Here is a 53,802-nt window from a genome sequence, read left to right as displayed (position 1 = left end):
TGGAAGTCGGCGTCCAGCTCGTAGGAGAGCGGGATGCCCGTCGGGATGTTGAGGCCCGCGATGTCGGTGTCGGAGATGCCGTCCAGGTGCTTGACCAGGGCGCGCAGCGAGTTGCCGTGGGCGGCGACCAGGACGGTGCGGCCGGTCAGGAGGTCGGGGACGATCGCGTCGTACCAGTAGGGGAGCATCCGGGAGACGACGTCCTTCAGGCACTCCGTGCGCGGGCGCAGCTCCGGGGGGATCGTCGCGTAGCGCGCGTCGTGGGCCTGGGAGAACTCGGAGTCGTCCGACAGCGGGGGCGGCGGGGTGTCGTACGAGCGGCGCCAGAGCATGAACTGCTCCTCACCGAACTCGGCCAGCGTGGCCGCCTTGTCCTTGCCCTGGAGGGCGCCGTAGTGGCGTTCGTTCAGGCGCCACGAGCGGTGGACGGGGATCCAGTGGCGGTCCGCGGCCTCCAGCGCGAGCTGGGCCGTGCGGATGGCGCGCTTCTGGAGGGACGTGTGGACCACGTCGGGCAGCAGGCCGGCGTCCTTGAGCAGCTCACCGCCGCGGACCGCCTCCTTCTCGCCCTTCTCGTTGAGGTTGACGTCCACCCAGCCGGTGAACAGGTTCTTCGCGTTCCACTCGCTCTCGCCGTGGCGGAGGAGGATCAGCTTGTACGGTGCGTCGGCCATGGCCTTCAGCCTACCTAAGGGGCCTGGGGGCCGCGCCGCCCACCGAGGGAGTGGCACGGGCCGCCCGGCCGGGGGATCGGGGTCGCCGCGAGGTTTTCTGCACGTTCCGGTTAATTCTTCTACAACCTTTCGTCACATTCGGCTGTCTTGTTGTCGCCAGGAAGGTCAGGGCTCAGGAAGAGGAGCACCGAACGTGACCGTGCGTTCCTTTGCGCGGCGGATGCGTCCGCGGGTCGAGCGGAAGGCCGCCGAGCGGGTGTGGCAGCTCCGTACGATGCGGCGGCGCCGCAAGGCGGCGGTCACTGATCCGGTGCTGCGTCCGGTGGCCGTGCGCGGCCAGCAGCTCTACGGCAGGGTCGTGGACCGGTTCAGCGCGGCCGAGGCGGCCGCGTCCAACCTCGGTCTGGTGGTCGCCGCGCTGGAGCGGGAAGGCATCTCCTACTTCCTGGTGCCCTCGTCGTCCCGGATCCGGCACACGGTCGCCGTGAACGTCGTGGACCGGGAGCGGTTCCTCGCCGCCCTGGAGACCCTGAACGCCGACACGGCCGTGTTCATCGGCCGCCCCCTGCCGGGCGGGCAGCTCAAGCATCCCGCGCTGTTCCTCGACGGCGCGCTGCCGGCCCCGCTGCGTACGGCCCCCGTGCTGCGGGTCGGGGAGAACCACCTCGGGCCCGCCGGACAGCTACTGGCCGGGCCGGAGCTGGCCTGTGACGTGGAGTTCTGGGAGGACGGCGCGGAGCTGCTCGCGTCCGCCGACGGACCCCGGCGGCTGGCCAAGGTGCAGCCGCAGGCGTCGGCCGACATCTTCGCCGAGTCGCTGGTCACGCCCCGCAACAACGGGATCACGGACGTGCTGCCGGCCGCCGAGCAGACGCCGGTCACCGTCCGGGTCGGGGACCGGGAGCTGCCGAGTTTCGCCCCGCTCGCCCTGCCGACGGTGAACCAGGTGACCTTCCCCGTCGACGTCGTCTACACGTGGGTGGACGGCGAGGAGCCGGCGATGCGGGCCAAGCGGGCCCGCTACCAGGACCACGGCATCGCCGAGATCCTGGACAAGGAGACCAACGCCTCCCGCTACACCAGCCACGACGAGCTGAAGTACTCGCTGCGCTCGCTCGCGATGTACGCCGACTTCGTGCGGCACATCTACATCGTCACCGACGGCCAGAAGCCGGACTGGCTCGACGACAGCGCCCCCGGGATCACGGTCGTCGACCACCGCGACATCTTCCCCGCGGACGTCCTGCCCGTCTTCAACTCGCACGCGATCGAGACCCGGCTGCACCACATACCGGGCCTGTCCGAGCACTACCTCTACTTCAACGACGACGTCTTCGTCGGCCGCCGGATCACCCCCGAGCACTTCTTCTTCGGCAGCGGCCTGATGAAGATCCCCGTCTCGCCGCTCAAGATCGGCGTCGGCGAGCCGCACGCCGAGGAGACGGCCACCAACTCCGCCGGCAAGAACGTACGGCGGCTGCTGCTGGAGGCGTTCGGGCGGATGACGACGAACAACTTCATGCATACCCCGCTGCCGCAGCAGCGCGCGACGCTCCAGGCGCTGGAGGAGCTGTTCCCGGAGGACATCCGCCGCACCACCGCGTCCCGGTTCCGCTCGCCGCAGGACATCGCGGTGACGGCGCCGCTGCTCTACCAGTACGCGCTGATGACGGGACGCGGTGTGCCCGGCAAGTTCAGCTTCCGGTACGTGAACATCAGCCGCCCGGACGCCGAGCGGCGCCTGGCCGACCTGCGGCGCAACCGCCGGTTCGACTTCTTCTGCCTCAACGACGTCGACGTGCCGCCGGAGGAGCGGGAGCAGGTCAGCGTGCGGATGCACGAGTTCCTGGAGAACTACTTCCCCTTCCCCAGCCCCTTCGAGAAGCCGCAGACGCCTCCCGCGGTCTCCGTGGCGCGGCAGACGGTTTCCCCGGTGTCCGCTCCTGCCTCCTTCGAGACGCAGAGCTGACGGGCCTCGGCCATGGACATCCGTCACCGTTTCTCGGCGCGGCCGACGGGGCTGCGGGCCGTCCGTGGCCTCCTGCTGCGCCTGCGGCTGTGGCTGTCGGCCCGGCTCTGGGCGCTGTGCGCGGCCCCGGCCCGCCGGCGGCTGCGGGCCGGTGTCCCGGGGCTGCGCCGGATCACGTGCGGACCGGCGCGGCTGTACGGACGTACGGTCGCCGCCTACACCGCCGCGGACGCCGCCGCCGACGACCTGGAGCAGGTGTGCGCCCTGATGGAGGCGGCCGGCGTCCCGTACTTCCTGGTCCCCGCCGAGCAGGGGGCCGGTACGCCGCGACCGGTGGTCGGGGTTGAGGAGTCCCACCGTGGCGCGGTCCTCGCCCAGGCCGCACGGCACCTGGCCCGCACGGCCGGGTACGTCGGCGCGGTCGGGCCGGACGGCGCCGTGACGGCCGCGGTGCTGTGGGCCGACGGCAGGCTGCCGCGGGCGCTGCGCCGGGCGCCGGTGCTGCGTACCGGCGTGGTGCGCCTCGGCCCGGGCGGGCAGGTGCTCACCGGGCTGGAGACGGGCTGCGACCTGGAGTTCTGGCGGTACGGCCGCGAGCTGGGCAGGGATCCGGGGCATCTCACCGTGCCCGGCAGCCGACTGGCGGACGACTTCGGTCCGGCGCTGGTCGCGCCGCGCCGCAACGCCGTGTCGGAGGTGCTGCCGGACACGGCACGGCAGCCCGCGACGGTGACCGCCGACGTGACGACGGCCCCGGCCACGGCCACGGCCGCGACGCCGATGGCGCCGCGCCGCCGTGTGCCGACGTTCGCGGCGTTCGCCGAGCCGGGCATCGACGAGGTGTGCTTCCCCGTCGACGTCGTGTACACGTGGGTCGACGGGGACGACCCGGCGATGGCCGTGAAGCGCCGCGCGCACCAGGTGCTCTCCGACAACGTCATCGCCGGGCGCGAGACCGGCGCGTCCCGTTACACCAGCCATGACGAACTGCGGTACGCGCTGCGCTCGCTGGAGATGTACGCCGGTTTCGTCCGGCACGTCTACCTGGTGACCGATTCCCAGGTCCCGGCCTGGCTGGACCCGGAGGCGGCGGGCCTGACCGTGGTCGACCACCGGGACATCCTCCCGGCCGACGCGCTGCCCGTCTTCAACTCGCACGCGATCGAGAGCCGGCTGCACCGCATACCCGGCCTGTCCGAGCACTACCTGTACTTCAACGACGACGTCTTCATCAACCGCCCGGTGGGCGCGGGGCACTTCTTCCACGGCAGCGGCATCGCCCGCATCCCGCTGTCTCCGCTGAAGCTGGGCGCGGGTGCCCCGCATCCGCTGGAACCGGCGCCGAACTCCGCCGGGAAGAACGCCCGCGAGGTGATCCGGCGCTTCCACGGCCGGTACGCCACGCACAAGTCGCTGCATACCCCGCATCCCCAACTGCTGTCGGTCATGCGGGAGATGGAGGGCCTCGGCATCGAGGAGCTGGAGCGGACGTCGTACTCCCGGTTCCGTTCCACCGCCGACGTCGCTCCGGCCTCGACGCTGCACCACCACTGGGCGATCGCGACCGGCCGGGCGGTCCCGGCCGACTACCGCTTCCGGTACGTGGAGCTGGGCACGCCGGACATGCGGCGCCGCCTGGCCCGCCTGGCGGCCGGCGACGACGTCGACTTCTTCTGCCTCAACGACGTGGACACCGACCCGGCGGACCGGGCGGCGGCCCAGGCGGCCATCGGGGCGTTCCTGGAGCGGAAGTACCCCTTCCCGAGCCGCTTCGAGCGGAGGGCGCGCGGCGGGCCGTATCCGGTCGCGTCACCCCGGGAGGCTGCCCGGGGCGCGCTCGGGCGGCGCGCGGCACGTGCGGGGCGTACGGCGCTCGGACGCGGGGCGCGTGGGACGCGCGGTGCCCACGGTGCGCGCGGCGAGGCCCCGGCGGCGGGGCCCGCGGGGGCGGCGGCGACGGTGTCAGCGGCGACGACGCCGGCGACACCGGCACGGCTGACGCGCCCCGCGAACTGACACCGGACGCGCGCCGCGAACCGAGCCGACGCGTCCCGAAGCTTGACGCCGGACGCGGTCCAAGGCCTGACGAGGCACTCCCCGGCAGCCGCCCGAGCCGCTCCCCGCGCTCCGCTAAACGGCTGGCGCCGCCGTGAGCCGTTTCGGTAAGGTGCGCATGCCAGTCGGGCCACTTACCTGTGCGGGGGATCGCGAATGTCACCAACCGGTCTGAAACGTGCTGCCCGGGAGTCCGTCTCCGGGCTCCCCCGCGCCTTCTGGTGGCTGTGGACCAGCACGCTCGTGAACCGGCTCGGCGGGTTCGTCGCCACCTTCATGGCCCTCTACCTCACCCTCGACCGGGGCTGCTCCGCCTCGTACGCCGGTCTCGTCGCCTCCCTGCACGGGCTCGGCGGGGTCGTCTCCTCGCTCGGCGGCGGGGTCATGGCCGACCGGCTCGGCAGGCGGCCCACCCTGCTCATCGCCCAGACCGCCACCGCCGCCTCCGTCGCCCTGCTCGGTTTCGTGACCGACCCGGTCGCCATCGCCGGCGTCGCCTTCCTCGTCGGCATGGCCTCCAACGCCTCCCGGCCGGCCGTGCAGGCGATGATGGCCGACATCGTCCGCCCCGAGGACCGGGTGCGGGCGTTCTCCCTCAACTACTGGGCCATCAACCTGGGCTTCGCCGTCTCCTCGATGGCCGCCGGGTTCATCGCCGAGGTCAGCTACCTCGCCGGGTTCCTGATCGAGGCCGGGATGACCCTGGCCTGCGCGCTCGTCGTCTTCGCCCGGGTGCCGGAGTCCCGGCCCGCGGCCCCGGCCCGGCAGGCGGGGCCGGACGTCGGCCTCGGCACGGTGCTGCGGGACGGGCGGTACATGGCTGTGGTCGGGCTGTCCTTCCTCGTGGCCCTCGTCTTCCAGCAGGGCTCGGTCGGACTGCCGGTGGCGATGGGCCGGGCCGGGTTCTCGCCCGCCGACTACGGCAGCGCCCTGGCCGTCAACGGCATCCTGATCGTGGTGCTCCAGATCCCCGTCACCCGGTTCATCGAACACCGCGACCCGCGCACCCTCCTGGTCGCCTCCTCGCTGCTCGCCGGGTACGGCTTCGGACTCACCGTCTTCGCCGGCTCGGTCGGCGCCTTCATGCTGACCGTGTGCGTGTGGACGCTGGCCGAGATCGTCAACGCCCCCACCCAGACCGGCCTCGTCGTCCGCCTCTCCCCCGTCCACGGCCGCGGCCGGTACCAGGGCGTGCACACCCTCTCCTGGTCCGTCGCCGCCCTGGTCGCCCCCCTGATGTCCGGCACGGTCATCGACCACCTCGGCGCGGAGTGGCTGTGGGGCCTGTGCGCGGTGGTCGGCACGGCGGCCGGGGTCGGGTACGGGACAGTGATGCGACGCCTGCCGCAGGAGCACCCGGCACCGGGCGGGATGCGCACCGGCACGGAGCCGGAGGTCCGTACGGCCTGAGGGAGGGGCGTCCCGCCGGCTTCGCCGAGTTGCCGGACCGTGCCCGGGGGCCGGCGGTGCACCCACGAGCCGGGGCATGTCCCGCGTGACGCGCGCCACGTCCATCCATGTCACATCCCGCCCCGCGTGGCCGTCAATGACGTGTAAGTCGCCTCGACCACGTAGGAGCAGATCATGGAAGCTCGGCTCGACCTCTTCAACAACCCGCTGGCCGGGAAGCTGTTCAAGCACTTCAACTCGGCGGGCCGGGTGATCACGGAGTCGGCGCTGCCGGCCGTCACCCAGGAGCTGGTGAAGATCCGGGCCAGCCAGATCAACGGGTGCGCGTTCTGCACGGACATGCACACCAAGGACGCCGACGCGGCCGGAGAGAGCGCGACCCGGCTGCACATGGTCGCGGTCTGGCGTGAGGCGAAGGTGTTCACCGATGCGGAGCGGGCCGCGCTGGAGCTGACCGAGCAGGCGACCCGGATCGCCGACGCGGCCGGCGGGGTCACGGACGAGGCCTGGGCGAACGCGGCCAAGTACTACGACGAGGACCAGCTCGCCGCCCTGATCGCGCTCATCGCCGTGATCAACGCCTACAACCGCGTCAACGTCATCGTGCAGCAGCCGGCCGGCGACTACGTGCCCGGCATGTTCGGCTGAGGACGACCGCGGCGTCACGGCCGTGCCCGGCATGCCCGACGGGGGGGCGGGCACGGCGTCACGGCCGAGGGCGGGCGCGGTCTCACGGGTGCATGCGCGCGCCCTTCAGCACCTTGTCGACGCCGTTGCGCGGGCCGTACACCGCCAGCCCGACCAGATCCAGGCCGGCGGTGGGTACGGCCCGCACCGCAGCCCGGTTGTCGTGGTCGTTGCCGGTGGCGAACAGGTCGGCCGTGAACACCGCCCGGGGCAGGGCACGGCTCAGCGCCCTGCCGTGGGCCGCCCGCAGGGTCTCCCGGGTGCCCTCGAAGACCAGTACCGGCTGCCCGAACATGGGGAGGTACGCGACCCCGTCCCCGTCCTCGTAGGGCTCGCCGATCACCTCGGGGGCCGCCGCGCCCAGGCCGCTGACCAGGAACGCGGTGACGTTCAGCCGCTGCCAGGGCGCCAGGTCCGTGCGGAGCAGTACGGCGATCTTCGTGTCGTGTCGGCGGGGTTCGGTGCTCATGGGTCGAGACTGCCGACCGCCGTACGCCCCCGTCTTGTACGTTCTTTGCATGGCCGTCCGGCAGGAAGTCACCGCGTGGCGTCCCCGTGTGCCGGGGGTCACCGAGGTCTTCCACGCCCATTTCACCGAGTACGCCTATCCGATGCACGTCCACGACGCCTGGACGCTGCTCATCGTGGACGTCGGAGCGGTGCGGTACGACCTCGACCGGCACGAGCACGGCACTCCGCACGACACCGTGTCGCTGCTGCCGCCGCATGTGCCGCACAACGGTTCGCCGGCCTCACCGGGCGGGTTCCGCAAGCGGGTCGTCTACCTCGACGGCAGCCGGCTCGGGGACGAGTTCATCGGTCCGGCCGTCGACGCGCCGGACCTGCGGGATCCCGTACTGCGGCTGCGCGTCGGGCAGTTGCACGCCGCTCTCGCCCGGCCCGGTGACGAGCTGGAGGCGGAGAGCCGGCTGACCCTCGTCGGACAGCGGCTGCGGGACCATCTGCGGCGCCGGGCGGACGTGCCGCGCCCGCACCGGGACCCGGTACTCGCCCGCCGGCTCCGGGAGTTGCTGGACGCCCGGGTCGTCGACGGGATCCCGCTGGCGGATGCAGCGCGGCTGCTGCACGCCCATCCGGCGCATCTGGTGCGGGCGTTCAGCGGTGCGTACGGCATCCCCCCGCACCAGTACCTGATGTCCCGCCGGATCGGCCGGGCCCGCCGGCTGCTGCTGGACGGGCTGGCGCCGGCCGAGGTGGCGCCGGTGACCGGATTTCACGACCAGGCCCATCTCACCCGGCACTTCAAGCGGTTGGTCGGGGTGACGCCCGGCCGTTACCGCAGTGCGCGCTGAGCCTCGTACAGGTCGCGCGGGTGCACGGCGTCCCTCGTGCCGTACAGCTCCAGGCGGGAGTACAGGTCGCCGGTGAAGTCGGGGACGTCGATCTGGTCGGACTCGTGGACGTCGTTCAGTGCGACCGTCGCCGACCAGGGGGCCAGGCCGTCGATCCTGACCAGGCCGGCGCGGCCGTTGGTGACCCGGATGTTCCAGTGGGTGAAGCGGGCGCCGAACAGCGGCCCGGCGCCGGCGTCCCCGCCGTGCCGGCCGTTGTTGTTCACGGTGAGGACTCCGGGAAATGGGCGGAACCCACCCGTCCACCGATCACCGCTGGTTAATCTCCGGCCATGGATGACATACAGAAAGCACAGGAACCACAGTCTCCGCGCGATTCATCCAGCCACATCCGCTCACTGCCGCTCAGACGGTTCTCGGTCGCCGTCGCGGGCGCCGCGGCCCTGGCCGCCCTCGGCGTCGGCGTGGCGCTCGCCGCGCCTTCGGACCACGGCTCCCGCCCGGGGCACGGCGCAACGGACACCACCCCGCCGGACACGGACACCGGGGGCACGTCCGGCGGGGACACGGCCGGTGGGGGTGCGTCCGACGGGGGTGCGTCCGACGGGAGCACGGCCGGTGGGGACACGTCGGGCGGCGGCACGGATGCCGGCGGCGTCGCGGGCTCCGGCAGCACCGGCGGCCTCACCGAAGGAGGCAGCAGCGTGGGTGCCGACGCCGGGACGGACGGCGGCGCCGACCCGAGTCCGAGCGGCCCCCAGCCCTCGGACGAGCCCACCGGGTCGACGAGCCTCGACGAGCTGAACCGGCGCATCACGGAGCTGGACAAGAAGGTCGACCAGCTACCGACCAAGAAGGAACTGGCCGACGCCTTGCGGGCCTTCGCCGACGAACTCGACCACAGCGGTGGGAACGGCCGGCCCGAGCCGCACCCGTCCTGAGCCCGCGTCCGGACCCGTCCTGAGTCCCCGGCCGTCCTCCTCCCGACTCTCCGGCCGAGCCCGGTCCGCCCGCCGGACGGTCGAGCCGGACCCGGTCAGTCCGCCGGGCGGTCGATCAGGTGCTTGAACGCGTCCAGGTTCCGCGTGGACTCCCCGCGGGACACCCGCCAGGCGTACTCCTTGCGGATGGAGGAGGCGAAGCCCAGTTCCAGCAGGGTGTTGAAGGCGCCGTCGGCGGCCTCCAGGGTCTGGCCCAGGAGGCGGTCGATCTCGTCGGGGGTGACGGAGGAGAGGGGGAGGCGCGCGGTGACGTAGATGTCACCGAGGCGGTCCACCGCGTAACTCACGCCGTACAGGCGGAGGTTGCGCTCTAGGAGCCAGCGGTGGACGGCCGGCTCGTTCTCGTCGGGGTGGCGGATGACGAAGGCGTTGACGGAGAGGGAGTGGCGGCCGACGAGGAAGGCGACCGTCGTGGACAGCTTGCGGCTGCCGGGGAGTGTGACGACGTAGTTCCCCGGCTCGGGGTTCTCCCACTCCAGTCCGGCGTCCTTGAAGACGGCCTCCAGAACCTGCCCGGCCTTCTCGACATCACCCATGGTGCGAGCGTACGTGACGGCGGTGGAACTGGGTCGCGGCCGTGTAGACGTCTGCGGTGGCGGCGGCTGCCGTGTCCCAGCCGAACGACTGGGCGTGCCGGGCGGCGGCCTGGCCCAGGCGCGAGGAGAGGGACGGTTCGTCGGCGAACCGGCGCAGCACGCGCGCGTAGTCGGCGGGGTCGTGGCCGCGGACGAGGAAGCCGGTCTCGCCGTCGCGCACGGCCACCGGCAGGCCGCCGACCGAGGCCGCGATCACCGGGGTACCGGCCGCCTGCGCCTCGATGGCGACCAGGCCGAAGGACTCGCTGTAGGACGGCATGACGAGGACGGACGCGGCCCGGAACCAGTCCGCCAGCCGCTCCTGGCCGACCGGCGGGCAGAACCGTACGACGTCCGCGATGCCGAGCCGGGCGGCGAGCTTGTGCAGGCCCTCCGGCCTGGCGAGCCCGCTGCCGCTGGGGCCGCCGACGACCGGGACGAGGATGCGCGAGCGCAGCTCCGGGCGCTCCTCCAGCAGGACGGCCACCGCGCGCAGCAGGATGTCCGGCGCCTTGAGGGGCTGTATGCGGCCGGCGAAGAGCGGGATCAGCGCATCCTGGGGAAGGCCGAGGCGGGCGCGGGCGGCGGCCCGGCCGTCGGCGGCGCGGAAGCGCTCCAGGTTCACACCGGGGTGGACCACGGCGACCTTCGCGGGGTCGGCCGCGTAGTGCCGCAGCAGCTCGCCGGCCTCCTCCTCGGTGTTGGCGATGAGCCGGTCGGCGGCGGCCACGATCTGGGTCTCGCCGATGACCCGGGCGGCGGGCTCGGGGGTGTCGCCGTCGGCCAGGCTGGCGTTCTTGACCTTGGCCATGGTGTGCATGGCGTGCACCAGGGGGACGCCCCAGCGCTGGGCGGCGAGCCAGCCGACGTGGCCGGAGAGCCAGTAGTGGGAGTGGACGAGGTCGTAGTGGCCCGGACGGTGGCCGGCCCACGCCTGCATCACGCCGTGCGTGAAGGCGCATAGCTGGGCCGGCAGCTCCTCCTTGGCGAGGCCCTCGTAGGGGCCCGCGTCGACGTGCCGGACCAGGACACCGGGGGCCAGCTCGACGGCGGGGGGCAGGCCGCCGGCCGTGGCCCGGGTGAAGATCTCGACCTCGATGTTGATCGCGGCGAGCCGCTGGGCCAGCTCCACGATGTAGACGTTCATGCCGCCGGCGTCGCCGGTGCCGGGCTGGTGGAGCGGGGAGGTGTGCACGGAGAGCATGGCGACCCGGCGGGGACGCCGGTGCAGCCGGAGCCGGGTGGCGGCCGACGGGGAGCGTCGCCCGAGCCTGCTGACGTACTGGCTCACGTGGCGTTCCTCCTCGCTGCGGGCATGCCTGCCGGAGGGCCGCCGTCTCCCTCCAGGGAGTGCAACAGCGGGCGGGTGCCGACCATTTCCCGATCAAGCGGCTTTGCCGAATCATTACCCTGAAGGTGTCAACTGTTCGAGGTCGGGTGGAGTGGGCAGGAGCCCGCCCCCCGCTGCCGTGCGGGAGTCCCGGCCCCCGTCCTCTTACCCTCGTAGGTATGACAGCCCGCGCGACGCCCCTCCCCCACTCCCGGCTTCGCGCGGGCGGGGGGACCCCCGTCGTGGGAACGGTGACGCGCGGGACGACCAACCCCAACCGGCTGCGCCGCATGGATCGCTGGATCGCGGCCGTGCACGGTGCCGAGCTGCGGCGCGCCGCGGATCCCGTGGCGGTCGACCTCGGCTACGGCGCGGCGCCCTGGACCGCCGTCGAGCTGCTCGGCCGGCTGCGCACCGTCGCACCCCGCGCGCGCGTGGTCGGCGTCGAGATCGAACCCGACCGGGTGGCGGCGGCCAGGCCGTACGAGCGGGAGGGGCTGGCCTTCCGGCACGGCGGCTTCGAGGTCCCCGTGCCCGGGCGTCCGCTGCTGATCCGGGCCGCGAACGTGCTGCGGCAGTACGACGAGGGCCAGGTCGCCGCGGTGTGGGAGCGGCTGTGCGCACGGCTCGCCCCGCCGGGCGGCGGCTCGCGCGGCGGGCTGCTGGTCGAGGGGACCTGCGACGAGATCGGGCGGCGGCACGTATGGGTGGCGCTCGGCCCCGAGGGCCCGCGCACCGTCACCTTCGCCACCCGGCTGGGCTCCCTGGACCGCCCCTCCGACCTCGCCGAACGGCTGCCGAAGGCGCTGATCCACCGCAACGTCCCCGGCGAGCCGGTGCACGCCTTCCTGCGCGACTTCGACCGCGCCTGGGCCGCCGCCGCGCCCTACGCCTCCTACGGCGCCCGTCAGCGCTGGCTGCGCGCGGTACGGGACCTCGCGGCGGACTGGCCCGTCACGGACCCGCCGGCCCGCTGGCGGCAGGGCGAGGTCACGGTGGCGTGGGAGGCGCTGGCGCCGGTCCGCTGAGCGGCGCGGGCAGAGGGAACGATCTCCGCGGGGGAACGATCTCCCCGCGCCGTACGTCACATCGCGGAGAGATGGCGGATCGTCGTACGGACGTGGAGGCGGGGGACGCCGGGGGGGGCCGGCCGGGGCCGGGGGAATCCGGCTCCGGACGACCTCTGTCGTTTTGCGCGCGGCCGTGGCACGATCCCTCCGACGACCGTAAGTTACTGACGGTAAATCAGCCGGGGGGAATCAGCTATGGGTACGGGCAAGCGCGGCCTGCTCACCGCCGCCCTGACCGTGGTCTGCGCGGTGACCGTTCTCGGGGCGCCCGGCACGGCGTTCGCGGCCCCCGTCCCCACCACCCCCGTACCGACGGCGACTCCCCCGCCGAGCAAGGACCTCGAAGAGGTCCGCGAGAAGCTCGACCGGCTGTACCACGACGCGGCCGTCGCCACCGACGCCTACAACGGGGCCGAGGAGAAGGCGCGCGAGCAGTCCGCCGAGATCACCGCCCTGACCAAGAAGATCGTCCAGGGGCGGCAACGGCTGGCGGAGCTGACGGACCGGGCGGGCGCGGCGGCCCGGGACCAGTACCGCACCGGCGGCCTGTCGCCCACGGCACAGTTCCTGCTCAGCGACGACCCGGGCCAGTTCCTGGACGGCGCCGGCCGGGTGCTCATGGGTCAGCAGGCGACGAAGAAGCTGATCGCCGAAGTGGCCCGCACCCAGCAGGACTTGCAGGGGTACGCCGACGACGCCGCCGTCCGCTGGAAGAAGCTGGACGCCGACCGCAAGGCCCGGGACGCCGCCCGGCGGAAGATCCGCAGGCAGATCGACACGGCCGAGAAACTGGAGTCCCGGCTGGAGAAGAAGGAGAAGGAGCGGCTCGCACAGCTCGAGCGGGAGGCCGCCGCCAAGGCGCAGACGGCCTGGCTGGACACCGGCGTCCTGAAGGACACGGACGCCGAGACCTCCGTCCGGGCCGGCAAGGCCGTGCGGTACGCCACCGCCCAGCTCGGCAAGCCGTACGTGTGGGGCGCCGAGGGGCCGGACTCCTTCGACTGCTCGGGGCTGACCTCCCAGGCCTGGGCGGCGGCCGGGCACCCGGTCCCGCGGACCTCGCAGGAGCAGTGGAAGCAGCTCCCGCACGTCGACGTCGAGGACATGCGCCCCGGCGACCTCGTCATCTACTTCGACGACGCCAGCCATGTCGCGATGTACATCGGCGACGGCAGGATCATCCACGCCCCGCGCCCCGGACGTACGGTGACGGTCGCGGGCGCCGGTTCGATGCCGATCCTCGGGGTCGTACGGCCGGACGCGACGGCTCCTTCGCACGGCGGGCCGGACGATTGAGGGGCCCCGCGCGCGGTCCATCTGCCCGGTGACGTACGTCATGTGACCCACCGCACGCCCGGCGCCCGCCCAAACCGGTACAGGACGTGAGCTTCGTCATCACCCGCCCGCCGAGGTCGTGTCCAACTGCGGTACAGAACGCGGCATATGACGGCGGCGGGCCCCGGAGCGACGCGGCTCACACCATTCCGCCGGGGCGGTGGCAGCCGCTAGGGTCACCCGTCGGTGGGTCGAGACCCTCGACGCCGCCGTGCCCTCGGGGGGAGGGAAGGAACCCAGGACGATGCCCGTACCCGTACCGCGGCAGAGAGCGATCCCGGCCGTGGAGAGTGGTCAGGCGCAGGCCGCCCGCACAGTCGGCGGCCCCCTCAAGGAAGAGGCCCACGTCGACGCCACGCCCGTGCACAGCACCGGCGCCACTCTCACCCTGCTGCTGATCGAGGACGATCCGGCCGGTATGCCGGTCGTGCCCGACCTGCTGGACCCGGCCGGCAAGCCGATCCGCGTCCGCACCGCCCGCAACCTCACCGAGGCCGGACGGCTGCTCACCGACGACGTCCACTGCATCCTGCTGGACCTGGCGCTCCCGGCGCCGGGCGGCAGCGACGCCGACGACGAGCTGGCCGTGCTCCGGCACGTGCTCCAGCTCGCGCCCCGGCACGCCGTCCTCGCGCTGACCGCCTCCGGTGACGCCGAGCGCGGCGCGGAGGCCGTGCGCGTGGGCGCCCAGGACTACCTGTTCCGGGACGAGCTGGACGGCCGGCTGCTCAGCCGCGCCATCCGCTACGCGGTGGAGCGGAAACGGTCCGACACCGCCGAGCGGCGGCTCGCCGAGGGCAAGCTGCGCGCCCAGGAGAACCGCCGCCTGGAACGCGGCCTGCTGCCGACCCCGCTGCTGGACGGCTCCGCGCTGCGTTTCGCCGCCCGCTACCGCCCCGGCCGCTCCCGGGCCCTGCTCGGCGGCGACTTCTACGACGCCGTCCGCACCCCCGACGGCACCGTCCACGCCATGATCGGCGACGTCTGCGGGCACGGCCCGGACGAGGCGGCGCTCGGCGTGGAGCTGCGCATCGCCTGGCGGGCGCTGACCCTGGCCGGGCTGTGCGGGGACGAGCTGCTGAACACGCTCCAGCAGGTGCTGGAGCACGAGCGCGCCGACGAGGAGATCTTCGCGACGCTGTGCACGGTGGACATCGCCCCCGACGGCCGCCGCGCGGGCCTGTGCCTGGCCGGCCATCCGGCCCCGCTGATCGCCCGCCCCGGCCGGCCCGCCCGGCTGCTGCCGTACGAGAACAACGGCCCCGCCCTCGGCCTGCTCCCCGGCGCCCGCTGGCCGCGGATGCAGGTGGAGCTGGGCGCCGAGTGGAGCCTGATGCTCTACACCGACGGGCTGATCGAGGGCCGGGTCGGCGTGGACGGGGATCGCCTCGGGCAGGACGGCATGGTCGAGATGATCCGCCGCCAGCTCGCCGAGGGACTGCGCGGGGAGGAACTGCTGCGGGCCGCGGTCAGTGAGGTCCGCGACCTCAACGGGGGCGAGCTGACCGACGACGTCGCGGTGGTCCTGCTGGACCGCACCCCCTGACCGACGCCTCGCCGTGAGGGCCGCGGGGGCGCCCACCGGTGCCGCGCGGGCGAGGCGGACGGCGAGAGCCCGGCACGGCGGAACCCGACCGCCGGCGGCCCCGCCACCCGCCTGACAGCCACCCGGCTGACAGCCGCCCGGCTGGCACCCGTCCTGCTGACGGCCGGCCGCTACCGGCCGCCGTTGTACGGCCCGTACGGACCGTCGCTGCTGCTGCCGCCGCCCCGGCGGCCCCAGCCGCGTCCGCCGCCTACCTGCTGGAGGGCGGGGCGCACGTCCACCAGGTACACGATGGCGGCGACGGCGCCGGCGATCGGCAGGATGGACAGGATCGAGAACAGATAGCTGACCACCAGCGCGATGCCGAGGATGATCAGCCAGAAGACCTTGTTCTGCTTGTCCGCCGCACGGAAGGCGTCCTCGCGCCGGAACGCCGCGTCGAACAGCCCGAACGCGGCCAGGGCCATCAGAACGATCTTCAAGATGCCCATGAATCCCGCGAAGCCCAACATCAGCATGCTGCCCACCGCCCGTTGATTCCCGATCCTGCTACGCCGCCACCGTACCCAGACAACGGGCCGGACACCCCGAAGGTGCCCGGCCCGGGACGCGCCACACCGGTCATGGTCACATGGCCGGCGGGGTGGCCTTCTTCGTGGAGGTGCCGGTCTTGCGGGCGGCCGGCGTCTTCCGGGCCGGCTTCTCCTCGGCGGACACGGTGGTCGTCTCGGCCGGTGCCGGCGTGGTCACCGTCTCGGCCGGTGCCGGCGTGACCACCGGGGCGGGGGCGACGGTCGGGGCGGGGGCGACGGTCGGTCCGGCCGCCGGCTTGGGCGCGTCGATGGTGACGTCGCCCGGCTCGGCCTTGCCCTCGACGGCGATCGCCAGTTCCTCGATCTCCTCGGCGGCCTCGCCGCGCCAGGTCTTCACGGCCTGCTCGCCGTGCTCGGCGACCTTCTCGTAGGTCTCGCGGGCCTTGACGGCGTACTCGGCGGCGACGCCGACACCGCGCAGCGCGAGGTCCTGGGCGGTCTCGCCGAACTTCTTCACGTCGAGGGACCCGATGAAGCCGCTGACCCGGGTCTGCAGGGTCTCCTGCGCCTCCTTGGCGCGGGCGGCGGCCCTCTCCTGCACGGCCTTCGGGTCGGTGTTGCGCACGGCGTCGATGCGGGCCGGGGCCTCGGTGCGGAGCTGCTCGACCAGGGCCGGCACCTTCTTGGCCTGCTGGAGCGCCAGATCGGCGGTGCCGGCGGCGAAGTAGAGCGGAGTGGGGTCGCTGAGGGTCTTGCGCAGGTCGTCGGTGATGGCCATGGTGAAGGGTCCTCCCGGATCGGATTCGCGTTCGACTGGGTTGGTGTGGTCCGCGGCGGGCGTCCGGAGCCCTGGTCCGGCGTTACCCGGCCGTCCGCCGTGGACCGGCGTCTGTGTCACTTCCGGTGGCATCGCCTGCGCCGGCCGCGTAGGTGTCCGAGCCGGTCCCCTCGCCCTCGGCGGGCCGGCCGCCCCCGAATCCGTTCTCCTTGCGGAAGGATTCGTAGATCTGGAGCAGCACCTGCTTCTGCCGCTCGTCGAGCGAGGGATCGGCGAGGATGACGGCGCGGGTCGCCCCTTCCCGCAGGCGTTCCTCCCCGTCCCGCTCGGCGTCGAGGATGCCGGCGCGGACGTAGAGCGTCTCGGCGGAGATGCGCAGGGCCTTGGCGACCTGCTGGAGCACCTCCGCGCTGGGCTTGCGCAACCCGCGCTCGATCTGGCTCAGGTACGGATTGGACACGCCGGCGGCGTCGGCGAGCTGCCGCAGCGACAGTTGGGCGTTCCGCCGCTGTTCGCGCAGGTACTCACCGAGGTTGCCGACGTTCAGCGATGCCATGCCTCCACCTTGCCCCACCCCCGCTAACTATTGCAAGCACCCGCTTGCAAAAGTGTGCCTGGCGAGTCGCCCGACGCCGAGGCGCTCGGCTGGACCTGGGGGCGCGCCGGCCGCGCCGTGTCTCGACCTCGCGAGCGAGCGTGGCGTCCCGCCGTCAGGTATCGACACGATCATCTTCTAGGGCCGGCCGGCTGCGCCCCTCCGGCTACTTGAGCGCTGTACCACCCGAGTTGCGGTAGGCGACCGTCTTGTCGATCAGGTTTCCGCCGTCGGTCTCGACCGATGTCTGTTCCTGCTGCCCCGCACCGAACAGCAGGCCGGCGACATGCGCGTTCGCCACCTGGTCCATGTGCGCGAAGAACCAGTCGACCTTGTCGTCCTTGTAATGGTTGAGGGTGTTGTTCTGCGCCTTGTTGCCTACGGGGATCTGCCACAGGACCACCGGCTTGCCCACGGACTCGGCCATCGTCCTGTAGAACCCCAGCGAGGCAGTGGCCTTCTGGTCGGTCCAGAAGTTGTCATGGCCGCCGTGGGCCGGCTGCGCGTACCAGCCCGCATCGCGGTCCGACACATCGGCGACCAGGAAGTCGGCGTTCTGCGCCCCGAGGTTGGCGTAGTCCTTGGCGCATCCCTGCGTGTCGGTCTGCCAGTCCCAGCAGGAGAGGTGGAACCCCACGGTGGTGTTCGGCGCATATTTGTGCGCCATCGCGATCAGGCAGCGGGAGAGTCCGGCGGCGCTGTTCTCCTGCGATCCGCAATCCGTCGGATTCGCGCCCGAGACCTGCGCGGCAACCTGGTGCGGATTGCCGAGCGACCGGACGTAGCCCCAGAAATCAGGCTCAAGGTCGATCATGTCGTGCGAGTTGCCGATCTTCTGGAGGAAGAAACGGTAGTCGTTCATATACCGGGTGAGCAGGTCAACCCTGTTGATGGCCACGACCTCGCCCGGACCGTCGCCCGAGCCTGCCAGATCCCCGAGGTCGCGCAACGAGTACCAGGTCCAGAAGAACTTCTGCGGGTGCGGGCTGCCCTTGTAAGTCGCCTGGGCCACATGGTCGTCCCACCAGGTCACGTAATTGCCGGGCGCCGTGGTGCTGCCGGACCAGCAGCCCCACCAGCTCTTCCACGCATCCTGGCAACGCGACGCCGAATAGTAGGCCGACGAGGGCGCGGGCTGGCTGTGCACATAGGCGTATCGCACGTCGAACGGCGCTGCGGTCGCCGAGGCGTCGGACATCGAGCCGCCGATGAGCACCGTGTCACTACCCATGAAACGTGTCGTCGAGCTGCCGCCACCGGCCGCAGGAGACGACGAGGGGCGCGTGTCGCTCGGAGCCCGGCTCGTGGGAGCACTGCCGCCCGTCTCGGTGGGCGTGCCGGCGCTGCCTACGCTCCCGGCCGGGACGAGCTGCCATTGCTGATTGGCGCCGCCTCGGTCGTGGTACTGGACGACGTCACCCCCGTCAGCCTTGGAGGCGTTGTGGACCTCGACGGCCATGCCACTGAAGCGATTGATCAGACGCACGTAGCCGTCCGGCGACTCCGCCAGTTCGAACTGCTGGTTGGTGCCGTTGCGGTCGCTCCACTGCACGATGTCGGAGCCGGCGGTCTTCGACCAGTTGTGGTCGTCCAGCACCTTGCCGGAGTTCCGGTTCTGCAGCCGGTAGTACCCGTCACCCGCGTCGATGAACCGCCACTGCTGGTTGGCCCCGCCGTGGCGGCCCCACTGCACCACCGCCGCGCCGTCGTGCGTGGCGAAGTCGCGGCCATCCAGCACCTTGCCGCTGTTGCGGTTGACCAGCACGTACCAGGTCTTCGGATCCACGGTTCCCGCTGAGGCCGTGTTGACCACGACAACGGAGCCCGCCACGACGGCCATGACGATGGCCGCCCAGACACTCCGACGCGCGAACAGCCGACGGGCACGATGCATCACTCGTCGTCTCCCCGTGACGGGTGAGGGGGACGACCGGCGACGACCGCGGGCGTGGCCGCGCGGCACGGCGGCCGCCAGCGCGGTACGCCACCGATGACGTGGGTGGGCGAGGGACATGTCTGTGCTCTCTTTCAGCCGTTGCATCCGACCGGACCATCTGGTCGGACAGCACCGAGTGGTCCGGGGAGGCCGAAAAGGTTGCCGCGCACTTGAAGATTCACAGATTTTTTTCCGCCTTGATCGCCTCCTGCCTCCCGGTCAGCCGGTGACGATGCAGAAGGGACGACGTCCGGCCGGATCGGTGAGGACCCGCGCCTCGGCAGGTTCGTGAGGCTGGTGATCCGGCTTGCCCGCACCCAGTTCCAGCGTCCGTACCCGCCGTGGAGGCCCGCGAAGTCGGCGTTCGGCCTCGGGTGGTCAAAGGCGCCGGCACACAGCCCGAATAGCGCGCAGCCGCCCTACAGGACAGTCATGCCGGTGGCCAGAGCACGGGCAGCGTCGGCGAAGTACTGCTCGTCGGCACCAGGGGCCAGGCCGAGGGGGACGCCCTGGCTGAGGCCGACGAACAGTGCTCTGAGCGCGGTAGCCAGGCGTTGCGCCTGATGCGACGTCACGACGCCCCCGTTGTGCGATCTTCCCGTGAACAGCGCGATCAGGTGGGTCTCCTGCGCCCGGATGGACGTGGCGAGCTGCGACCCCAGGTCCGGGTCGTGCAGGGCCATGTCCAGCAAGGTGATCTGGAGCGACAGACGAGACAGCGCGTCGGGGGCGTCACCACCGCGCCGGTAGTACCGGGCAAAGGCGTCGACCGCTTCGAGCAGGTCCAGTTCAGCGGGAACCGTCTGCTCGATCTCTTCGTAGTGGGGCCGCAGGTGGTCGGCGACCAGGGCGACCACCAGGCCGTTCTTGCTTCCGAACAGTGAGTAGATGGCGCCGGTGGTCAGGTCGGCGCGTTCGGCGATCTCCTCGAGCTTGGCCCGGTACCCCTCTCGGGAGACGACCTGGAACGCGGCGTCCAGCAAGGCGCGGCGGTTGCGTTCCCTGGTCTCCGCTCTCGTCATTCTCATAATTTGATTATTGCCGTAATCTCGTTACGGGACCGGTCGGGACGGGGTTTCAGGGGGGAACGCTCATGTCCGAGGTCGTAACACCGGCAGTGACACGCCGGACGGCGGGGATCCTCGCCGATGGCGTCTTCAAGGTGTTGCTCGCCGCTGTGTACATAGCCGGTGCCGCCCCGCTCGGCCGTCTGCTCGGCGCGCCCGCCTGGCTGCTGGTCGCCTCTGGCGTGGCCCTGCTGATCGGCGGAGGCATCGAGATCGCGTATACGCGCAGCCGGTCGCTGCGCACGTACACGCGGCTCATGGTGGCCTACGACAGCGGCTGGGTGCTGACGGCCCTTGCCGGCCTCCTGATGGCGTGGCGGGGCAACGGCGCCGGGGGTGAGACGTGGATCGGGTACCAGGCAGCCGCCCCCGTCGTGTTCGCCGCGCTGCTGTTCGCCGCCACCCCTGCGCAGCCGGCCTCGGACACTCGCACGGAGAGCCGCGGCCACTGACGGCGGGCACCCCGGGACCAGCCATGCTGGCTCTTCTCCCCGATCGGTCAGGAATCGAGAAGCGGGAGGCAGGTGGGTGCCGTTAGCGTGTCGGGGCGGCACTACGGACGGAGAGACGATGAGCATGGGTACGAGGACGGACGCGCTGGCGGACACCGCGCACGTCGCCGACAGCCATGAGCTGATCCGCGTGCACGGGGCGCGCGAGAACAACCTCAGGAACGTCAGCATCGAGATCCCCAAGCGCCGGCTGACGGTGTTCACGGGGGTCTCCGGTTCGGGCAAGAGTTCGCTGGTGTTCGACACCATCGCCGCGGAGTCTCAGCGCCTGATCAACGAGACGTACAGCTCCTTCGTCCAGGGCTTCATGCCGACGCTGGCGCGGCCCGACGTCGACGTGCTCGACGGGCTGACCACCGCGATCATCGTCGACCAGCAGCGCATGGGGGCCGACCCGCGCTCGACCGTCGGCACCGCCACCGACGCGCACGCGATGCTGCGGATCCTGTTCAGCAGGCTCGGCACACCGCACATCGGCTCGCCCAAGGCGTTCTCCTTCAACGTCGCCTCGATCAGCGGGGCCGGCGCGGTCACCGTGGAGCGCGGCGGACGGACGGTGAAGGAACGGCGCGAGTTCAGCATCACCGGTGGCATGTGCCCGCGCTGCGAGGGCCGGGGCTCGGTCACCGACATCGATCTGGCCCGGCTGTACGACGCGGACAGGTCGCTCGGCGACGGCGCGCTCACCATCCCCGGTTACATGCCCGGCGGCTGGAACCACCGCCTGTACACCGAGTCCGGCCTCTACTCCCCCGACAAGCCGATCCGCACGTTCACCAAGAGGGAGCTGCACGACTTCCTGTACCGCGAGCCGACCCGGATGAAGATCGCGGGCATCAACATGACGTACGAGGGGCTCGTGCCGCGGATCCAGAAGTCGATGCTCGCCAAGGACCGCGAGGCGATGCAGCCGCACATCCGGGAGTTCGTGGACCGGGCGGTCACCTTCACCACGTGCCCCGACTGCGACGGGACCCGGCTCAGCGAGGCGGCCCGGTCCTCGAAGATCGAGGGGATCAGCATCGCCGACGCCTGCGCGATGCAGATCAGCGACCTGGCCGTGTGGGTGCGCGCGCTGGCCGAGCCGTCGGTGGCGCCGCTGCTGACCTCGCTGGGCGAGACCCTGGACTCGTTCGTGGAGATCGGCCTCGGCTACCTCTCGCTGGACCGGCCCGCCGGCACGCTCTCGGGCGGTGAGGCGCAGCGTACGAAGATGATCCGTCACCTCGGTTCCTCGCTCACCGATGTCACGTACGTCTTCGACGAGCCGACGGCCGGCCTGCACCCCCATGACATCCGGCGGATGAACGACCTGCTGCTGCGGCTGCGGGACAAGGGCAACACGGTGCTGGTGGTGGAGCACAAGCCGGAGGTCATCGCGATCGCCGACCATGTGGTGGATCTCGGCCCGGGTGCGGGCACGGCGGGCGGCACCGTCTGTTTCGAGGGCACCGTGGCGGGGCTGCGGGCGAGCGGCACGCTCACGGGCCGGCATCTGGACGACCGGGCGGCGCTGAAGGAGTCGGTGCGCGAGCCGGCCGGGGCCCTGGAGATCCGCGGTGCGACGCGGCACAACCTGCGGGGCGTGGACGTCGACATCCCGCTCGGGGTGCTGGTCGTCGTCACCGGTGTCGCCGGCTCCGGCAAGAGTTCGCTGGTCCACGGGTCGGTGCCGGCCGGGCAGGGTGTGGTGTCGGTCGACCAGGCGCCGATCCGCGGCTCGCGGCGGAGCAACCCGGCGACGTACACCGGGCTGCTCGACCCGGTCCGCAAGGCCTTCGCCAAGGCCAACGGCGTCAAGCCGGCCCTGTTCAGCGCCAACTCGGAGGGCGCCTGCGCGGGCTGCAACGGCGCCGGTGTCGTCTACACCGACCTGGCGATGATGGCCGGTGTGGCGACGACCTGCGAGGAGTGCGAGGGCAAGCGGTTCGACGCCTCGGTGCTGGAGTACCGCCTCGGTGGCCGGGACATCAGCGAGGTGCTGGCGATGACGGTGACGGAGGCGGAGCAGTTCTTCGGCGCGGGTGCGGCGCGGACCCCGGCCGCCCACCGGGTCCTCGGGAACATGGCCGACGTGGGCCTCGGTTACCTGACCCTCGGACAGCCGCTCACCACGCTGTCCGGTGGCGAGCGGCAGCGGCTGAAGCTGGCCACGCACATGGCCGACAAGGGCGGGGTCTACGTCCTGGACGAGCCGACCACGGGTCTGCATCTCGCCGACGTGGAGCACTTGCTGGGCCTGCTGGACCGGCTGGTGGACTCCGGCAAGTCGGTCATCGTCGTCGAGCACCACCAGGCGGTCATGGCGCACGCCGACTGGATCATCGACCTGGGTCCCGGCGCGGGTCACGACGGCGGCCGGATCGTCTTCGAGGGCACCCCCGCCGACCTGGTGGCGGCCCGCTCGACCCGCACCGGCGAACACCTGGCGGAGTACGTCGGCGCCTGAGCGCCACCCCGAGCCGGCGTCGTACCGGGCGCCCGCAGGTCGGGGCGCCCCCTGTGCGGAGCCTCACGCCCGTACCGCCCGCCCGCCCGCCCTCAGAACGGCAGGGGGCGGGCGTGCACCACGTCGAGCCGGGACACCGCCCAGGTCAGGACCACGTACAGCCGGTGGGCGCCCCGCTCCTCCGCCTCCACCACGGCGGCCGGTTCCACGGCGACGACGTGGTCGTACTCCAGGCCCTTGACGACGCTCGCGGGGACGACGGCCAGCCGGGCGCCGAGCGCGTCGGGGCCGGCCGGGACCAGGCCGGCCGCGGTGAGTGCCGCCCGCACCGGGCCGGTGTCGGCGTCGGCCGTGACCACGCCGACCGAGCCCTCCCGGGCGAGGGCGTCGCGCACGGCGGTCACGATGGTGCCGAGGACGTCCTCGGTCGGCCGGAGGGTCAGTTCCCCGTCGGTGCGCAGCGAGGTGGCGGCGGGTACGGCGACGCCGAGGCGGGGCAGCAGCCGGTTGGCCAGCTCCACGACGGCCGCGGGCACCCGGAACCCGGTGGTCAGCGGCACCACGGCCGCGTCGGGGCGGCCGAGGTGGCGCAACTGCACGGACCAGTCGCGGGCTGCCCACGGGGTGGTGCCCTGGGCGAGGTCGCCGAGGACGGTGAGGGAGCCGAACACGGCCCGGCGGGCGACGGCCCGGCACTCCATCGGCGAGAGGTCCTGTGCCTCGTCCACGACGATGTGCCCGTAGCCCTCGGGGTGTTCGATCAGTCCGGCGAGTTCGTCCAGCAGGACCAGGTCGGCGGCCGACCAGCGGGCGGACCTGTACGAGCGGGGCGGCCGGGGCCACGGCAGCGCCGCCCGCTCCCGAGGGTCGAGCAGCCCGTCGGCGGCGCGGGCCAGCGCGGCGGGGTCGGTGAGCAGCTCGGTGAGGACCTCCTCGGGGCGGACCCTGGGCCAGACGGCATCGAGCCGCGCGGTCAGCGGCCGGCACCGTTCGACGCGGCGCACCCAGGAGGCCGGCAGGACCCCGGAGCGCCGCTCGGCCCGGTCGCGCAGCCGTCGTACGACCCGGGTGCGCACCCGCTCGCGGCCGACGGCGTACGGCGGCTCCTCGGCGCGTACCTCCGCGACGACGGCGGCGAGTTCGGCGGCGGGCACCCGCCACCGGTAGGAGCCGTCGGGTACGGAGAGGTCGGTGACGCCCTCCGTGCTCACGTGCGCGTACAGCGCCCGGCGCAGCACCTCGGCCATGCGCGGGTCGTGCTTGACGGTGGCGGCGGGCACGGTGTCGGTGCCGGTGACCGGGTGGCGGGCGATCTCGTCCAGCAGGGTGGCCTGGCGGACGCCGCTCTCGCCGAGGGAGGGCAGCACCTCGGCGATGTAGGACAGGAAGGCGCGGTGGGGGCCGAGGATGAGCAGGCCGGAGCGGGTCAGCCGGCGCGGGTGGGTGTAGAGCAGGTAGGCGGCCCGGTGCAGGCCGACGGCGGTCTTGCCGGTGCCGGGGGCGCGCCCTGCACGCACACCGAGTCGGCGAGGGCGGCGCGGACGAGGTCGTCCTGCTCGGGCTGGATGGTGGCGGCGATGTCCCGCATGGGCCCGATGCGGGGCCGTTCGATCTCGCGGGCGAGGAGATCGCCGGGCCGGGACTCGCCCCGGCCGAGGTGTTCGTCCTCCAGGCCGGTGAGGCCGGCGGAGTCGCCCCGGCTGCCGGGCGCCCAGCCGAACCGGCGCCGGACGGCCACGCCCTGCGGGTCGCCGGCGCTCGCCTGGTAGAAGGCGCGGGAGACGGGGGCCCGCCAGTCGACGACCAGGGGCGGGGCGGCGGGGTCGGTGGTGATCCGTACCCGGCCGACGTGGTAGTGCTGCCCGCCGTGTTCCGGATCGTCCTCGCCGAAGTCGAGCCGGCCGAAGAACAGCGGACCGGGCGGGAGTTCGCGCACGGCCTTGGCCTGGCTGCGCAGCCGGTGTCCGAGGACTTCGGCGTCGGCGCCGGAGGCGGAGACGTCCTCGCCGATGACGACCTGTTCGGCGGCGTCCTCGACCATGGCGGCGAGGGCGGCGCGGCAGGTGTCGTGGTAGGCGCGCTCGGCGTGGAGGGTGTCCGTGAGGGCCGGGTCGAGTGACGTCATGGCGTCAGCCTACCGTCAAACGTTACCGAGTTACATTTTTAACTGAGTTTCAATCTTCGGACCTCAACTCCGGCAGGCCCGCGGCCAGCCGCCCGAACGCCCGCTCCGCGGCCCGTACGGCCTCCGGCGCCACCGCCTCGACCGGCTCCCCCGCCGTGATCCGCCGCCAGTTCTCCTGCGCGAGGATCCGCTGGACGGCGATGATCTGCCCCGCCGCCAGCCGGGCGTCCAGCCCGCCGCCGAGCGCCTCCGCGAGCGCCGCCTCCGACCGCTCCAGATGGCCGTACGCCCGCGCCACCAGCGCCGGGGTCCCGTACAGCAGGGTGTGGAAGGCGAGCACCTGGGGATGGTCGTTCAGCCCAGTGACCGGATCGCGGCGTTCCAGCCCGGCCAGGAAGTGCCGGCGCAGCGCGTCCACCGGGTCGGCCGCCCCGGCCACCACCCGCGCGGCCTCCGCCTCGTGGTCCGCGATCCGGTGCAGGACCAGGTCCTCCTTGGCCGGGAAGTACCGGAACAGGGTCGGCTTGGAGATCCCGGCCGCCGCGGCGACCTCCGCCACCGGCACCGCCTCGAAGCCCCGCTCCAGGAACAGCCGCACGGCGATGTCCGACACGTCCTGGTACATCTGCCGCTTCTTGCGCTCACGCAGGCCCATCTCACCCATGGGGGGAGCCTACGCAGGGGTGCCGGGGCCGGTCGGCCAGGCCGGGCGCGGGGTGCCGCGCCGCCGGGACGACAGGCCCAGGGAGGCGGTGGCCGCCGCCAACGTCATGGCGTACGAGTCCACCGCCCGCCGCACGTTGGGGGCGTCCAGGCTGGTGCCGGTGACCAGGCGGTCGAGGTCGACGTAGGCCGAACGGACGATCTCGATCCACCGGTACACCCGCCAGTCCCGCTGCCAGCCCCCGGTGAAGCGCGCGGGCAGCCGGGCGTCCCAGCGGCGGAACATGCGGTCCCGGATCTCCGGCCGGGTCGGGGTCAGGTGCATGTGCCGGACCAGCTCGTACAGCGGGTCCCCGACCAGCGCCATCTCCCAGTCGATGAGGGTGAGGGGCGGGCCGTCGCCGCGGCGCACCAGGTTCCAGGGGTTGAGGTCGCCGTGCAGCAGGGCGCAGGCGCGGTCGGTGACCCGGTGCCGGGCGAGGATCTCGCGCAGCCGGGGCGCGTCCGGCAGGCCGAGGATGCGGGCCGCCCGCTGGGACTCTGCGGGCAGGCCCGCGACCAGCGCCACCAGTTGGTCGCTGAGCCAGCCGTAGAAGCCGGGGCCGCCGGCCACCGGGTCGGTCGGGGCGTAGTCGACGCCGGTGAGCGCCGCTAGCTGGTCGACCAGGCAGTCCGCCTCGTGCGGCAGCAGTCCGTGCACCGGGTGCTCGGGGCGGCGGCCGAGGTCGCGGGCGCCCTCGTAGGTGTGGACGGTGAAGGCGTCCCCGCCGTAGCGGTGGGCGGGATCCGTGGCATGGCTGGTGCCCAGCGCGAGCACCCGGGGCGCGGCCACCGGCACCCCGGAGCGCTCGATCGCCCGGAGCACGGCGTGCTCGCTGAGGAAGCCCGTCTCGCGCCGCAGGACGACGGTCGCCTCACGGCGGACGACGACGGGGAAGGCGGTCCCGGGCACCCGGAGCACCGTGGTGAGGTGCGCGGCCCCCTTGAACACCCGGTCGGCCGGGGCGGCGCCCTCCAGGAACAGCGCGTCCGCGACCGCCGGGTAGGGGAAGTCGGGGTGCTCGGGGACGCGCCGGTCGGGGGTCCAGTCGAGGGCGCGGGCCGGTGCGGGGCGCCGGGGCACGGCCCCGGACGCCGCCCGCCGGAACAGGATCCGCTCGATCTCCCGCCGCTCGGGCACCCGGCCCAGCCGCAGCGGGCCGGCGGCGGCGCGCAGCGCGTCGCGGACGGTGGCCACCGCCGCGTCCAGGCGCCGCTGGTCGAAGGTGTCCTCCAGCGAGCGCGCCGCCCGGATGACGTCGGCGTACAGGGACCGGGCGTACTCGAAGGCGAGGTGGTGCCGCAGGTCCCGGTGGAGGCCGGCCGTTGCGGCGGGCCGTACCCGGTGCACCGCCTCGGCCCAGGCGTCGACGACCTCGGGCCGCTGGTGTTCGGGGTGGCGCGTCCGCACCAGGTGGACGGCGAGGTCGTACAGCGGGTCGCCGTAGCTCGCCTGCTCCCAGTGCACGCAGTGCGGCCGGGGGTCGCCGGCGGCCGGCCGGACGAGGTTGCCGAGGTGCAGGTCGCCGTGGATCAGCCCGTACGGCCGCCGGGTCAGCGCGGGGACGCGGTCGGCGAATCGCGACAGGGCGTCCTCGGGCACCCCGAGGGCGGTGAACAGGCCGCCGTAACGGCGCCGGTCGGGCCGGCGGACCTGCTCGTCGGCCAGGTGGGCGAGAGTGCGCAGGAAACCCTGGGAGTCGGTGTGGTTGCGCGGCCAGTGGGCCGGCAGGGGCGGCAGGACACCGCCGCGCACCTGGGCGATCGCGGCGAGCAGGTCCGCCAGTTCCCGCAGCAGCGGCCCGTCGACCGGTTCGCCGGGGCCGTGGACGTCGGCGAGCACGGTGCCGTCCACCCGGCTGTGGACGGCGTAGCCGGGCCCCGCGGCCAGGCATTCGGGCACGTTCGGCAGCGCCCTGCGCACGGCGCGCAGGATGTCCGGCTCGCTCCGCCAGGTCCGGATCACCACCGCCGCCGCGTCCGGCCGCGGCACCCGTACGGTCACCGGGGTGCCCGGCTCACGGCCGAGCAGCCCGGCCAGGGGCTCGGTGAGCGGGACGACGTGGTCGCGGCGGTGGTGGCCGCCGCTCGCCCGGCCGGCCGCGACGGCACGGGCCACGAACTCCCGGACGAGGGCATCGGTCCGGACGGTGCCGGCGTGCTTCCCGGCCACGGCGCGGGGAACGGGCGGTGCGCCCACGGGCCGCTCCGGGTAGGTCGTGCGGAAAAGGAGGGGTCGGGAAAGGCTGGTCGAGGAGGAGGGGTCGGGAAAGGCTGGTCGGGAGGCGCGGGTCCGGGGTCCCGGGACGGCGCCGCCGGGGCCCGTCGGTCGGGACGCCGGGTCCGGCGGGGGTTCGCCGCGCCCTCGCGCCCAGGACGGACGGCCCGACGGGTGGTCGGCCGCTCACCTGCGCCGAGTGTGCGCACGCGTCCCGGGCGGTGGCCCGGAGTGGCGGCATCGTAACGCACCGCAGGGCGCGGCGGCGGCACGCTAGCGGTGGGCGCCGCGGAGCAGCCGCAGCAGGGGTTCCAGTGAGCGGACGACGTGGTCCGCGCCCGCCGCGCGCAGGGCCTTCGCCTTCTGGGCGCGGCGCGCGTAGCCCAGGAAGGGTACGCCGGCCCGGCGGGCCGCGGTCAGGTCCGAGAGGGAGTCGCCGATCATCAGGGCCGTCGAGGGGGCCGCGCCCATCGCGTTGAGGGCCCGGTTGAGGCAGTGCGGGTCGGGTTTGAGGTGGTGCAGGTGTTCGGTCCGGCCGTACAGGTGCGGGGTGAAGCAGCGGGCGGTGCCGCGGGACTCGAGGTAGGTGCGGGCGGCCCGGGGTGAGTTGTTGGTGGTGACGGCGAGGTGGGCGCCGACGGCCGTCCAGGTGTGGATCAGCGGGTCGGCGTAGGCGGTGGGCAGCGCGGAGGCGGCGGCCCGCAGTTCTTCCTGGGTGAGCCGTTCCTCCAGGCCGGTGACGAGGTCGCTGCCCGGGCGGCGGCGGCCCACGGCACGCAGCACGACCTGCGGGTCCAGCGTCTCGCGTTCGGCGTCGGTGAGCAGGCCGCGCAGTCCCTGCCGCTCCAGCCACTCCACCAGGTCCGCGGCCACCCGCTCGGCCCGGTGCGTGGCGAACAGGCGGCAGATCGGCCCGTCGAAGTCCCACAGCACGAAACGGGCCGGTGTGATCAGTTCCCGTAGCTTCTCGATCTCGCTCGCAACAGAAGGCGCACCAGAAGTCGCATCAGAAGTCACTAGGAGAGTGTCAGGTCCGTGGTGATGGTTTCCCAGAGGGCGTCGAACCACTTCTGCGACTGTTCGACGAACGCCGCGTCCCGCTGTCCGGCCCGCCGCTCGAAGGAGAACAGCAGGGACTCGGAGCCGAGCGCGTCGTACATCTCCAGCGTCCCGTCGTCGGTGGACTCCTCGCGGCGCGTGACCGTGTAGTACGCGAACAGCGCCTCCGACCCGTTGAGCAGGTACAGCTTGACCGGCGGGGTGAACGGCAGCGCCCGGAACGTCACCCGGACGTCGATGCCGTGCGTGCCGCGCAGCGCCTGGAGGTTGTACTGGAGCACCTGCCCCTGGGCGTTGCGCATCGCCAGCCAGCGCTGGTGGACCGCGTCGTCGTCGCTGCCGGCGTCGACGGAGACCGGGAAGGCGAGGTTGATGTCCCGGGAGGGCAGCAGGACGCGGACGTCGACCCGGCCGGGTCGCAGCCGGCCGTCGTGGATGAGCCGCAGCGGTTCGCCGAGGGCGGGTATCAGGCTCTGCGCGGTCAGGCAGACGGCGTCGATCCGCACGTGCGGCGCGGCGAAGGCCTCGGTCAGCCGGGGGGCGAGGGCCACCATGGTCGACTGCGGCTCCTCGTGCGCGGGGGCCGGCCCGGCGACCCGGGGCGGGCTGCCCTTGCTGACATTGCTGAGCAGGCCGTCCTCCTGGAGTGCCCGCAGGGCCTGGCGTACGGCGCCCCGCTCCACGCCGAACTCACCGGCCAGCTCGGCCTGGGTCGGGAGCCGCTCACCGGCCCGCAGGGCGCCGGAACGGATGCGGTCGCGCAGGATGTCGGCGATCTGCCGCGACGTGCGCCGTCCGCTGCCGTCGACTGCCATGTTCTCCTGGGTCACGACCAAACGCTACAACCCTGATCCATCTCTGGGGAGTTGCGCGCGAGTTGTTCGCACGGACGGCCAAGTGAGAACAAGTATCGCCGAGTTGGCACGGACTCCGACGGGTTGGCAGCCCTCAGGGCGTAAGGGCCAGCTCCGAACTGATCGTCTCCCACAGCGCGTCGAACCACAGGCGGGACTGTTCCACGAACGCCGCGTCCCGCTGCCCGGTCCGCTGCCCGAAGGCGAACAGCACGGACCGGGTGCCGTCGGCGTCGTACATCTCCACGTGCTCGTGCTCGATCTCCCGCTCGCGGCGCCCCAGCGTGTAGTACGCGAACAGCGCCTCCGAGCCGTTGAGCAGGTACAGCTTCACCGGCGGGGTGAACGGCAGCGCCCGGAAGGAGATGCGCACGTCGATGCCGTGGGTGGCACGCAGGGCCAGCAGGTTCTGCCGCAGCACCAGGCCCTGGGCGTTGCGCTGGGACAGCCAGCGCCGGTGCAGCAGGCCGGCGTCGTCGGCGTCCACCGGCGCCGGGAAGGCGAGGTCGATGTTCCGGCTGGGCAGCAGCAGCCGGAGGTCGATCTTGGCCGGTTCCAGCCGCCCCGCGTGGATCTGCCGCAGCGGCTCCCCGATCGCCATCGTGAGCGATACCGCGGTCAGGCAGAGCGCGTCGATCCGCACGTGCGGTGCTGCGAAGGCGCCGGCGATCCGCGGCGCGAGGGCCACCATGGTGGGCTGCGGCGGCGCCGCCGGGCCGTCCGGGGGACGCGCGGACCCCGGGACCGCCGCCACGGTGGCGGGGCTGCCCTTGGAAACGTCGGTGAGCAGCTCCTCCGACTGGAGGATGCGCAGTGCCTGCCGTACGGCCCCGCGCTCGACCCCGAACTCGTCGGCCAGCCTCGCCTGGGTGGGCATGCGCTCGCCCGGCCGCAGCACTCCGGACCTGATCCGGTGTCGCAGTTCGTCGGCGATCTCACGGTGGGACGGGCGGTGTCGCTGGGGCCGCGTCCGCCCACTGGCCAAGGCGTGCTCCGGGTCCACCCCTGAACCCTACAACTTCTCGCCAACTTAGGGCAGTTCACCGACGGCTGGTTATGAGCCGCTTCCCGGCGGAGATAAGTACAGTGAAGTTGGCAGCCAACTTGCCCGACATGGTCGAGCCTCCCAGTGGTTGGCCGCCCGGGTTCCCTCCCGGAGGGGAGCCGGGAGCCCGGACCGGGGACGGCCACCGGAGCGCACAGCCACAACTGAACAGCTCGTACAGCCACAACCGAACATCCGCATCGCACAGCCACAACTGAACAGCTCGCTACGGATGAACAGCCAGCGCCGCCGGAAGAGGGGAGCCGCAGCGACGGTCCGGGCGGCAAGGCCGCCCGGACGGGCACACCAGGGCGCCGGCCACCGGACGGCGCCCTCTCGCCCGCCCGGCGCGTGCCGCTCACGTGCCGTCAGATCAGCAGGTCGTCGATCTGGGCCTCGCCCACCCGGTAGCGGCGCGTGATCTCCCCGCTGCAGTCGTCGGCCGTGTGCTGGAGCCGCTGGCGGCGCCGGGAGACCTCCTGCTCGTAGCAGACCAGCCGGCCCATGGCGGCGGCGAGTTCGGGGTCGGTCCGGGCCGTCAGGTCGGACAGCTCGACCTCGCCGAGCATCTCGGCGGCGAGCTGGCGGTACTCCTCGTTGTGCGGGGTGCCGAGCGTGACATGGCGGGCCGAGGAGCGCTGCCGGGCCGGGGCGTCCTGGAGGATCTCCGGGAGCCGGTCGACCACCGAGCCGTCCACGGGGGCCGGCAGGGACGTCCGGCCCCGCCGGCCCAGCTCCGCCCGCAGGATGTCGATCCGGCCCTGCAGCAGCCGCCGCACATAGCTGAGGTCCGCCTCGTCGCGCTGGGCGTCGCGGCGCAGGGCGCGCAGCTCGGGCAGGCTCAGCCGGGCCAGGTCGTGCGGCTGGGGGCGGCCCGCGCCCGGCAGGCCCGGACGGGACTCCGGTCCCGCCGTGCCGTCGGCGCGCTGTGCGGGCGGCCGGCACGCCTTCTGTGTCCCCAGCCGCCCGCTGGTACTCGGTGTGCTCATCAGGTGGTGACCGTCCCCTCGCCCGGCGTGTGACAGCATCGTGCCACCCCAACCGGCCACTATGTGACCTAGTACCCCCGAACAGCCCCAGATAGGCGGTAACAGAACCAAATTGGGCCTGCCGCGGTCCCCTCCGCGGCCCCCGGTGGCCCCCGTAACCGGGGGTGCGGCACCGGGCATGATGGTCCGCATGCGTGCGGTGGTGCAGAGAGTGGACGGCGCGAGCGTCGTCGTGGACGGCGAGACGGTGGGCGCGATCGAGGGCGAGGGACTGTGCGTCCTCGTCGGGGTGACCCACGAGGACACCCCGGAGAAGGCGGACCGGCTGGCCCGCAAGCTGTGGACGCTGCGGATGCTGCACGACGAGAGGTCATGCAGCGACACCGCCGCCCCGCTGCTGGTGATCAGTCAGTTCACCCTCTACGGCGACGCCCGCAAGGGCCGCCGGCCCACCTGGAACGCGGCGGCCCCGGGCGAGGCCGCCGAGCCGTTGGTGGACGAGGTGGTGGCCCGGCTGCGGGCGCTGGGCGCGACGGTGGCGACGGGCCGTTTCGGCGCGCGGATGCGGGTGTCGCTGACGAACGACGGCCCGTTCACCGTACTGCTGGAGGTCTAGGACACCGGGAGACCCGGGACGCCGGGAGAGCTAGGGCGCCACGACGACTTCCTGGGCGGCGGCCGTGTCGCCGGCCAGGAGCCGCGCGTCGACCGGCACGTTCCGCTTGACCAGGGCCAGGGCCACCGGCCCCAGTTCGTGGTGGCGTACGGACGTGGTGACGAACCCGATCTTCCGGCCGTCGGGCTCCTCGTCCGCGAGGCGGATCTCCGTGCCCGCCGGCGGCAGGTGGACCTCACTGCCGTCCAGGTGCAGGAAGACCAGCCGTCGGGGCGGCTTGCCCAGGTTGTGCACCCGGGCCACGGTCTCCTGCCCCCGGTAGCAGCCCTTCTGGAGGTGGACGGCCGTGCCGATCCAGCCCAGCTCGTGGGGGATGGTGCGGTGGTCGGTCTCGAAGCCGAGCCGGGGCCGGTGGTGCTCCACGCGCAGCGCCTCGTGGGCGAGGATGCCGGCGGCCGGCCCGTGTCCGGCGGCGAAGTCCTCCAGCGCGGCGCGCGGCAGGAACAGGTCACGGCCGTACGCCGTCTCGCGGACGACCGCGTCCTCGGGCGGCTCGGTGATCGAGCCGGCGGGCAGGTGGACCACGGCGATGTCGGCGGTCCGGTCGGCGACCTCCACCCGGTAGAAGAACTTCATCGACTCCAGGTACGCGATCAGCGCTTCCTGGGTGCCGGGTTCCACGTGTGCCCAGACGGTCGTGCCGTCGTCCACCAGGTACAGCGCGTGCTCGATGTGTCCGTTCGCGGAGAGGATCAGGGCCTCGGTGGCCTCACCGGCGGGCAGTTCGCTGACGTGCTGGGTGAGCAGCAGGTGCAGCCAGCTCAGCCGGTCCTCGCCGGTGACGGTGACGACACCGCGGTGCGAGAGGTCGACGAAGCCGGTGCCGTCGGCGAGGGCACGCTGCTCGCGGAACAGGTCGCCGTAGTGGGCGGCGACGCCTTCGTCCACGCCCTCGGCGGGGACGGCGCCGGGCAGGGACAACAGGGGGCTCTTCATACCGCAAGACTACGACGAGGTGGTCGAGCCCTTCAGGGAGCAGTCCTGGCACCGGCCGAAGATCGCGAAGTGCTTCAGGTCGGTGTCGAAACCGAACTGCTCGCGCAGCTTGGCTGTGAACTCCGCGGCCACCCCGGTGTCCGCCTCGATGACGTTCTCGCAGTCCCGGCACACCAGGTGCAGATGGTGGTGGCGGTCGGCGAGGTGGTAGGTGGGCGCGCCGTGGCCGAGGTGGGCGTGGCTGACCAGGCCCAGCTCCTCCAGCAGCTCCAGCGTCCGGTAGACGGTGGAGATGTTGACCCCCCGACGCCGTCTTCCTCACTTCCACGAGGATGTCGTCGGGGGTCGCGTGTTCGAGGGTGTCCACGGCTTCGAGGACAAGCTGGCGCTGCGGCGTCAGCCGGTAGCCGCGCTGCCTGAGGTCGCTCTTCCAGTCGGTGCTCACCACACTGGAAGTCTAGGACCACCCGGCCGGTGGGCCAGGGGTGACCGGTGGGGCCGGCGGTGACCGGTGGGCCGTGGGCGGCGGGGGCCTACTTGAAGAAGGCGATGCCGTCGTCCGGGAGGTCGTCCGGCAGGGCCTTCGCCCAGCGCTCGACGTCGTCGTCGGGGGTGACGACCTTTTTGAGCTGGGCCGACATGTAGGGACGCAGCGGGACCTCGGGGGTCTGCTTCTCGCCGACCCACATCAGGTCGCCCTTCACGTACCCGTACAGCCGCTTGCCACCGCTGTAGGGCTGCGAGGCGGCCGTGCGGGCGACGGCGTCCGTCACCAGGTCGATCTGGGGCTTCTTGTCGGCCAGCTCGCCGTACCAGATCTCGATGACGCCGTCGTCGCGGGTCATCGTCACCTCGACCTTGCGTTCGGCGTCGATCCGCCAGAAGCCGTGCTCGGACTCCAGCGGGCGCACCTTGTTGCCGTCGTCGTCCAGTACCCAGGTGTGGGAGCGGTACTCGAGGAAGTCCCGGCCGTCGTGGGTGAAGGCGACCTCCTGCCCGAAGTTGCACTTCTGCGAGCCGGGGAAGTCGTGCACGCCCGCGCCGGCCCAGTTGCCGAGCAGGAAAACGAGCGGGACGAGGTCCTTGTGCAGGTCGGACGGGATCTCGATCATGAGCGACAGCTTTCCTTGGGGTGGGTCAGCGCTGGCCCTGGTACAGCTTCTTCACGGTCAGACCGGCGAAGGCGAGCACGCCGACGCAGACCAGGACGAGCAGGATTTCGTAGAAGAGTTCCACGGGTGCTCCTTGAGCGAAGGTGGACGGACGACAGAGCCGCAGACCAGCTTACGCGGCCCGGGCCCCACCCTCCCGACGAGGTCGGCTCAGGTGAGCAGCTCGGTCTGGAGGGTCACGGCCTGCCGGAACGGGACGGCGTTCGTCCCGCCCTTGCGGGCCTGGGTGATGATCGCGACGGTGTCCCCGGCCACGAGGTGCGCCTGCCGGAGCTGCTCGGCGCCGTACGGCTTCATCTCCGCGCATGGCACGACGTGGCGGATGGCATGCGCATGCAGTTGGGGGCAAGCGGATTACGATTCGGTCATGGCGAAAAAGCTCGTGATCAAGGTGACGGCCGGGGCGGACGCCCCCGAGCGCTGCTCGCAGGCGTTCACGGTGGCCGCGGTTGCCGTGGCCAGTGGCGTCGAGGTCTCGCTGTGGCTGACCGGGGAGTCGTCCTGGTTCGCGCTGCCGGGCCGGGCGGCCGAGTTCGAACTGCCGCACGCGGCGCCGCTGCCGGACCTGATCGACTCCGTCCTCGCGGCCGGACGCGTCACGCTGTGCACGCAGTGCGCCGCCCGCCGGGAGATCACGGAGAAGGACGTCATCGAGGGCGTACGGATCGCGGGTGCGCAGGTGTTCGTGCAGGAGGCGCTGGCCGACGACACCCAGGCGCTCGTGTACTGAGCCCCGCCCGCCGCTCCACGGGACGGCCGCCGTCGTCCGGGCAGCCGCACCGGGGCTTCAGCGGCGCGGGCGTTTCCTGCCGTCCAGCTCGTCCCACCAGTCGTCCGACTCCGGGTCCCCCGAGGGGTCGTCCCACCAGCGGTCCTCCGGACCCCGGCGGTTGGCGACCATCGCCGCGACGGGCGGGATGACCATGGCCACGACGCACATGCCGACGGCCGCCGGCACGGACCACATGCGCACGACCCCCCACGCCAGGACGAAGAGGACGATGCAGATCCCCATCATGGCGAAGTAGAGGTGCCGCCGCCGGGCGTACATGCTTCCAGGGTAGGTCCGGCGGGCCCTGTCACAACTGATCGACAATGACCGTCCGCCCGGGACCCGGGGGGTTACCGTGGCGTAGACGTACGCATACCGACCACCGTCACCGACCCGGGGGACCCACCACATGCGCGCCCTGCGAATACTGCTGATCCTCGTCGTGATCCTGGGCGGGCTGTTCGTGATCGCGGACCGGGTCGCCGTGCACTTCGCGGAGGGCAAGGCGGCGGACAAGCTGAAGGCGTCGGAGAACCTGGCCTCCACCCCGGACGTGGACATCAAGGGCTTCCCGTTCCTCACCCAGCTTGCGGGCGGCTCCCTCGACGACGTCGAGGTCGGCATCGACGACTACCGGGCGGCGACCGGCAAGGCCGGCCAGACCATCCGGGTGGACGACCTGAAGGCCCACATGAACGGCGTGAGGTTCTCCGGCGACTACAGCTCCGCCACCGCGGACACCGCGACCGGCACCGCGACGGTCTCGTACGCCGAGCTGCTGAAGACCGCCAAGTCCGAACCGACCGAGGTGGCCCCCGGGGTCACCGCCCGGATCGTCGGGCTCTCCGACGGCGGCAACGGGAAGATCAAGGTCGCGGTGGAGGGAACCGTCTCGTCCCTCGGTCTGACGCAGACGGTGTCGGTGCTCAGCTCGGTGGCCGTGGTGAACGACAAGGTCGAGGTGCACGCGGACTCGCTGCCCAAGCTGGGCGCCGCCGCCGTCGCCGAGAGCCGTGTCCGTGAGATCACCGACTTCCAGCAGGCCATCGACCGGCTGCCCGGCGGCATCAAGCTGGACAAGGTGCAGGCCGCGTCCGACGGCGTGAAGATCAGCGTGAAGGGTTCGGACGTCAGGCTGGCGGGGTAGACGACCGGCACCGCGGGCCGGGACCGCCGGTGGACACCGATTGTCCGACTAGCGAGACGGTCACGCTCGTACCGTAGGCGCGGCGACCCGCGCGAGCGCCCGGAGGTCCACGGAGGATCGCCGGGCGCTTCCCGTATCCCGCCATTCGGACGATCGCGTCTCGCCATATGACACGCCGGTGACACGCCCGCCCGTACGTCCCTACGATCGACGGCATGAGGCGACAGGCGGATCTCACGAAGCGGCGGGCAGTGGACCTGTGCCGCGTTGCCGCCATGCTCTGTCGCCCCTTCTGAGCGGAAGCCCGGCTCCCGCATCTCACCGCCCTGTCGTCAGGGCATCCGCGCGCCGCTCGGGCACCGAGCGCGCGCCCCTCGCTACTTCGCACGCCCCGCCGTAACTGCCCCGGAGGAGAAAGAGCATGAGCCGCAGCGACGTCCTGGTCGACGCCGACTGGCTCCAGGAGCACCTGGACGACCCGACCATCGCGATCGTCGAGGTGGACGAGGACACGTCCGCCTACGAGAAGAACCACATCCGGAACGCGATCCGCATCGACTGGACCAAGGACCTCCAGGACCCGGTCCGCCGTGACTTCGTCGACCAGGAGGGCTTCGAGAAGCTCCTGTCGGAGAAGGGCATCGCCAACGACCACACGGTGATCCTCTACGGCGGCAACAACAACTGGTTCGCGTCGTACGCCTACTGGTACTTCAAGCTGTACGGCCACGAGAACGTCAAGCTCCTCGACGGCGGCCGCAAGAAGTGGGAGCTGGACGCCCGCGAACTGGTCGCCGGTGACGAGATCCCCGAGCGCCCGAAGACCGACTACACCGCCCAGCCGCAGAACAAGGCGATCCGCGCCTTCCGGGACGACGTCGTCGCCGCGATCGGCGCGCAGAACCTGGTCGACGTCCGCTCGCCCGACGAGTTCTCCGGCAAGCTGCTCGCCCCGGCCCACCTGCCGCAGGAGCAGTCGCAGCGGCCGGGCCACGTGCCGAGCGCGAAGAACATCCCGTGGTCGAAGAACGCCAACGACGACGGCACGTTCAAGTCGGACGACGACCTCAAGGCCCTCTACGCCGCGGAGGACGTCGACCTGGCCAAGGACACGATCGCCTACTGCCGCATCGGTGAGCGCTCGGCCCTGACGTGGTTCGTGCTGCACGAGCTGCTCGGCGTGGAGAACGTCAAGAACTACGACGGCTCCTGGACCGAGTACGGCTCCCTCGTCGGCGTGCCGATCGAACTCGGCTCCGGCAAGTAACCCATCCGACCGACCTTCCCGGTCAGACCCCTCTGGAGAGACAGCATGTGTGGAGCGAAGGCCGGCGGCCCGGACGCCTCGACCGTCAAGCCCGGTGAGACCACGATCCAGGGCCAGGTGACCCGCGACGGCGAGCCCGTGGTCGGTTACGTCCGACTGCTCGACTCGACCGGCGAGTTCACCGCCGAGGTGCCCACCTCCGCGACCGGCCAGTTCCGCTTCTACGCGGCCGAGGGCACGTGGACCGTGCGGGCGCTGATCCCGGGCGGCACGGCCGACCGCACGGTCGTCGCCCAGCAGGGCGGCCTGGCCGAGGTCGCCATCGCGGTCTGAGCCGCCCGCGGGCGGACCCACCGACGGCTGAGGGCCGCATCCCCTGGGTTGGACGCCAGTGGGGGGTGCGGCCCTTCGGCTGTTGCCTGACCTTCCGTCAGCCGCGCGTCCGGACGGTCGCGAGAACCACGGTCACGAGCAGCACGGCGGCACAGAGCGCGGTGAGCACGGCGCTCACCGCCGCGCCGTCGACCACCCGGTGCCGGGCCCGGCGCGGGGGACGGCCGGCGGACGGCCGGGGCGCGGGCCGGAACACGGGGACGACCGGCACCTCCCGCACACCCGGCCGGAACGGCGGCAGGGCGTAGGCCGGCCGCGGGCTCACGGCGCCCCGCGGCGAGCGCCGCCCCCACCGCACGCACTCCTCGTACGGCAGTCCCCCGGTGGCCGTCATGCCCGGTGCTCCTGTCGCCGGTGCTGACGCAGCAGCACGTTGGCGTCGGTCTCGGCGCTGCGGTCGTACGCCGTCCGCGCGTCCTCCCGCCGCTCCGCCAGCTCCGCGCAGGCGGCACAGCCGGGGACGGGGCGCGGCGGCCGGCTGACGTCGTCCAGCGGCGGCGGCAGCGAAGGCAGCGACCCGGTACGGCGGTTGACGGCCCGGACGCTCGCGCCGAGCCGCTCCCGGTCCGTGGCCGGACGCAGCGTCGCCGGGTCGGCCTCCCACTCCACCCCACCGCCGACGGGGCGCAGCATCGCGTACGGGCCCACCCGGTCGCGGTACTCGCCGACCCGGTCGGTGGCCGGGTCGTAGAGGAGACGTCCCGGCTCGTGGGGCTCCGACGTCGTTGTCATCGCGGCCTGCTCCTTTCCATGAACGCCTGAACACAGCGCATACGTAGGACTACCCTGCGTGTTCGGAATGCCTACGAGCATGGCCCACGGAAAGCGCGTTTGAGCTGCTGAGAGGCCCAAATTCAACGCTGGGCCCCTCAAATTCAACAAATTCAACAGGAGCGCGATGCCACAACGGCTGGTGATCACGGGACGGAGCCAGGAGCCGAGGGCGCGGTTCACCGAGGAGCTACGGCGCCTCAGGAACGAACGCGGCCTGTCCCTGCGGGACCTCGCCAAGGAGGTGGGCTGGGACTCGTCCCAGTTCAGCAAGATGGAGAGCGGCCAGACCCTGGGCGGGCCCGAGGTCGTACAGGCACTGGACCAGTACTACGGAACGCCGGGCCTGCTGGTGACCCTGTGGGAACTGGCGGTCGCCGATCCGACGCAGTTCAGGGAGCAGTATCGGCGGTACATGGTTCTGGAGTCGGAGGCGATGAACCTGTGGCACTACGCCGTGAGCAGGCCGCCTGGACTCCTCCAGACCGAAGCGTACGCACGCGAGGCGCTCGCGGCGGGCGGCCTTGAGGGACGGGAGCTGGACCAGCAGGTCGAAGCACGAGTCGGCCGACGCGAGTTGCTGAAGGGGGCCGACGCACCGACGTTCCGCAGCATCCTCTCCGAGGCGGTGTTGCGGACTCGGTTGCGTGACAAGCGGGAGTGGCGGAAGCAACTGGAATACCTGGCCGCAGTGTCGGAGCGCCCGAACGTCACGCTCCAGGTGCTGCCGCTCGATGCCGGTCCGCATGGTTTGGCGAGCACCGCCATGATGTTCCTCCGCCTGCTGGACAGCCGGACAGTGGCGTACGCCGAGAACGACGTCCACGGCGAACTGATCGAGGAACCAGCCATGGTTGAGCGTTTCCAGCGCACTTATGATGCGGTGCGCGACGTGGCCCTGCCCCCGGCCGAGTCGCGGACGTTCATCCTGCGGATGTTGGAGGAAATGCGGTGCGAGCCATCGACATGAGCAACGTGACATGGCGCAAAAGCAGCTACAGCAACTCCGACGGCGGCGAGTGCGTCGAAGTCTCCGACAACCTCCCCTCCGTCGTCCCCGTCCGTGACAGCAAGGCGCCCACCCGCGGAGCCCTCGTCTTCCAGGCCGGCACCTGGGCGGCCTTCGTGTCCGGGATCAAACGCGAACGCCCGCTCGGCTGACGGTTCACTCGCGAACACGCACCACTCCGCCGTGCACCTGGAGATGCGAGACCCTTACGGAATCGGCGAGGAGGCCGCCGAGGTCGGACGGTGGTGTTCCGGCTGGCGGCCCGATCCTGACCCGGCCACGTGGTGGAACGACTTCCACACCTGGGCCGTGACGCGACGGCCCGAGGGGTGGTGTTCCGCCGGGCCCACATCGTGTCGGAGCCGGTGAGCCCGTGCAGCCGTTACGAACACGCCTGCACCTTCGGCCGGGCCGGAGCTGGACGACCGTGCCGAAGTCGCCAAGCTCTGCGAGACGGCTTTCGACGCGGCCCCGACTCGCCGTACTCCTGGCAGGTCAGCCGACACCGCCGGGCGGCCGGTCAGCACCCGCACCCGGTGGCCCCACCCGGGACGGGGCCCGCGCCCATCCGGTCGGCGTCGGCCTTGACGACGTAGACCTCCCACGGCTCCTTGCCGGGGCCGTGGACCCACACCTTGTCCTGGAGGGCGTAGCAGCAGGACGTGTCGTTCTCCTCGAAGGTCGCGAGCCCGGCGTCCTTGAGGCGGGTGGTGGCGGCGGTGACCTCGTCGGTGGTGTCGACCTCGACGCCGAGGTGGTCGAGGCGGGTCTCCTGGCCGGGCTCGCCCTCGATGAGGACGAGCTTGAGCGGCGGGGTGGTGATCGCGAAGTTCGCGTAGCCGGGGCGCCGCTTGGCGGGCTCTGCGCCGAACAGCTTGGAGTAGAAGGCGACGGACGCTTCGAGGTCGGCGACGTTGAGCGCGAGCTGGACACGGGACATGACGGTCCCCCCGATCAGGTTGGATTGATGTCTGTCGATTCAAGCTTGCGCCTTGGATCGAAAAACGTCAACATAGAAGCATGTCGAAACAACAGCTTGAGGTGCTCGGCCGGGACGGCGCCGACGGATGCTGCCCCGGTCTGCTGACCGCTCCGCTGGACGAGGACCGGGCCGAGACGCTGGCGAAGGTGTTCAAGGCGCTGGGCGACCCGGTACGGCTGCGACTGCTGTCGCTGATCGCCTCCCGTGCGGGCGGCGAGGTCTGCGTCTGCGACCTCACCCCGGCCTTCGACCTGTCGCAGCCGACGATCTCCCACCACCTGAAGCTGCTGAAACAGGCCGGACTGATCGACTCCGAGCGGCGCGGGACGTGGGTGTACTACCGGCTGCTGCCCGAGACGACCGACCAACTGGCCGCGATCCTCACCCGCCCCGGAGCACTCCTGCCCGAGTCCGCCGGGGCCGCCTCGTGAGCACCGGCACCACCGCGTCGGCGCGGCCGGTCGCCGGACGGCTGTCCTTCCTGGACCGGTTCCTCGCCGTGTGGATCCTGGCCGCGATGGCCGCCGGCCTCGGCCTGGGCCGCCTCGTCCCGGGCCTGGGTGACGCACTCGCGAGGGTGACCGTCACCGGGGTCTCGCTGCCGATCGCGCTCGGGTTGCTGGTGATGATGTACCCGGTGCTGGCGAAGGTCCGCTACGACCGCCTCGACACCGTCACCCGCGACCGACGCCTGCTGATCCCGTCGCTGGTGCTGAACTGGATCGTCGGCCCGGCGCTGATGTTCGCGCTCGCCTGGCTCTTCCTGCCGGACCTGCCCGAGTACCGCACCGGGCTGATCATCGTCGGCCTCGCCCGCTGCATCGCCATGGTCATCATCTGGAACGACCTCGCCTGCGGCGACCGCGAGGCCGCCGCCGTCCTGGTGGCGCTGAACTCCGTGTTCCAGGTGATCGCGTTCTCCGCGCTGGGCTGGTTCTACCTCAGCGTGCTGCCCGGCCGGCTCGGACTGGAGCAGACCACGCTGAACGTGTCGGTGTGGGAGATCACCCGCTCCGTGCTCATCTTCCTCGGCATCCCGCTGCTGGGCGGGTTCCTCACCCGCCGCATCGGTGAGAAGGCCAAGGGCCGTACCTGGTACGAGACGCAACTGATCCCCCGGATCGGCCCGTTCGCCCTCTACGGGCTGCTGTTCACCATCGTCGTGCTCTTCGCCCTCCAGGGCGACGCCATCACCTCCCGCCCGCTGGACGTCGCCCGGATCGCGTTGCCGCTGCTGGTGTACTTCGCGCTGATGTGGGCCGGGTCCATGGCCGCCGGCCGCGCGGTGGGACTCGGCCATCCGAAGGCGACGACGCTGGCGTTCACCGCCGCGGGCAACAACTTCGAACTGGCCATCGCGGTCGCCATCGCCACGTTCGGCGCCACCTCCGGGCAGGCTCTCGCCGGAGTCGTCGGGCCCCTCATCGAGGTACCCGTCCTGATCGGCCTGGTGTACGTCGCCCTCGCCGCCCGCCGCTTCTTCCCCCAGCCCGCCCCGCCGGCCGAGACGGTCGCCGCTCCGGAAGGTTCCGCCCGTGTCTGAGTCCAAGCCGTCCGTGCTGTTCGTGTGCGTCCACAACGCCGGGCGCTCCCAGATGGCCGCCGCCGCCTTCCTCACCCACCTCTCCGGGGGCCGGGTCGAGGTCCGGTCCGCCGGGTCCGCGCCGGCCGATGCCGTGAACCCGGCCGCCGTACAGGCGATGGCGGAGGTCGGCGTCGACATGTCGGCCGAGACGCCGAAGGTGCTGACCGTCGAGGCCGTACGCGCGTCCGACGTCGTGATCACGATGGGCTGCGGCGACACCTGCCCCGTCCTCCCCGGCAAGAAGTACCTCGACTGGCAGCTCGCCGACCCCGCCGGCCAGGACGTCGACGCCGTCCGCCCGATCCGCGACGAGATCGAACGACGCATCCGCACCCTGCTCACCACACTCCTGCCGACCCCCGCCTGACCGGACCCCAGCGCGCACCTCGATGTTGCGATCGCGTCGAAGCCGATGAGGACCTTGCCGTGGGCGTTCTCGGTCGCGCAGGCCGGCCGGGCAGGTCCTAGTGGCCCAGTGCCCGTCCCATCACCCACACCACCGGTGCCGCCGCCGACAGGGGCAGGGCCACGCCCGCCGTGAAGTGGACGAAGCGGGACGGGTAGTCGTAGCTCGCGACCCGGTGGCCGATCAGCGCGCACACCCCGGCGGCCCCGCCCAGCAGCGCCCCCTTCGCGCCGAAGCCGGTCATCGTGCCGACGGCGATCCCCGCGCCCGCCGCGGCCAGCACGGACACCACGACCGACGCCGGGGTCGGCAGCGGCAGGGCGCGGGCCAGGACGGCCACGGCGACCGCCGCCGCGCCCACCGACACCGCGTGCGTGCCGGCGGCCAGGAACCCGGTCGCCAGCACGGCGAGCGCCGCCGAGGCGACCGTCGCCATCAGGCCGTACATCCGCTCATCCGCCGAGGCGTGCGAGCGCAGTTGGAGGACGAGGGACAGCAGGACCCACAGGCCGAGCGAGCCGAGGATGGCCACCAGGGCGTGGTCACGGCCGGCCGCCAGGACGGCCACGTCGGCGGTCAGCGCGCCCGCGAAGGCCAGCGCGATGCCCTGCCGGGCCGGCCACATGCCGTTCAGCCGGAACCAGCCCGCCGCCGTCACCGCCTGGAGCACCACGAGCGGCACGACGAGCGCGTACGAGCCGACCGGCGCCGTCGCGGCCAGCAGCAGGCCCAGCACGGCGGTGAGCGCCGCCGGCTGCATGCCGGGTTCTATGACCGGTGAGCGGCCCTCCAGGCGGGCCCGCTGGGCGTCGGTGATCCGCGCGTTGCCGGCGAGGGTGGCGGGGCCGTACTCCGGCCCCTCCTTGGCCGCCGGCACGGGTGCGGCAGCAGAAGCGGGCGCGGCAGCGGGCGCGGCAGCGGGCGCGGGTGCCGGGACCTGCGCCGGCGCCGGGGCGGGCTGCTGCGCGGGGGCGTAGGCCTCCCCGTACGCACCGCCGCCGTACGAGCCGTCGCCGTGGGAACCGCCGTACGAGCCCTCGTACGGCGGGTACTGCTCCTGCTGGTACTGCTGCCCCTGCCCGTACGGCTGCTGGTACGGCTGCTGGTACGCCGGCTGGGGGTACGGCTGCCGCTCCTGCCGCGGCGGATACGCCGGGTCCGGCACCGGCGCGTGCGTCTGCGTCTCCCAGGTCTGGCCCTGCCACTGCTGGGTGAGTTCCGGATCGTGCCCGGACTGCTGCCCGTGCCGCGACTCGTGCCCGGGCCACTGCTGCTGGTGCTGGTCGTAGCCCTCGTAGGGGTCGCCCTGGTACGGCTGGTCGGTCATGCTCACCCTCCTGCGAACGGCGGGAGCACTTCGACCGTGCCGCCCTCGGCCAGCCGTACCGTCTCATGCGCGCGGGTTCCGGCCGGGTCGCCGTCGACGAGGTAGGAGCACCGCTTCAGCACGCGGGTCAGCTCACCGGGGTGGCGTGCGCGCACGGCGGCCAGTGCGTCGGCCAGTGTGTCCGCCTCGTACGGCTCCTCGGCGACCTGGGCCGCGGCCTTGGCGGCGGCCCAGTACCGCACCGTGACCTTGGGCATCTCGATCCTCACTCGACGGCAGGAAAAGACATGGACAAAGACAGTGTGGGGTCAGGCTAGCCCGCCGCCGACACCGCCCAGTCCCCGATCCGGGCCAGCAGGGCGTCGTCCGCCGCGTTCTCCGCGTGGCCCATGCCCGCCTCGATCCAGAGTTCCCCGTGGTCACCGGCGGCCCCGGCGAGCATCCGGGGGTGGTCGAGGGGAAAGTAACCGTCCCGGTCGCCGTGCACGAGCAGCAGCGGGGTGGGGGCGATCCGCGGGACCGCCTGCACCGGGGAGAGCGGGACGGGGTTCCAGTCCCGGTGGTGGATGCGCGTGCGCAGACCGTAGCGGCCGACCAGGCGGCCCGCGGGGCGGGTGACCAGCCAGTGCAGGCGGCGCATGGGGGCCGTGCCCCGGTAGTACCAGCGGGCCGGTGAACTCACCGCGACCACCGCGGCGACCGCCCCCGGACGCAGCGCCGCGTGCCGCAGGACGACCGAGCCGCCCATGGAGAAGCCGACGGTCACCACGCGCGCGTGCCCGAGGCCGCGGGCCCACTCCACGGCCGCGGCCAGGTCCAGTACCTCTTTGTCTCCGACGGTGGACCGGCCGCCGGAGCGTCCGTGGCCGCGGAAGGAGAACGTGACGACCGCGCCGTGAGCGCGCAGGACACGTGCCACCCGGCGGACGTGCGGCCGGTCCACGTCACCGGTGAACCCGTGGGCGATCACGAACACCAGGTCACGGGCGGGTGCACCGGAGGCGTCCGGAACCGCGGAGGGGGCGGCGGCGCCGGGATCGTATACAACCTCGACCGCGATCCCGTCGGCCGTGCGCAGAAACGTCCGGATAGGGCCCCGTCTGCCTGTCTCGGGATTCGGACGAATGGTGGAACCTGCCACATGACCTGCCGGACGGTTGCTCATGTGGGCTATTCTGCTGGGCAGAGGACTCGGGCAGCGTAGCCCCCGGGTCCTTTCGTGCTTTCGGAAGCGTTGTATACGAAGCGGGAAACCTCAGGTGACCGCGGGTGTACGGGGCCTTCGGGATCGCAGAGCAGTGCCGCACCGCACACGTCCTCGCAGGGACCGAGGAGGAACCAGACGTATGAGTTCTCTGCTGCTCCTGACCAACGCCCTCCAGCCGTCGACGGAGGTGCTTCCCGCCCTCGGACTGCTCCTGCACAACGTGCGGGTCGCCCCGGCGGAGGGGCCCGCCCTGGTCGACACCCCGGGCGCCGACGTGATCCTGGTCGACGGCCGCCGCGACCTCCCCCAGGTGCGCAGCCTGTGCCAGCTACTGCGCTCCACCGGACCCGGCTGTCCGCTGATCCTCGTGGTCACCGAGGGCGGCCTCGCCGCCGTCACCGCCGACTGGGGCATCGACGACGTCCTCCTCGACACCGCCGGCCCCGCGGAGGTCGAGGCCCGGCTGCGGCTGGCCATGGGCCGCCAGCAGATCGTGAACGACGACTCCCCGATGGAGATCCGCAACGGTGACCTCTCGGTGGACGAGGCCACCTACTCCGCGAAACTCAAGGGCCGGGTCCTCGACCTGACCTTCAAGGAGTTCGAGCTGCTCAAGTACCTCGCCCAGCACCCGGGCCGGGTCTTCACCCGCGCCCAGCTCCTCCAGGAGGTGTGGGGCTACGACTACTTCGGCGGCACCCGGACGGTCGACGTGCACGTACGGCGGCTGCGGGCCAAGCTCGGCCCGGAGCACGAGTCGCTGATCGGGACCGTACGCAACGTCGGCTACCGCTTCGTCACACCCGATAAGCCCGAGCGGTCCGACCGGTCCACCGACAAGTCCGACCAGCCCGACCGGTCCGCCGGCGAGGCACGGGCCAGGACGGGCCGGGCCACGACGGAGGACGCCCCGACCGCCGTCCTGGACGGCGTCGAGGTCCACGCCGAGGCGTAGCCCGCGCGGGCACGGGTCCGGGCACGGTGCCCGGCCCGTCCGGCCGGGATGTGATACGCCCTGCCCAGGGCGGGTCAATCCGCGTAGACTCCGCGCGTGCCCAAGGTGACTCGGGATGACGTGGCACGGCTGGCGGGGACCTCCACCGCCGTCGTCAGTTATGTCAACAACAACGGACCCCGGCCGGTCGCCCCGGCCACGCGCGAGCGTGTCCTCGCCGCGATCAAGGAGCTGGGGTACCGGCCCGACCGGGTCGCCCAGGCGATGGCGTCCCGCCGTACGGACCTCATAGGTCTGATCATCCCGGACGCCCGCCAGCCCTTCTTCGGCGAGATGGCGCACGCGGTCGAGCAGGCCGCCTCCGAGCGCGGGAAAATGGTCCTCGTCGGCAACACCGACTACATCGGCGAACGCGAGGTCCACTACCTGCGCGCCTTCCTCGGCATGCGCGTCTCCGGGCTCATCCTCGTCTCCCACGCGCTGAACGACAGCGCCGCCGCCGAGATCGACGCCTGGGACGCCCGGGTGGTGCTGCTGCACGAACGCCCGGAGGCCATCGACGACGTCGCCGTGGTGACGGACGACCTCGGCGGCGCCCAGCTCGCCGTGCGCCACCTGCTGGAACACGGCTACGAGTACGTCGCCTGCATGGGCGGTACGGCGCAGACGCCGGCCGTCGGCGACCCCGTCTCCGACCACGTCGAGGGCTGGCGGCGGGCCATGGCCGAGGCGGGCCTGCCCACCGAGGGCCGGCTGTTCGAGGCGCCGTACAACCGGTACGACGCCTACCGCGTCGCCCTGGAACTGCTCGCCGGCCCGCACCGGCCGCCCGCGGTGTTCTGCTCCACCGACGACCAGGCGATCGGCCTGCTGCGGGCCGCACGCGAGCTGCGCATCGACGTGCCCGGGCAGCTCGCGGTGGCCGGTTTCGACGACATCAAGGAGGCCGCGCTCGCCGACCCGCCGCTGACCACGGTCGCCTCCGACCGCTCGGCGATGGCCCGGGCGGCGGTCGACCTGGTGCTGGACGACGGGCTGCGCGTCGCCGGGTCCCGGCGCGAGCGGCTGAAGACGTTCCCGTCCCGGCTCGTGGTGCGGACCTCCTGCGGCTGCCTGAGCTGACCGGCCGCGCCCCGCCGCCGGACCGCGGTGTCAGGACGGGCCGGCGGGCTCTCATACCGGGCGAAGAAGGTTCTGCCGGGCTTCTCAGGGAGCACTCAGGAAGCTCTCATGGTCGCGGGGGACTCTTCTTGTCATGACCGAGAGCCTCCGCCACAGCGGCGAGTACGGGTACGACGACCCCCAGGGCACGTACCCCCAGCAGCACAGCTACTCCGCTCCCGTGAACCCCGAGTGGCCGCCCCCGCCGCCGTACGAGCCGGCGACGGCGACCGCCGCCCCGGAGCCGGCGCCGAGCAAGCGCGCCGCCCGCCGGCCGATGGCCCTGCTCGCGGCGGTCGCGATCGTCGCGGCGGCCGTCGGCGGCGGCACCGCGTACGGCTTCCAGGAGCTGGCCGGCACTGACACCGTCGCCGGCGCCGGCGCCGGCAGCAGCACCACCGTGGTGCCCGCCGCCAAGAAGGGCGACGTCGCCACGATCGCCGCCGCGGTCAGCCCCAGCGTGGTCGAGATCAACGCGACGCTGAGCAACGGCACCTCCACCGGCTCCGGTGTGGTCATCACCTCCGGCGGCGAGATCGTCACCAACAACCACGTCATCTCCGGCGCCACCTCGATCAAGGTGCGCACCAGCGACGGCAGCGGATACACCGCCCGGGTCGTCGGCACCGACAGCTCCAAGGACCTCGCCCTGATCAAACTCCAGGGCGCCTCGGGCCTGCGGACGGCCGCGCTCGGCGACTCCGGCAACGTCCAGGTCGGTGACACTGTCGTCGCGATCGGCTCCCCCGAGGGCCTGACCGGCACCGTCACCAGCGGCATCGTCTCCGCCCTGAACCGGGACGTCACCGTGCCCACCGAGGAGAGCCAGAGCCAGGGCCAGGGGCAGGGCGGCGACGGGCAGTGGCCGTTCCAGTTCGGCGGCCGCGAGTTCAACGGCGACACCGGCTCGTCCACCACCACGTACAAGGCCATCCAGACCGACGCGTCCCTGAACCCCGGCAACTCCGGCGGTGCGCTGATCGACGCGAGCGGTCACATCATCGGCATCAACTCCGCGATGTACGCGTCGAGCGCCCAGTCGTCCTCGTCCTCGGACGCGGGCAGCGTCGGCCTCGGCTTCGCCATCCCCGTGAACACCGTCAAGTCCGACCTGGCCAAGCTGCGGTCGGGTGCACAGAACTGACGCCCGCCCGGCCGGCACCCGTCCGGCCGGCGTCCGTCCAGCCAGCAGGGAGCACGTCATGATCCAGCAGGTTTCGCACCAGGAAGCGGGCCGCGGCCCGGCCGACCTGACCGTCGCCCTGTCGGTCGCGCACGAGCTGCACGCGTCCACCGGGGCCGACCGCGCCCCCGAGGTCGTCCCCACCCCGGTCCCCCAGTTGATGGGCCTGCGCACCTCCGCCGCCCGGCCGCACCGGCGCAAGGTGCCGCTGAACCGGCTCAACACGATGCGCAACCTGAGCGCGCTCGGCGTCTGAGGCCCGGCCTGCCCGCCGTCCGGCCCGGGGCCGTGCGAGGCTGGACGCCCCCGACCGGCCCACCCACCACACCCCGAGGAACCGCGAGCGATGAGCCCCGCCGAAGGCGACCGTGACTCCCAGCGCATCCTGATCGTCGACGACGAACCGGCCGTACGCGAGGCACTCCAGCGCAGCCTCGCCTTCGAGGGGTACGACACCGAGGTCGCCGTCGACGGCGCGGACGCCCTGGACAAGGCCACCGCCTACCGGCCGGACCTGGTCGTCCTCGACATCCAGATGCCGCGCATGGACGGCCTGACCGCGGCCCGCCGCATCCGCGGCGCCGGTGACACCACCCCGATCCTGATGCTCACGGCCCGCGACACGGTCGGCGACCGGGTCACCGGCCTCGACGCCGGCGCCGACGACTACCTGGTCAAGCCCTTCGAGCTGGACGAACTCTTCGCCCGCATCCGCGCGCTGCTGCGCCGCAGCTCCTACGCGGTCACCGTGTCCGCCGAGGCGCAGCAGGACGACGCCCTCACCTTCGCCGATCTGCGCATGGACCTGACGACCCGGGAGGTGACGCGCGGCAGCCGGCAGGTGGAACTGACCCGCACCGAGTTCACGCTCCTGGAGATGTTCATGGCCCATCCGCGCCAGGTCCTCACCCGCGAGCAGATCCTGAAGGCCGTCTGGGGCTTCGACTTCGAGCCGTCGTCCAACTCCCTCGACGTCTACGTCATGTACCTGCGCCGCAAGACCGAGGCGGGCGGCGAGCCGCGCCTCGTGCACACCGTGCGCGGGGTGGGTTACGTCCTGCGCCAGGGCGGCGCCGAGTGAACCAGCTTGTGCGCCGGTACCGGGCCCTGCCGATCCGCGCCCGGCTGGCGGTGCTGGTCGCGGCGGCGGTCGCGTTCGCGGTGGCGGCGGTCTCGGTGACGTGCTGGTTCATCGTGCAGGGCAAGCTGTACGACCAGCTCGACGAGGACCTGAAGAAGTCGCTGCGGGCCACGACGCAGACGGACCAGCTCCAGGACACCCTCGACCACTGCACCGACACCCCGCCGAGCAACGGCCTGTTCCGGGACCGGTACTCCCAGGTGGTCACCGAGGACGGCCGGGTCTGCCTGTTCGGCGGCGCCTCGGGCCGGATCCGGGTCACCCAGGGCGACAGGTCCGAGATCAAGGACCTGAAGCCCCGCGTCATCTACTTCCGCAACGGCACCGACAGCGAAGGCAACGAGCTGCGCGTGCTCACCCAGCCGTTCGGCCCCACCTCCACCGCGAGCGGCACGCCCGGACCCAACATCGGCGTGCTCGTCGCCCTGCCGCTCAAGAGCACCGAGAAGACCCTCAACGACCTGGCCCTGGTCCTGCTGCTGGTGTCCGCGATCGGTGTCGTCGGCGCCGGAGCCGCCGGCCTCGCGGTCGCCCGGGCCGGGCTGCGTCCGGTCGACAAGCTCACCGAGGCCGTGGAACACGTGGCCCGTACCGAGGATCTGACGATCCGCATCCCCGTCCAGGACGACAGCGAGGACGAGGTGGCCCGGCTCTCCCGGTCGTTCAACTCGATGACCGCCTCCCTCGCCAGCTCCCGCGACCTCCAGCAGCAGCTCATCGCGGACGCCGGCCACGAACTGCGCACGCCGCTGACGTCGTTGCGGACGAACATCGAACTCCTCAGCCGCAGCGAGGAGACCGGCCGGCCGATCCCGCCGGCGGACCGCAAGGCGCTGCTCGCCTCGGTGAAGGCGCAGATGACCGAGCTGGCCGCCCTCATCGGCGACCTCCAGGAGCTGTCCCGCACGGAGAACCAGCGCGGCGAGCGGGTCCAGGTCACCGGGTTCCAGGACGCGGTCGAGGCGGCCCTGCGCCGGGCGCGGCTGCGCGGCCCGGAACTGACGATCACCGCCGACCTGGAGCCCTGGTTCGTCCGCGCGGAACCCTCCGCGCTGGAGCGGGCGATCGTCAACGTCCTCGACAACGCGGTGAAGTTCAGCCCCGGGGGCGGCACGGTCGACGTGCGGCTGAGCAAGGGCGTGCTGACGGTCCGCGACCACGGTCCCGGCATCCCCGAGGACGAACTGCCGTACGTCTTCGACCGGTTCTGGCGCTCCCCCAGCGCCCGCGCCCTGCCCGGCTCGGGCCTCGGCCTGTCGATCGTCGCCCGTACGGTCCGGCAGGCGGGCGGCGAGGTCACCCTGACCCGCGCGGAGGGCGGCGGCACGGTGGCGACCGTACGGCTGCCCGGGGCGCCGATCCCGCCGCCGGAGACACCGGCCGGCTGACCGCGCGCCCCGGCTCCGGCGGCGTGCACCGGCGCCGCCGTACCTCCACTCCCAGCGGCAACCTTCTCCCGTCCCGCGGCGACTCCACAGCAGCACCCGCCCGGATCACCGACTGGAGCCGCCCATGAGTCCCCGCGTCCCCCACCCCCCTCGCGCCCGGCACCGCAGAAGCCGTACGGCGCTCGCGTTCGGGCTGCCGCTCGCGCTGGCCGCCGCCGGCGCCCTCGGCTACGGCTTCCTCGGACCCGGTGCCCAGAACCGGGCCTCCGCCGCCCCCGCGTCCGCGCCGGCCTGGGCCACCGCCACCGCGGACGGCTTCGCCTCGGTGAACGCCCTCGGGCAGAACGGCACGTACGGCGGCCGGGGCGGCTCGATCGTCACCGTGAAGACACTCGCCGACCTGGAGAAGTACGCCACGGCCGACAAGCCGTACGTCATCGTCGTCGCCGCCGCGATCACCATGAACCCGGTCGGCAAGGAGATCAAGGTTGCGTCCGACAAGACGATCATCGGTTCCGGCACCTCGGGACAGCTAGTCGGCGGCGGCTTCTTCCTCGGCCAGGGCGTCCACAACGTGATCATCCGGAACCTCACCATCCGGGACGCGTACCAGGGCGTCTGGAACGACAAGGAGCACGACTTCGACGGCATCCAGATGGACGGCGCCCACCACGTCTGGATCGACCACAACGACATCCGGCACATGGCCGACGGACTCATCGACAGCCGCAAGGACACCACGTATTTGACCGTGTCCTTCAACCGGCTCGGCCAGGAGAACAAGGCGTTCGGCATCGGCTGGACCGAGAACACCACCGCCGACATCACGATCCACCACAACTGGATCCGCGAGACCGAGCAGCGCAACCCGTCCACGGACAACGTCGCCCACGCGCACCTGTACAACAACTACCTGGAGGACGACCCGGGCACGGCGATCACGTCCTCGTACGGCAACTACGCGCGCGGCAGGACCGGCATGCTGCTGGAGAACAGCTACTTCCAGGGCCTGACCAACCCGGTGATCCGGGACGCCACCGCCACCCTCGTCCAGCGCGGCAACATCTTCACCGGCACCACCGGCACCACCGGCCGCAACGAGAGCGGGGGCACGGGCGCCGCCTGGGACCCGAGGAGCTACTACCACTACACCCTCGACAAGGCCGCCGACGTGCCGTCCGTCGTGAAGTCCGGGGCCGGCCCGCGCGGTTCGCTCGGTACGACGGCCGCCACCACGGCCGGAACCGCCGCCACCCTCACCGTCGCCAAGGACGGCTCGGGCCAGTACACGACCGTGCAGGCCGCCGTGAACGCGGTACCCGCGAACAACCCCTCCCGGGTCGTCATCGCAGTCAAGCCGGGCACCTACCGGGAGACCGTCCGGATCCCGGCGAACAAGCCCCACGTCACCCTCCGGGGCACCGGCGCCAGCCGCAAGGACACCGTCATCGTCTACGGCAACGCCTCCGGGACGAGGAAACCCGACGGGTCGGGCACCTACGGCACCGGCGGCAGCGCCACCGTCGCCGTCGAGGCCGACGACTTCCAGGCCCGCAACCTCAGCATCACCAACGACTTCGACGAGCGCGCCCACCAGGACATCGCCCAGCAGGCGGTCGCCCTGCGCACCGCCGCCGACAAGGTGTTCCTCGACGGGATCATCGTCAGTGGCGACCAGGACACGCTGCTCCTCGACACCGCCGCCAAGGAGAGGCTCGGCCGGGTCTACCTGACCGACTCCTACGTCACCGGCAACGTGGACTTCGTCTTCGGGCGGGCCACCGCCGTCCTCGACCGGTCGGTCATCACCCTGAAGAAGCGGTGGGACGGCTCCTCCGCCGGCTATGTCACCGCGCCCAGCACCGCGGCCGGCCGCAAGGGCATCCTGATCGCCAACTCGGCCGTGACCGGCGACGTCTCCGACCGCTCCTTCTACCTGGGGCGGCCCTGGCACGCCGGCGGCGACGCCACCCTCGACCCGCAGACCACCGTCCGCAACACCACTCTGAGCGCCGCCGTCCGGACCGCACCGTGGACCGACATGAGCGGCTTCTCCTGGAAGGACGACCGCTTCGCCGAGTACAAGAACACCGGTCCCGGCGCGGGCGCGGCGAGCACCGACCGCCCCCTGCTGACCGACGCCCAGGCCGCCCGGCAGGAGGTCGCCGACTGGCTCGGCGACTGGACACCCACCGCGTCCTGAACCCCGGCCGTGGAACACCGGTGGCTCCGCACCCGCCGTCGCGGGTGCGGAGCCACCTGGGGGTCTCACCGGGGTCTCATCCAGTTCTCACCGCACGACGGTGATCCGGTCGGCCTTCGGCGGGGCGATCGGACCGGCGGCCGAGGAGTGCGCCGTCAGGTAGTCCGCCAGGGCGGTCAGGTCGTCGCCGCCGACCAGGTCGCCCGTGCCCTGGCCCAGGGCCGGGAAGCCGTCGCCGCCGCCCGCGAGGAAGCTGTTCGTGGCGACGCGGTAGGTGGCCGATGGGTCGATCGG

General features: G+C 72.3%; 57 protein-coding genes and 4 pseudogenes (2 of these 61 cut by a window edge). 31 read left to right on the top strand and 30 right to left on the bottom strand.

Annotated elements, in window-relative coordinates; translation table 11 throughout:
* A protein-coding gene (locus D9753_RS19300) for a phosphoglyceromutase (protein WP_121788127.1) crosses the window boundary here: on the bottom strand, nt 1–674 show its 5' portion. Its footprint begins 88 nt before the window's first position; only the first 674 of its 762 coding nucleotides appear in the window; the start codon lies at nt 672–674; its stop codon lies beyond the left edge, outside the window.
* 193 nt (nt 675–867) lie between these two features.
* Here D9753_RS19300 and D9753_RS19295 point away from each other — a divergent pair, with 193 nt between their 5' ends.
* From D9753_RS19295 to D9753_RS19280, 4 genes are all read left to right on the top strand, one after another.
* Entirely contained in the window at nt 868–2,643 is a 1,776-nt protein-coding gene (locus D9753_RS19295; RefSeq protein ID WP_121788126.1) for a stealth family protein, read from the top strand.
* A 12-nt stretch (nt 2,644–2,655) separates the two neighbouring features.
* Nucleotides 2,656–4,659 (top strand): stealth family protein, encoded by a 2,004-nt coding sequence (locus D9753_RS19290; protein WP_121788125.1) that lies wholly within the window; start codon nt 2,656–2,658, stop codon nt 4,657–4,659.
* 195 nt (nt 4,660–4,854) lie between these two features.
* Nucleotides 4,855–6,108: an MDR family MFS transporter gene (locus tag D9753_RS19285; RefSeq protein ID WP_205614201.1), complete on the top strand. Its 1,254-nt coding sequence runs from the start codon at nt 4,855–4,857 to the stop codon at nt 6,106–6,108.
* Nucleotides 6,109–6,282: 174 nt separating this feature from the next.
* Complete coding sequence (locus tag D9753_RS19280; RefSeq protein ID WP_121788124.1) at nt 6,283–6,756, top strand: carboxymuconolactone decarboxylase family protein; 474 nt, start codon at nt 6,283–6,285, stop codon at nt 6,754–6,756.
* Between the two features lie 82 nt (nt 6,757–6,838).
* Here the strand turns inward: D9753_RS19280 and D9753_RS19275 are convergent, their stop codons facing one another.
* Entirely contained in the window at nt 6,839–7,315 is a 477-nt protein-coding gene (locus D9753_RS19275; RefSeq protein ID WP_205614200.1) for a DUF2000 domain-containing protein, read from the bottom strand.
* On the opposite strand from D9753_RS19275, the gene D9753_RS19270 reads away from it, so the two are divergent.
* Nucleotides 7,314–8,108, top strand: a complete 795-nt coding sequence (locus D9753_RS19270; protein WP_121788122.1) for a helix-turn-helix transcriptional regulator — start codon at nt 7,314–7,316, stop codon at nt 8,106–8,108. The two genes, D9753_RS19275 and D9753_RS19270, sit on opposite strands and share 2 nt — an antisense overlap.
* On the opposite strand, the pseudogene D9753_RS19265 reads toward D9753_RS19270, so the two are convergent.
* Nucleotides 8,090–8,380, bottom strand: a pseudogene (locus tag D9753_RS19265) (hypothetical protein); the annotation flags it as partial. The gene D9753_RS19270 and the pseudogene D9753_RS19265 overlap by 19 nt on opposite strands.
* Nucleotides 8,381–8,440: 60 nt before the next feature.
* Here D9753_RS19265 and D9753_RS19260 point away from each other — a divergent pair.
* Nucleotides 8,441–9,049, top strand: a complete 609-nt coding sequence (locus tag D9753_RS19260) for a hypothetical protein (RefSeq protein ID WP_240468224.1) — start codon at nt 8,441–8,443, stop codon at nt 9,047–9,049.
* Nucleotides 9,050–9,144: 95 nt separating this feature from the next.
* Here the strand turns inward: D9753_RS19260 and D9753_RS19255 are convergent, their stop codons facing one another.
* On the bottom strand, nt 9,145–9,645 hold the full coding sequence (locus D9753_RS19255) for a type III secretion system chaperone family protein (RefSeq protein WP_121788121.1): 501 nt from the start codon (nt 9,643–9,645) through the stop codon (nt 9,145–9,147).
* A complete protein-coding gene (gene mshA, locus D9753_RS19250; protein WP_121788120.1) occupies nt 9,638–10,975 on the bottom strand; it encodes a D-inositol-3-phosphate glycosyltransferase in 1,338 nt (445 codons plus the stop codon). The genes D9753_RS19255 and mshA overlap by 8 nt, the downstream gene beginning before the upstream one ends.
* Before the next feature lie 218 nt (nt 10,976–11,193).
* On the opposite strand from mshA, the gene D9753_RS19245 reads away from it, so the two are divergent.
* The 3 genes from D9753_RS19245 to D9753_RS19235 all read left to right on the top strand — a co-directional run bounded on the left by D9753_RS19245 (nt 11,194) and on the right by D9753_RS19235 (nt 14,965).
* Nucleotides 11,194–12,042 (top strand): class I SAM-dependent methyltransferase, encoded by an 849-nt coding sequence (locus D9753_RS19245; protein ID WP_394346728.1) that lies wholly within the window; start codon nt 11,194–11,196, stop codon nt 12,040–12,042.
* Between the two features lie 237 nt (nt 12,043–12,279).
* Nucleotides 12,280–13,380, top strand: a complete 1,101-nt coding sequence (locus D9753_RS19240) for a C40 family peptidase (RefSeq protein WP_121788119.1) — start codon at nt 12,280–12,282, stop codon at nt 13,378–13,380.
* 283 nt (nt 13,381–13,663) lie between these two features.
* Nucleotides 13,664–14,965 (top strand): PP2C family protein-serine/threonine phosphatase, encoded by a 1,302-nt coding sequence (locus D9753_RS19235; RefSeq protein ID WP_121788118.1) that lies wholly within the window; start codon nt 13,664–13,666, stop codon nt 14,963–14,965.
* Nucleotides 14,966–15,135: 170 nt separating this feature from the next.
* On the opposite strand, the gene D9753_RS19230 is transcribed toward D9753_RS19235, so the two are convergent.
* The 6 genes and pseudogenes from D9753_RS19230 to D9753_RS19205 form a co-directional block, all read right to left on the bottom strand.
* The gene (locus tag D9753_RS19230) at nt 15,136–15,492 is read right to left on the bottom strand and encodes a DUF2516 family protein (protein WP_121788117.1); all 357 of its coding nucleotides are present in this window, start codon (nt 15,490–15,492) and stop codon (nt 15,136–15,138) included.
* Between the two features lie 100 nt (nt 15,493–15,592).
* Nucleotides 15,593–16,276 (bottom strand): hypothetical protein, encoded by a 684-nt coding sequence (locus D9753_RS19225; protein ID WP_121788116.1) that lies wholly within the window; start codon nt 16,274–16,276, stop codon nt 15,593–15,595.
* Between the two features lie 82 nt (nt 16,277–16,358).
* The gene (locus D9753_RS19220; protein WP_121788115.1) at nt 16,359–16,832 is read right to left on the bottom strand and encodes a helix-turn-helix domain-containing protein; all 474 of its coding nucleotides are present in this window, start codon (nt 16,830–16,832) and stop codon (nt 16,359–16,361) included.
* A gap of 205 nt (nt 16,833–17,037) precedes the next feature.
* Nucleotides 17,038–18,765, bottom strand: coding sequence for an RICIN domain-containing protein (locus tag D9753_RS19215; protein WP_240468223.1), 1,728 nt, complete (start codon nt 18,763–18,765; stop codon nt 17,038–17,040).
* A 261-nt stretch (nt 18,766–19,026) separates the two neighbouring features.
* Nucleotides 19,027–19,140: pseudogene (locus tag D9753_RS38025) on the bottom strand (VOC family protein); the annotation flags it as partial.
* A gap of 86 nt (nt 19,141–19,226) precedes the next feature.
* Nucleotides 19,227–19,829: a TetR/AcrR family transcriptional regulator gene (locus tag D9753_RS19205; protein ID WP_121788114.1), complete on the bottom strand. Its 603-nt coding sequence runs from the start codon at nt 19,827–19,829 to the stop codon at nt 19,227–19,229.
* A 71-nt stretch (nt 19,830–19,900) separates the two neighbouring features.
* Here D9753_RS19205 and D9753_RS19200 point away from each other — a divergent pair, with 71 nt between their 5' ends.
* Nucleotides 19,901–20,326: a hypothetical protein gene (locus tag D9753_RS19200; RefSeq protein ID WP_121788113.1), complete on the top strand. Its 426-nt coding sequence runs from the start codon at nt 19,901–19,903 to the stop codon at nt 20,324–20,326.
* 118 nt (nt 20,327–20,444) lie between these two features.
* Entirely contained in the window at nt 20,445–22,835 is a 2,391-nt protein-coding gene (locus D9753_RS19195; RefSeq protein ID WP_240468222.1) for an ATP-binding cassette domain-containing protein, read from the top strand.
* A 92-nt stretch (nt 22,836–22,927) separates the two neighbouring features.
* Here the strand turns inward: D9753_RS19195 and D9753_RS19190 are convergent.
* The 7 genes and pseudogenes from D9753_RS19190 to D9753_RS19160 all read right to left on the bottom strand — a co-directional run bounded on the left by D9753_RS19190 (nt 22,928) and on the right by D9753_RS19160 (nt 31,827).
* A pseudogene (locus D9753_RS19190) lies at nt 22,928–24,960 on the bottom strand (HelD family protein).
* Between the two features lie 49 nt (nt 24,961–25,009).
* Nucleotides 25,010–25,624, bottom strand: a complete 615-nt coding sequence (locus D9753_RS19185; RefSeq protein WP_121788112.1) for a TetR family transcriptional regulator — start codon at nt 25,622–25,624, stop codon at nt 25,010–25,012.
* 9 nt (nt 25,625–25,633) lie between these two features.
* The gene (locus D9753_RS19180) at nt 25,634–27,862 is read right to left on the bottom strand and encodes a phosphotransferase family protein (protein WP_121788111.1); all 2,229 of its coding nucleotides are present in this window, start codon (nt 27,860–27,862) and stop codon (nt 25,634–25,636) included.
* Nucleotides 27,863–28,153: 291 nt separating this feature from the next.
* Nucleotides 28,154–28,897: an HAD family hydrolase gene (locus tag D9753_RS19175; protein ID WP_240468221.1), complete on the bottom strand. Its 744-nt coding sequence runs from the start codon at nt 28,895–28,897 to the stop codon at nt 28,154–28,156.
* Complete coding sequence (locus D9753_RS19170; RefSeq protein ID WP_240468220.1) at nt 28,897–29,775, bottom strand: GntR family transcriptional regulator; 879 nt, start codon at nt 29,773–29,775, stop codon at nt 28,897–28,899. Before D9753_RS19170 ends, D9753_RS19175 begins: the two co-directional genes overlap by 1 nt.
* Before the next feature lie 112 nt (nt 29,776–29,887).
* A complete protein-coding gene (locus D9753_RS19165; protein WP_121788109.1) occupies nt 29,888–30,796 on the bottom strand; it encodes a winged helix-turn-helix domain-containing protein in 909 nt (302 codons plus the stop codon).
* A 410-nt stretch (nt 30,797–31,206) separates the two neighbouring features.
* Nucleotides 31,207–31,827 carry an RsiG family protein gene (locus D9753_RS19160; protein ID WP_121788108.1) on the bottom strand — a complete coding sequence of 207 codons (621 nt, stop codon included), beginning with the start codon at nt 31,825–31,827 and terminating at the stop codon, nt 31,207–31,209.
* Between the two features lie 190 nt (nt 31,828–32,017).
* Here D9753_RS19160 and dtd point away from each other — a divergent pair, with 190 nt between their 5' ends.
* Entirely contained in the window at nt 32,018–32,443 is a 426-nt protein-coding gene (dtd, locus tag D9753_RS19155; RefSeq protein ID WP_121791157.1) for a D-aminoacyl-tRNA deacylase, read from the top strand.
* Between the two features lie 30 nt (nt 32,444–32,473).
* On the opposite strand, the gene ygfZ is transcribed toward dtd, so the two are convergent.
* From ygfZ to D9753_RS36600, 4 genes and pseudogenes are all read right to left on the bottom strand, one after another.
* Nucleotides 32,474–33,439, bottom strand: a complete 966-nt coding sequence (gene ygfZ / locus D9753_RS19150; RefSeq protein ID WP_121788107.1) for a CAF17-like 4Fe-4S cluster assembly/insertion protein YgfZ — start codon at nt 33,437–33,439, stop codon at nt 32,474–32,476.
* Between the two features lie 9 nt (nt 33,440–33,448).
* Nucleotides 33,449–33,887: pseudogene (locus tag D9753_RS19145) on the bottom strand (Fur family transcriptional regulator).
* An 85-nt stretch (nt 33,888–33,972) separates the two neighbouring features.
* The gene (locus tag D9753_RS19140; RefSeq protein WP_121788106.1) at nt 33,973–34,551 is read right to left on the bottom strand and encodes an FABP family protein; all 579 of its coding nucleotides are present in this window, start codon (nt 34,549–34,551) and stop codon (nt 33,973–33,975) included.
* 210 nt (nt 34,552–34,761) lie between these two features.
* On the bottom strand, nt 34,762–34,908 hold the full coding sequence (locus D9753_RS36600; RefSeq protein WP_163010734.1) for a hypothetical protein: 147 nt from the start codon (nt 34,906–34,908) through the stop codon (nt 34,762–34,764).
* Between the two features lie 70 nt (nt 34,909–34,978).
* Here D9753_RS36600 and D9753_RS19130 point away from each other — a divergent pair, with 70 nt between their 5' ends.
* The gene (locus D9753_RS19130) at nt 34,979–35,341 is read left to right on the top strand and encodes a DsrE family protein (protein ID WP_121788104.1); all 363 of its coding nucleotides are present in this window, start codon (nt 34,979–34,981) and stop codon (nt 35,339–35,341) included.
* A 57-nt stretch (nt 35,342–35,398) separates the two neighbouring features.
* Here D9753_RS19130 and D9753_RS19125 read toward each other — a convergent pair whose 3' ends face one another.
* Nucleotides 35,399–35,662, bottom strand: coding sequence for a DUF3099 domain-containing protein (locus tag D9753_RS19125; RefSeq protein WP_121788103.1), 264 nt, complete (start codon nt 35,660–35,662; stop codon nt 35,399–35,401).
* 130 nt (nt 35,663–35,792) lie between these two features.
* On the opposite strand from D9753_RS19125, the gene D9753_RS19120 reads away from it, so the two are divergent.
* The 4 genes from D9753_RS19120 to D9753_RS19105 all read left to right on the top strand — a co-directional run bounded on the left by D9753_RS19120 (nt 35,793) and on the right by D9753_RS19105 (nt 38,130).
* Nucleotides 35,793–36,530 carry an LmeA family phospholipid-binding protein gene (locus D9753_RS19120; RefSeq protein ID WP_121788102.1) on the top strand — a complete coding sequence of 246 codons (738 nt, stop codon included), beginning with the start codon at nt 35,793–35,795 and terminating at the stop codon, nt 36,528–36,530.
* A gap of 215 nt (nt 36,531–36,745) precedes the next feature.
* On the top strand, nt 36,746–36,826 hold the full coding sequence (locus D9753_RS39365) for an Ms5788A family Cys-rich leader peptide (protein WP_351055874.1): 81 nt from the start codon (nt 36,746–36,748) through the stop codon (nt 36,824–36,826).
* A 125-nt stretch (nt 36,827–36,951) separates the two neighbouring features.
* Nucleotides 36,952–37,797 carry a sulfurtransferase gene (locus D9753_RS19110; RefSeq protein ID WP_121788101.1) on the top strand — a complete coding sequence of 282 codons (846 nt, stop codon included), beginning with the start codon at nt 36,952–36,954 and terminating at the stop codon, nt 37,795–37,797.
* 45 nt (nt 37,798–37,842) lie between these two features.
* The gene (locus tag D9753_RS19105) at nt 37,843–38,130 is read left to right on the top strand and encodes a DUF1416 domain-containing protein (protein WP_121788100.1); all 288 of its coding nucleotides are present in this window, start codon (nt 37,843–37,845) and stop codon (nt 38,128–38,130) included.
* A gap of 97 nt (nt 38,131–38,227) precedes the next feature.
* On the opposite strand, the gene D9753_RS19100 is transcribed toward D9753_RS19105, so the two are convergent.
* Together D9753_RS19100 and D9753_RS19095 are read right to left on the bottom strand one after the other, a co-directional pair.
* Nucleotides 38,228–38,524 carry a hypothetical protein gene (locus tag D9753_RS19100; protein ID WP_205614198.1) on the bottom strand — a complete coding sequence of 99 codons (297 nt, stop codon included), beginning with the start codon at nt 38,522–38,524 and terminating at the stop codon, nt 38,228–38,230.
* Nucleotides 38,521–38,922, bottom strand: coding sequence for a hypothetical protein (locus tag D9753_RS19095; RefSeq protein ID WP_121788099.1), 402 nt, complete (start codon nt 38,920–38,922; stop codon nt 38,521–38,523). Before D9753_RS19095 ends, D9753_RS19100 begins: the two co-directional genes overlap by 4 nt.
* 166 nt (nt 38,923–39,088) lie before the next feature.
* On the opposite strand from D9753_RS19095, the gene D9753_RS19090 reads away from it, so the two are divergent.
* The 4 genes from D9753_RS19090 to D9753_RS39045 are packed head-to-tail and all read left to right on the top strand — an operon-like array spanning nt 39,089 to nt 40,566.
* Nucleotides 39,089–39,931: a helix-turn-helix domain-containing protein gene (locus tag D9753_RS19090; RefSeq protein WP_121788098.1), complete on the top strand. Its 843-nt coding sequence runs from the start codon at nt 39,089–39,091 to the stop codon at nt 39,929–39,931.
* Nucleotides 39,922–40,122 carry a DUF397 domain-containing protein gene (locus tag D9753_RS19085; RefSeq protein ID WP_394346810.1) on the top strand — a complete coding sequence of 67 codons (201 nt, stop codon included), beginning with the start codon at nt 39,922–39,924 and terminating at the stop codon, nt 40,120–40,122. The genes D9753_RS19090 and D9753_RS19085 overlap by 10 nt, the downstream gene beginning before the upstream one ends.
* Complete coding sequence (locus D9753_RS39360) at nt 40,025–40,339, top strand: DUF6879 family protein (RefSeq protein ID WP_394346724.1); 315 nt, start codon at nt 40,025–40,027, stop codon at nt 40,337–40,339. Before D9753_RS19085 ends, D9753_RS39360 begins: the two co-directional genes overlap by 98 nt.
* Nucleotides 40,252–40,566 (top strand): DUF6879 family protein, encoded by a 315-nt coding sequence (locus D9753_RS39045; protein ID WP_394346723.1) that lies wholly within the window; start codon nt 40,252–40,254, stop codon nt 40,564–40,566. Before D9753_RS39360 ends, D9753_RS39045 begins: the two co-directional genes overlap by 88 nt.
* Here the strand turns inward: D9753_RS39045 and D9753_RS19080 are convergent.
* Nucleotides 40,491–40,910, bottom strand: coding sequence for an ArsI/CadI family heavy metal resistance metalloenzyme (locus tag D9753_RS19080; protein ID WP_121788096.1), 420 nt, complete (start codon nt 40,908–40,910; stop codon nt 40,491–40,493). The two genes, D9753_RS39045 and D9753_RS19080, sit on opposite strands and share 76 nt — an antisense overlap.
* Nucleotides 40,911–40,990: 80 nt before the next feature.
* Here D9753_RS19080 and D9753_RS19075 point away from each other — a divergent pair, with 80 nt between their 5' ends.
* From D9753_RS19075 to D9753_RS19065, 3 genes are read left to right on the top strand one after another with little or no spacing between them, the layout of a single operon-like run.
* A complete protein-coding gene (locus tag D9753_RS19075; RefSeq protein WP_121788095.1) occupies nt 40,991–41,383 on the top strand; it encodes an ArsR/SmtB family transcription factor in 393 nt (130 codons plus the stop codon).
* Complete coding sequence (gene arsB, locus D9753_RS19070; protein ID WP_121788094.1) at nt 41,380–42,495, top strand: ACR3 family arsenite efflux transporter; 1,116 nt, start codon at nt 41,380–41,382, stop codon at nt 42,493–42,495. The genes D9753_RS19075 and arsB overlap by 4 nt, the downstream gene beginning before the upstream one ends.
* Entirely contained in the window at nt 42,488–42,904 is a 417-nt protein-coding gene (locus D9753_RS19065; protein WP_121788093.1) for an arsenate reductase ArsC, read from the top strand. The genes arsB and D9753_RS19065 overlap by 8 nt, the downstream gene beginning before the upstream one ends.
* A 97-nt stretch (nt 42,905–43,001) precedes the next feature.
* On the opposite strand, the gene D9753_RS19060 is transcribed toward D9753_RS19065, so the two are convergent.
* Genes D9753_RS19060 through D9753_RS19050 form a run of 3 tightly spaced genes read right to left on the bottom strand, consistent with a single transcriptional unit; the run spans nt 43,002 to nt 45,435 of the window.
* Entirely contained in the window at nt 43,002–44,270 is a 1,269-nt protein-coding gene (locus D9753_RS19060; RefSeq protein WP_121788092.1) for a hypothetical protein, read from the bottom strand.
* Nucleotides 44,271–44,272: 2 nt separating this feature from the next.
* Nucleotides 44,273–44,527 (bottom strand): MoaD/ThiS family protein, encoded by a 255-nt coding sequence (locus D9753_RS19055; protein ID WP_121788091.1) that lies wholly within the window; start codon nt 44,525–44,527, stop codon nt 44,273–44,275.
* Nucleotides 44,528–44,583: 56 nt separating this feature from the next.
* Nucleotides 44,584–45,435 carry an alpha/beta hydrolase family protein gene (locus D9753_RS19050; RefSeq protein ID WP_121788090.1) on the bottom strand — a complete coding sequence of 284 codons (852 nt, stop codon included), beginning with the start codon at nt 45,433–45,435 and terminating at the stop codon, nt 44,584–44,586.
* Nucleotides 45,436–45,616: 181 nt separating this feature from the next.
* Here D9753_RS19050 and D9753_RS19045 point away from each other — a divergent pair, with 181 nt between their 5' ends.
* The 7 genes from D9753_RS19045 (at nt 45,617) to D9753_RS19015 (ending at nt 53,508) form a co-directional block, all read left to right on the top strand.
* Nucleotides 45,617–46,432, top strand: coding sequence for a response regulator transcription factor (locus tag D9753_RS19045; protein WP_121788089.1), 816 nt, complete (start codon nt 45,617–45,619; stop codon nt 46,430–46,432).
* A 96-nt stretch (nt 46,433–46,528) separates the two neighbouring features.
* Nucleotides 46,529–47,554, top strand: coding sequence for a LacI family DNA-binding transcriptional regulator (locus tag D9753_RS19040; protein WP_121788088.1), 1,026 nt, complete (start codon nt 46,529–46,531; stop codon nt 47,552–47,554).
* Nucleotides 47,555–47,687: 133 nt separating this feature from the next.
* Nucleotides 47,688–48,737, top strand: a complete 1,050-nt coding sequence (locus D9753_RS19035) for a S1C family serine protease (protein ID WP_121788087.1) — start codon at nt 47,688–47,690, stop codon at nt 48,735–48,737.
* Nucleotides 48,738–48,795: 58 nt separating this feature from the next.
* Nucleotides 48,796–49,032, top strand: coding sequence for a hypothetical protein (locus D9753_RS19030; protein ID WP_121788086.1), 237 nt, complete (start codon nt 48,796–48,798; stop codon nt 49,030–49,032).
* A 90-nt stretch (nt 49,033–49,122) separates the two neighbouring features.
* Nucleotides 49,123–49,857: a response regulator transcription factor gene (locus D9753_RS19025; RefSeq protein ID WP_121788085.1), complete on the top strand. Its 735-nt coding sequence runs from the start codon at nt 49,123–49,125 to the stop codon at nt 49,855–49,857.
* Nucleotides 49,854–51,305 carry a HAMP domain-containing sensor histidine kinase gene (locus D9753_RS19020; RefSeq protein ID WP_121788084.1) on the top strand — a complete coding sequence of 484 codons (1,452 nt, stop codon included), beginning with the start codon at nt 49,854–49,856 and terminating at the stop codon, nt 51,303–51,305. The genes D9753_RS19025 and D9753_RS19020 overlap by 4 nt, the downstream gene beginning before the upstream one ends.
* A 124-nt stretch (nt 51,306–51,429) precedes the next feature.
* Nucleotides 51,430–53,508, top strand: a complete 2,079-nt coding sequence (locus D9753_RS19015; RefSeq protein WP_121788083.1) for a pectinesterase family protein — start codon at nt 51,430–51,432, stop codon at nt 53,506–53,508.
* 87 nt (nt 53,509–53,595) lie between these two features.
* Here the strand turns inward: D9753_RS19015 and D9753_RS19010 are convergent, their stop codons facing one another.
* Nucleotides 53,596–53,802: the final stretch of a bifunctional metallophosphatase/5'-nucleotidase gene (locus tag D9753_RS19010; protein WP_121788082.1), read on the bottom strand. It continues 1,578 nt past the right edge of the window; only the last 207 of its 1,785 coding nucleotides appear in the window; its start codon lies beyond the right edge, outside the window; its stop codon occupies nt 53,596–53,598.

It is taken from the genome of Streptomyces dangxiongensis, assembly GCF_003675325.1.
GTDB lineage: Bacteria > Actinomycetota > Actinomycetes > Streptomycetales > Streptomycetaceae > Streptomyces > Streptomyces dangxiongensis.
The sequence above is the reverse complement of the archived record's forward strand: the minus strand, read 5'-3'. Positions and strand labels throughout refer to the sequence as shown.

What these genes read in the sequence shown, in the direction of transcription:
- D9753_RS19290 (WP_121788125.1), top strand. Translation starts at nt 2,656, where the DNA reads ATGGACATCCGTCACCGTTTCTCGGCGCGGCCGACGGGGCTGCGGGCC.
- D9753_RS19285 (WP_205614201.1), top strand. Translation starts at nt 4,855, where the DNA reads ATGTCACCAACCGGTCTGAAACGTGCTGCCCGGGAGTCCGTCTCCGGG.
- D9753_RS19280 (WP_121788124.1), top strand. Translation starts at nt 6,283, where the DNA reads ATGGAAGCTCGGCTCGACCTCTTCAACAACCCGCTGGCCGGGAAGCTG.
- D9753_RS19270 (WP_121788122.1), top strand. Translation starts at nt 7,314, where the DNA reads ATGGCCGTCCGGCAGGAAGTCACCGCGTGGCGTCCCCGTGTGCCGGGG.
- D9753_RS19275 (WP_205614200.1), bottom strand. Translation starts at nt 7,315, where the DNA reads ATGCAAAGAACGTACAAGACGGGGGCGTACGGCGGTCGGCAGTCTCGA.
- D9753_RS19260 (WP_240468224.1), top strand. Translation starts at nt 8,441, where the DNA reads ATGGATGACATACAGAAAGCACAGGAACCACAGTCTCCGCGCGATTCA.
- D9753_RS19255 (WP_121788121.1), bottom strand. Translation starts at nt 9,645, where the DNA reads ATGGGTGATGTCGAGAAGGCCGGGCAGGTTCTGGAGGCCGTCTTCAAG.
- D9753_RS19245 (WP_394346728.1), top strand. Translation starts at nt 11,194, where the DNA reads ATGACAGCCCGCGCGACGCCCCTCCCCCACTCCCGGCTTCGCGCGGGC.
- D9753_RS19240 (WP_121788119.1), top strand. Translation starts at nt 12,280, where the DNA reads ATGGGTACGGGCAAGCGCGGCCTGCTCACCGCCGCCCTGACCGTGGTC.
- D9753_RS19235 (WP_121788118.1), top strand. Translation starts at nt 13,664, where the DNA reads ATGCCCGTACCCGTACCGCGGCAGAGAGCGATCCCGGCCGTGGAGAGT.
- D9753_RS19225 (WP_121788116.1), bottom strand. Translation starts at nt 16,276, where the DNA reads ATGGCCATCACCGACGACCTGCGCAAGACCCTCAGCGACCCCACTCCG.
- D9753_RS19220 (WP_121788115.1), bottom strand. Translation starts at nt 16,832, where the DNA reads ATGGCATCGCTGAACGTCGGCAACCTCGGTGAGTACCTGCGCGAACAG.
- D9753_RS19215 (WP_240468223.1), bottom strand. Translation starts at nt 18,765, where the DNA reads ATGCATCGTGCCCGTCGGCTGTTCGCGCGTCGGAGTGTCTGGGCGGCC.
- D9753_RS19205 (WP_121788114.1), bottom strand. Translation starts at nt 19,829, where the DNA reads ATGACGAGAGCGGAGACCAGGGAACGCAACCGCCGCGCCTTGCTGGAC.
- D9753_RS19200 (WP_121788113.1), top strand. Translation starts at nt 19,901, where the DNA reads ATGTCCGAGGTCGTAACACCGGCAGTGACACGCCGGACGGCGGGGATC.
- D9753_RS19195 (WP_240468222.1), top strand. Translation starts at nt 20,445, where the DNA reads ATGAGCATGGGTACGAGGACGGACGCGCTGGCGGACACCGCGCACGTC.
- D9753_RS19185 (WP_121788112.1), bottom strand. Translation starts at nt 25,624, where the DNA reads ATGGGTGAGATGGGCCTGCGTGAGCGCAAGAAGCGGCAGATGTACCAG.
- D9753_RS19160 (WP_121788108.1), bottom strand. Translation starts at nt 31,827, where the DNA reads ATGAGCACACCGAGTACCAGCGGGCGGCTGGGGACACAGAAGGCGTGC.
- dtd (WP_121791157.1), top strand. Translation starts at nt 32,018, where the DNA reads ATGCGTGCGGTGGTGCAGAGAGTGGACGGCGCGAGCGTCGTCGTGGAC.
- ygfZ (WP_121788107.1), bottom strand. Translation starts at nt 33,439, where the DNA reads ATGAAGAGCCCCCTGTTGTCCCTGCCCGGCGCCGTCCCCGCCGAGGGC.
- D9753_RS19140 (WP_121788106.1), bottom strand. Translation starts at nt 34,551, where the DNA reads ATGATCGAGATCCCGTCCGACCTGCACAAGGACCTCGTCCCGCTCGTT.
- D9753_RS36600 (WP_163010734.1), bottom strand. Translation starts at nt 34,908, where the DNA reads ATGAAGCCGTACGGCGCCGAGCAGCTCCGGCAGGCGCACCTCGTGGCC.
- D9753_RS19130 (WP_121788104.1), top strand. Translation starts at nt 34,979, where the DNA reads ATGGCGAAAAAGCTCGTGATCAAGGTGACGGCCGGGGCGGACGCCCCC.
- D9753_RS19125 (WP_121788103.1), bottom strand. Translation starts at nt 35,662, where the DNA reads ATGTACGCCCGGCGGCGGCACCTCTACTTCGCCATGATGGGGATCTGC.
- D9753_RS19120 (WP_121788102.1), top strand. Translation starts at nt 35,793, where the DNA reads ATGCGCGCCCTGCGAATACTGCTGATCCTCGTCGTGATCCTGGGCGGG.
- D9753_RS39365 (WP_351055874.1), top strand. Translation starts at nt 36,746, where the DNA reads ATGAGGCGACAGGCGGATCTCACGAAGCGGCGGGCAGTGGACCTGTGC.
- D9753_RS19110 (WP_121788101.1), top strand. Translation starts at nt 36,952, where the DNA reads ATGAGCCGCAGCGACGTCCTGGTCGACGCCGACTGGCTCCAGGAGCAC.
- D9753_RS19105 (WP_121788100.1), top strand. Translation starts at nt 37,843, where the DNA reads ATGTGTGGAGCGAAGGCCGGCGGCCCGGACGCCTCGACCGTCAAGCCC.
- D9753_RS19100 (WP_205614198.1), bottom strand. Translation starts at nt 38,524, where the DNA reads ATGACGGCCACCGGGGGACTGCCGTACGAGGAGTGCGTGCGGTGGGGG.
- D9753_RS19095 (WP_121788099.1), bottom strand. Translation starts at nt 38,922, where the DNA reads ATGACAACGACGTCGGAGCCCCACGAGCCGGGACGTCTCCTCTACGAC.
- D9753_RS19090 (WP_121788098.1), top strand. Translation starts at nt 39,089, where the DNA reads ATGCCACAACGGCTGGTGATCACGGGACGGAGCCAGGAGCCGAGGGCG.
- D9753_RS19080 (WP_121788096.1), bottom strand. Translation starts at nt 40,910, where the DNA reads ATGTCCCGTGTCCAGCTCGCGCTCAACGTCGCCGACCTCGAAGCGTCC.
- D9753_RS19075 (WP_121788095.1), top strand. Translation starts at nt 40,991, where the DNA reads ATGTCGAAACAACAGCTTGAGGTGCTCGGCCGGGACGGCGCCGACGGA.
- D9753_RS19060 (WP_121788092.1), bottom strand. Translation starts at nt 44,270, where the DNA reads ATGACCGACCAGCCGTACCAGGGCGACCCCTACGAGGGCTACGACCAG.
- D9753_RS19055 (WP_121788091.1), bottom strand. Translation starts at nt 44,527, where the DNA reads ATGCCCAAGGTCACGGTGCGGTACTGGGCCGCCGCCAAGGCCGCGGCC.
- D9753_RS19050 (WP_121788090.1), bottom strand. Translation starts at nt 45,435, where the DNA reads ATGAGCAACCGTCCGGCAGGTCATGTGGCAGGTTCCACCATTCGTCCG.
- D9753_RS19045 (WP_121788089.1), top strand. Translation starts at nt 45,617, where the DNA reads ATGAGTTCTCTGCTGCTCCTGACCAACGCCCTCCAGCCGTCGACGGAG.
- D9753_RS19035 (WP_121788087.1), top strand. Translation starts at nt 47,688, where the DNA reads ATGACCGAGAGCCTCCGCCACAGCGGCGAGTACGGGTACGACGACCCC.
- D9753_RS19030 (WP_121788086.1), top strand. Translation starts at nt 48,796, where the DNA reads ATGATCCAGCAGGTTTCGCACCAGGAAGCGGGCCGCGGCCCGGCCGAC.
- D9753_RS19025 (WP_121788085.1), top strand. Translation starts at nt 49,123, where the DNA reads ATGAGCCCCGCCGAAGGCGACCGTGACTCCCAGCGCATCCTGATCGTC.
- D9753_RS19015 (WP_121788083.1), top strand. Translation starts at nt 51,430, where the DNA reads ATGAGTCCCCGCGTCCCCCACCCCCCTCGCGCCCGGCACCGCAGAAGC.